The sequence below is a fragment of the Bacillus sp. FDAARGOS_1420 genome, from assembly GCF_019344915.1.
Taxonomy (GTDB): Bacteria; Bacillota; Bacilli; order Bacillales; family Bacillaceae_G; genus Bacillus_A; species Bacillus_A mycoides.
On the sequence record NZ_JAHWJB010000004.1, the window covers coordinates 57,672 to 115,342 of the forward strand.

Here is a 57,671-nt window from a genome sequence, read left to right on the forward strand (position 1 = left end):
CAATTAATTAATTTTTCGACCTGTCTTCGCTATCTTGAGATCATTTAAAAATTTCTGGAACGCTTCAATCCGTGAATCTAGTAATTCTTTTGTCGCATCATTTGCGGTCGCAATCGAACCATACATGAGGGAAGATACAACCGTGTCTTTTAGAAATTCATCCATATAGGCAATCAAATTGTGGACATTCTTATTCGCGACATAATTCATGGCGGATTCTTCTAGTTGTATGTCATCCACATCTTTAGACAAGGTATCGGCCTTTTGTTTGTAAAAATCAACTGTATCCTTGAGTTCTGCATTTTTATCTTTCAATTCATTTATAATGTTAACATGTCCTATAGCCTTGATTTCTATCTCTTTCACCACTTCTTTCTCAATAATCTGTAGCTCTTGTTGTTCTAATTCCTCTAGCTGTTTTCGGGGGAGTTGTTCAGACTTACGTACGGAAAACGCTTCTTGCTCGACGCGTTTTCTTTTCTCTATTTCTTGGTGTAGGAGCTTGTCTTTTTCTTTGAGTCTTGCCTGTAACTTTTATTGATAAATTGCACACTTTTTAAGCGCTATTTTGCACCTGAAATTTAAATACTAAATTACATAAAAATGAAAAACGAACTCCCAAGAAGATTAGCTTTTTTTCTGGAGTTCGTTTTGGATACGATACACAGTTGGTCTTGTTACACCATTTCTTTCCGCGATCTTTTTGATAGGTAATCCTGAATCTAGCATTGGTACGATTTGATAATAAACAGCTTGCTTTTGAGGATCTCGTGCATCTGGTCCATAAAGAATGGGACGACTTTGATACACGCCTTTTTCTTTCACAATTGTGATTCCTTGTGCTTGTCGTCGTTTACTTTCTGCTCGTTCTTTCTCCGTAATCATAGCTAATAGCTGAAGAATTAAATCTTTTACAAAACAGTCTAACAATGGATCACCTAGGGGCTCACTTAATAACGGCATACTTGTAACGAGTAAACCGATTTTTTCTTACTTTAGATAATCTATTGTACGAATGATTTCATTATAATCACGTTCCAATCGATCAATCGCTTCGACTATTAAAAAATCACCTTCTCGTACAAAATCTAAAGCTCTTTTAAATTTTGCACATTAGAATGTGAAAAGTTTGTGATCCACGCAGTGAGATTATAAGAGCCTAACGACGGAATATTAACCTGAGGTAACCAATCCACGAATAACAGAGTGATTAACTGTCGATAGGTCTTATTTCTGAAGCTTTTGTATGCCAGCAAGAAAATATTATGGGTGAAGGAACTATTGACAAAGGTCACTTGATAACGACTCTGGACCATACGATTACCTATTCCCCTACGCATTGTACTTGTTGTAACATGTCCTTACACCACGAATCTGTAACAGGATACCGCATTCGCCAAGTGTATGATTTACCACTTATCCAGATAGAAGTGACAGAACATAAAGTGGCACAAAAAGAATGCCCACATTGCCATTCTATCCAAGACTCACAATTTCCTTCTACTGTCTCTCGTCCTGTTCAATATGGTCCAAATACAAAAAGGCTGATTCCCTATTTAACGCATTATCAGTGTCTTTCTTTGAAACGAACGAAAGAATTCTTTCAAGATTGTTTTGGACATTCGATTAGTGAAGGAACGCTAGTTAATCATACAAACAGTTTTTCGGCTCGATTGCAGCCCTTTCTCCAAGAAGTAAAAGATAAGATCCTTCAGTCTCCTGTTGTCCATTTTGATGAAGCCGGTATGCGAGTAGAAAATAAAACACAATGGTTACATACTGCTAGTACACCGGAGGTGACATTGCAACATATTCATCAAAAACGCGGAAAAGAAGCAATGGATGCGGGCGAAATTTTACCGTCTTTTTCTGGAATTACGATGCATGATGGTTGGAAATCGTATGATACGTATACAGATTGTCGTCATGTATTATGTAATGCCCAATTTGCAAGGAATTATAGATAGTACGGGGCAAAAGTGGGTGCAACAGATGCAGGGATTTTTCACGCAAGCTTTAACGCTGAAAAAACAATACAAAGGAAGTCCGCCAAAAGCAAAGCAACAGAATCTGTTTGCTGTCTATCAAGTCATATTGAAAGAACAGCCAGTCTTTTTTGCAGAATTAAAAAAGAAAGGAAAGCAGACGCCGGCTCAAAATTTATGGAATCGCTTCGTCAAGTATGCTGATAGAATCCTAGCATTCTTGGAACATCCAGACATTCCATTTGACAACAATCAAGCGGAACGGGATATTCGAATGACGAAAGTCAAACAGAAAGTGTCTGGGACTTTTCGGGGTAAGAAAGGCGCAGAAGCTTTTTGTCAGATACGAACCTTTATGAGTACCATGAAAAAACAATCTGTCTTACGAGCAATAGGCCCGGTTATAGAAACCGGAACGGTTCCTTGGAGTCGCACAACTTCATAAGAGAAATTCTCTATTTGATCTAGATTCTTTCTCTTATGGGAGTCTTTTGTTTTTCATTTTTCGAATGAAAAACATGCATTTGGTATGCCCTTTTTTCTAATTAAGCTGAGTAGTTACAATAAATGATTGTAGATTGATTAATCAATTACCGAATGCGCCTATCTTATTGAGTATGTTCAATCTAGCGCTATCATTGTAAAATGAACTAACCATGCCACTAAAATTGAGACTAACAGAAAGGAAAATGTATGCGTAAGCTCAAAGAATACGACCTGGCTTATATTTGCTACTATTCGGAGAGAATAGAGTTGTCAGCCATTGCGGCAGGATTTTCACAACCCGTGTCAACTACGGTAGTGCATCATATGATTCAAGATTTACACGATCAGGAACTATTTGATTTTTACAAGAGCACCTATGAAGAAATGTTGGAAGAATGATTTCATTATAGGAGGTACTGTTAAAATGGACAGATGGATTCCAATAGAACTCGCTGTATTATCTAACCCCGAATTAAGTATGAATGCCAAAGGTCTATATGCAATGATTATAAGTCTGGGAAAAGAAGAAGTGAGTATCAATGTTGTATTGCTTCAAACGAAAGAAAATAAACTTATGGTAGTGAACACATTGAAAGAACTGAAAGAACAAGGGTATGTGGATGTCCGAGAGTTTATGAACTTAAGAGGACAAATTGTAGATTATCGGATTTCGATTTTATAGTTTCCTTAACGATTGACATCGTGGAACTGTAGCAGTATAATGAAAAATCGAGTCGATGATTCTTTGTACTCACGACCAAGACTGTTGCGAAAGATAGGGCAGACGTGCCAGCAACTTTTGTGACGCTGTATGGATGAAGAGTTACATTTTTAATCATAAGAAACAAGTACACTGCACATACTAATATGGACATCTATATGAACCCACTCAAAAAGGATATTTTCTTTGCGTTTGGGGCATATATGTAGAGTACTCCATTTATAGCTAGCAAAAAAAGCATCCCATGCGTTGGAGGCCACTGAAAAAGTGGCTGTTTAGTAAAAAAGGTATATTTCTTCATAATCTGAGGAACGTATACCTTTTTTGCTGTATACTTAGCGTATCAATCTAAGACGGGTGAATCGAATGATACAAAATCAACAATCGATGGTTTTCAGTTCCTATATGGATATTTATGATTTAGTGGTTCCAAAGGATAATTTTTTACGCAAAATTAACGATTTAATCGACTTTTCTTTTGTTTATGAAGAGCTTAAAGATAAATATTGTCATGATAATGGCCGAAATACTATTGACCCTATTCGTATGTTCAAATATTTATTGTTAAAGACTATCTATGATTTATCTGATGCCGACATCGTTGACCGTTCTAAATATGATATGTCTTTTAAGTATTTTCTTCATATGGCTCCGGAGGAGCATGTAATCGAGCCAAGCTCTTTAACTAAATTTCGGAAACTTCGTTTGGAAGATGTGACCCTTTTGGACATATTAATCAATAAAACCGTTGAAATTGCCATTGAGAATAAAATCATCAAAAGTAACTCTATTATTGTTGATTCGACTCATACAAAAGCTCGGTACAATCAGAAGTCACCTAAAGACATTCTAATGGATCGCTCTAAAAAATTGAGAAAAGTGGTTTATAAGATAGATGAAAACATGAAAAATAAATTCCCGACTAAAAACGCAATAGATACCCTTGAAGATGAAATCCACTATTGCCAAAAACTGATTGAAGTGATTGAAAAGGAAAACACACTTTCTCAGTATCCAAAGATAAAGGAAGGTGTGAACCTTTTAAAAGAAACAGTTACCGATGATATTGAACATTTACAAATATCAAAAGATCACGATGCAAAAGTTGGACATAAAACTACGGATTCTTCATTCTTTGGATACAAAACACATATCGCTATGAGCGAGGAACGGATTATCACAGCTGCCACAATCACCTCCGGTGAAAAGAATGATGGCAAGCAATTAGACACTCTCATTGAAAAAAGTATCGAAGCAGGTATTCAAGTTGAGGCTGTTATTGGTGATGCAGCCTATTCGGGAAAAGGAAATATTGAATATGCAAATGAAAAAAGTTTAAAATTAGTAGCCAAATTAAACCCTTCTGTGACACAAGGTTCTCGTAAAAAAGAAGATGAATTTGAATTTAACAAAGATGCTGGAATGTATGTGTGTAAGGCGGGTCACATGGCCATAAGAAAGGCTCGGCAAGGTAAGAAAACCGTAAACACTAATCAAACTGACACATACTATTTTTATGTAAAAAAATGTAAACACTGTCCATTCCAAGAAGGTTGCTATAAAAAAGGTGCTAAAAGTAAGAGTTATTCTGTAACTATTAAATCTAATGAACATACAGAACAAGCCAAATTTCAAGAAACCGACTATTTTAAGGAGAAATCCAAAGAACGTTATAAAATAGAGGCTAAAAATAGCGAATTAAAACACAGACACGGGTATGATGTTGCGAAATCCTCGGGTCTCATTGGCATGGAATTGCAAGGGGCTCTGACTATTTTTACAGTGAATTTAAAAAGAATATTGAAATTAATGAATTAAAATAAGGAAATGACAGCCTTAATTCACGCAAAAAACGAGTCTATAATTCACATTCTGAATTATAGACTCGTTTTTTTACATCATTCTTAAGCTTTACAAAAATCCGAAGGATTTTCAGTGGCCTCCATGCGTTGGAGATGCTTTTTTTGCGTGAAAAATTGAAAGTTTATGGCTGGGACTTTTTATGTGAACAAACAGGCCGTTTGTTCAATTATTATATGCGTCCGAAAGACGTAGTGTGCGTATGGAATACTACTTCCTCTTGAATAAAACAAATTTTCTGGTTATTTATAAATTTGACTATTTTTTAAATAGTGCGTATCATGTGTACTGTAAATGTAAGATTTCCAAATTTTATATAAGTAGATAAGAGAGGAAGAATGAAAATGAAAACTCTACAACCTAAAAAGGTTATCACTGCGGCTTCCTTCGCCTTAGTAGGAGGATTTTTACTAGGAGGAACACTAGTTTCTGCAGATACAACTCCAGCCACATCATCCGCTGTATCTGGTATGAATCAAATAGCGGAAACACCTTATCTAACAGGGTATGTCGTTTCTATTAATGAGAACTATATGACGGTAATTGATGCTCCTACCAAAGAAGAAGCTATGAAACTACAACAAGATTTATACACCGCGGCTTTACAACATAAGGCCTTACTGGTTCCTATACAAAAAGGGATGGATTTTGCTATAGGAAATAAAGTAAGCGTATTTACAAAAGCTGTGACACATTCTATTCCAGCACATGCCATTGCACCTACTATTAAGAAAATAATTGACTAATTAAGGAGAGACAACATACTATGAAACAATTTAATCAAAAATTAAATATTAAAAAACTAGCAGTTATCGCATTGGCAAGCGCTATTGGGTTTAGTAGTTTTGGGGCTTTAGAGACAAATGTATATGCTGCCGAGCGTACCCATGATAGAGCTGCAATCCAAACCCTTAAAGCCGAAGATATGTCACTCAAGCAATTACAAGATGCCCTACAACACAAACACTATCCTTATCTTAACAACATTAAACTTTTCATCGATAGACATTTTAATGAATTAGAGATCTTATGGCAATCGGCAGGTGAACCTTTCATAACACCATGGCAAGCAGCAAGTGAACCTCTTAAAACAGCCCTAGTAAACTTTCTTTTAGGAGATTTAGGGGATGAACAAAAGTATTACAAAGGAATGCATGAAATTATTGTAAGCCATGACCTCGAATTTTACGTTATAATTAATAAAGCAAATAATAAAGCAACGCTTAGTGAAGCATTTAAATTAGATTTTTCAAAATTAATAACGAGTTTAGCCGATAAAAATTTATAAAATTATTATATAGACCCGTGGTACGAGAAATTCAACTAACCCCACGGGTCTAATACCACAAATTAGGGGAGGAAATTTATGATGAAAAAAAGCGAAACAAAATTTTCCGTATCTAAAAAAAGTCTTATGTTATTATGAAGTGCACCCCAATTGTTAGACACAGTCTAACAATTGGAGGTGTATTTTTTATGGCTAAATTTTCTTCAAAAGAAAAAATGCAAGCGGTGAAACGATATTTAGATGGTTCAGAAAGTGGGAAAGCAATTGCTAAATCTATAGGAGTTACTCCTGTCTTACTTCGTGAGTGGATTAGACGATATGAATCTTCAGGTGAAAAAGCCTTTGAAAAGCGCTATACATCCTACTCAGCTCAGTATAAACTAGATGTACTTTATTATATGAATGAACAAGGGACATCTATCAGAGAAACAGCGGCACTTTTCAATATTCCGTCTTATGAAACACTTCGGAAATGGAAAATAGCCCATGAAACAGGAGGATTGGATGCCCTACAATCAAAGAAAAAGGGGCGTCCAACCATGAAAGATAAAAAAATAAAACCAGTAGTTGAGGGTTCAATAGAAGCACTACAAGCGGAAAATGAGCGTTTACGTATGGAAAATGCATATTTAAAAAAGTTGAATGCCTTAGTTCAAAATAAGGAAAAATCACCAAACAAGACAAAGCGCAAGTAATCTATGAGTTAAGGCATGAATTTCCTATCAAGGGGTTACTTCAGCTCGCAAACATTCCACGTAGTACGTACTATTATTGGATGAAACAGTTCAATCGTCCTGATCCAAACACGGAGGTAAAAGAGCTGATTCAAGCTATTTATAATGAACACGATGGGTGTTATGGTTATCGTCGTATTCGTGATGAACTTATGAATCGCGGACACAAAATTAATCATAAAAAAGTGTATCGCCTTATGAAAGAATTAGGATTAAAATGTCTTGTTCGTATGAAAAAATATCGCTCTTATAAAGGGACAGTTGGGAAAATTGCGCCGAATATTTTAAATCGAAACTTCCAAGCTGAAAAACCAAATGAAAAGTGGGTTACAGATATTACGGAGTTTAAGTTATTTGGGGAGAAGTTATACCTATCACTAATGTTGGATTTGTTTAATGGTGAAATTATCACTTATACCATTGGTTCAAGGCCGCCCTATTCCCTTGTTTCAACAATGTTAGACCAAGCTTTTGAACGTGTAACAGATCAGGATAAACTCCTCATTCATTCTGATCAAGGTTGGCACTATCAAATGAAACAATATCGTCACTCTCTTAAGAGCTGTGGCATAACTCAAAGTATGTCTCGCAAAGGAAACTGTTATGACAATGCCGTTATTGAAAATTTCTTCGGTATCATGAAATCAGAATTTCTGTATCGAAAAGAATTTGAAAGCATAACACATTTCAAACAAGAATTGGCAAAGTATATAGAATACTATAATCATAAAAGGCTGCCTAATGAACCGACCTGTCTAACTTTCGGGGGTCACTTCATTATTTATAACTTTTCTTTTCTTTAGTGTCTCTACACAAGCCCTTGCTGAAGTGAACAAAATGACATCAACTTCTACTATCACAGACATAAATGGGAATCCTGTAGTAACAGGTAAACCTTATTATGTTACAGCTCCTTACATAAATAAAGGTGGATGGAACTCTGAAACTTATCTTTTTAAAGACTATATTCTTTTATCTCACTCGGATACAAGTAGAGGGAAAACTGTAATATTTAATAAAGGTGGGGCAAAAGGTGAAAGTGGAATTCCTATTAAAGAAAATGATCCAATCGGTATTCACATGCAAAGTGAAAACTACCCTGAAGATAAATATTTTAGTTATTCTTCAAAGGTAAAAGGGATATATTTAGACTCTGGCAGCAAAGTGTTTTATATGAATAAAATACCAAATGATACCTACGTGAACAAGGTGAGGTTTATTGTCGGACAGAATCCAACCGCTCATCTGAATTTTGAAAGTGGGATCCACGATAGATATTGGGCCAATTTCACTCATATATATAACTATCAGGATATCATAAACCTAGGATAAAGTTATCCAGGGGCTATATTTACTTTAATCCCTGCTGATTGATCTCATTAGATTCAAATAGAATAAACACTAGAAAAAGCAAACGTACTCCAACGAAATTATCTTGGTTCCAGTGCAAAAATTGTGAAGTACAAAAATAAGATGTCAGGTTCCTAATGGAATAGACCTTATGCATATAAGTCCTCTTTAGAAAATCATCATGATAAAATTTCTATGTATGTAGAACATCACATTTTTTCGGATGATTTGAGGAAAATATAAGTAGGACTTATATACATAAACTTCATTTGCTGTTACACAGTATATAACTAACCTTCAAACCTTACATAATCTCCAGACACCCATTGATCTCCCCCAACGTTATACCATCCATTTTGAATGCCCCAAGATTGATAGCGTTCACCTTGGTACACCTTTTTCACAATGTCATAATTTGTTCCTGATCCCGTACGAACGCGTAATACATCCGCTGTAACCGTAACAACACCTACCCCATTGTTAGATGGTTGTGTGGATGGAGCTGCACCGTTATGATTAGAACCACCCGAAACTGTTGGTCCAGTTAAAGCATAAACGATGGCATTTGTAATCTTATCAACGTCCCATTTCGCCATATCTGAATCATTATCGATGAAACCAAGTTCAATTAAAATTGCTGGTGCTTTCATATTCGCTAACACATACAGTTCTTTACGTTCTTTCGCTCCCCTGTCCTTCCAGCCGATTTCTTTCGAAATTTTGGCAGACACCTTGGCTGCCAAAGCTTGTTGATCGTAATAACAAACTTCTACACCGTTAGCTGAACCATTGTAAGCATTCAAGTGAAATGAAATTACAAGGTCCACAGTATGAGAGTTACAATTCGCAACGATATTACTTAAATTTCGTGCCTGTGTTGAGCCTGTTTCGTCCGTATCATCATAAACGAAATGCCCCAAAGCTCTTAACTTAGCCGCAACCGCATCTTTCACCTGACGATCCAGAATGTGTTCTTTTCTATTCCCCCAATTAGCACCTTGTACAATACTGTTATGGCCACCATGTAGGGGTCACACGACCGAAAAAATAAAATTGCACGTTAAGGAATATTTTTACATATCATTTCTGTTTTATTCTATTTTTCCGTAGTGGCCGTAAGTTTTCAAAATTCAATTCTTGATTTAAATTCCAAATATAATCTCCTGTAAGTGCGATATGTTCCCAGCCTAATGGAGAGATGTGCTGAATATATTCCTCTGGAATATGAATACCATTATTCCGTAACATTTCAATTGGACGATGCAATTGATCTTCATAGGATCGGTCACGAATTTCTCCTAATTGATTAAAAAACACAGCTCTAGCCAAAGAATTTTTACTTTCGCCTTTATTTAATTCAACCTGAACTTTTCTTCTGTGTTCAGGATATTGTATCCACTTTAACACATATAAACTTCTTTCTATTCGGCCGATTTCACGAAGTGCGATGGATAAACTATTCTGTCTAGGGTAAGATGATAATTTTTAAAAATCAGGGAAGCTGTAACTGTTCCTTGTCGTACAGAGCTAACTAAACGTAATATTTCATCCCAATTTTCACGTATTTTCTTTACCTGAATTGTTCCGCTGTAAATGTCAAGATAAACATGGTTCTTTCCAAAGTTGGTTGAAAAGCCTCCCTTTTTCATATTCAAGTAATAAAATTTTGTTTTTTAACAAATCGAACAGACAACGGCCATACATAGTGCGTGTCACTAATTTTAATTTATTGATTTTCCCTTCAGCTAGACCATTATTATATTGATAAGCGATACCATTTTTCACAGCTGTTAAGTCTCTTTTTATTCCTTTGATAAAGCTGTTGAGTGGTTGAATATGCAACGCAGTTGCTTGTTCAATCCAGATTTGCAATGCATCACTTCTTTTTTGTTTCAGGATGTCCCTAAAGTCATTCACCAAATTTATGACAGATTCGATGTCTGGATGCAATTTGTAAATTTCTTTTATTTGTTCTTCAGATAATTTGATTTTTGTCTTCTTCGAATAGAACAAAAGGCCAATAACCCTTTTTCGTTTCACAAATTCAAACGCCGTATCATGTAACAATTGGGGTTCTTCAAATAAAGATTTTTTCAGTTTAGAAATATAATTGCGCACAGTAGAGGCAGAGCCGTTGTAGCCTTTCTCTCGAAGAATGACACCAATCTGAACAGATGTATAGCGATTGATTACGTACCGTTTTATTTCTTCTGCATAGGGATCTAACATGCTCATTTTTGTTTGTCCTAAGCTGGCATGAACTCCTGTTGTTTTTGGATTCAGATATTTGGAGATCGTACGGCGATCTAACCCAAGTTGACGTGCAATACTCCGTTCGGAGTTTCCTTGTTTGTACAGTTGCCGTACTTCACATATCCTTTTTTCTTTCTGTAACTTTTTTTGTGTGTGAGATATGTTCATTGTGCTCATCAGATATTCTTCTTGTTCGCTTAAGCTCATGGATAAAACCTTTTTCACGGTTCTAATATCCATCTGTACAGCTTTCGCTATTTGGTGAAACGTATAACCAGTATCGATTAAGCCATTCGCTATTTTGACTTTTTTTATAAATGGTATGTTTACACGATTTGGGTCCCTGGAAGATGCTTTCTTTGAGGTTGTCACTGGGATTTTGATGTTTGTTTTTAAGATGGATTTGAAAAATTCTGCACAATACCTTGTTAGATTTTGAAGCAAGTGAAAGCGATCGCTTATTTGAATAGCGTTTGGATGAGCCTCTGCAATGGAATAAGCATACGTAATAGAACCATCTCTAGAAACAATCTCCAAATTCGGGAAAGTTTTCAGCCAACTTATTACTTCTTCTCTATTTCTAGAATGAATGAGGTCAACCACTTGATGTGTATCTATATCAATATCAATCATAATCGTGCCATACGTGTGTCTCTTTTTTTAAGAAAAATCATCAATACAGACTCTTTTCACATGGGCTTTATCAATTTTAATTGTTTTTTTTTAGTAGACTTCAAATGGCACTTTTCCCCACCTTTACAATGCCACGGTTCAATATTTTTTCAGCTACAAGCGAACTGACATTTTTGGCAATTTTCAGGATTTCTTGTTCCAAGCGAGTGGATTTTTTGGCTTTATAGGGTAAAAATGAGAATGGTTCAGCAAATGTCTTGCGAGGGCATTGTGCATGATGGCAGAACATTTTGCGGTTGTTGATCACGTATACAACCTTCTTACCTTGAATGGGCAAGTCATGAAACGTCCTTTCATAGCGAGAATGAACTTTGGTCGAAGCTGTATTGCAGAAAGGGCATATTACTGATAACCTCTCCGAGGCAATCTGAATAAATAGTGTATCCTCTACAATTTCATGTGACAGATATCTAAGCTTTTCACCATATCATCCATTTTACAGCACATCCCCCTGACTTAAATAATAGGAACAGTATAGATGAATTTTTAGAATTTCAACCAACTTTGGAAAGAACCATTTCGTATTTGAACTTTACACCTTGCGGCTACATATCGACAAAAATATCTATACTATGCTTTATTGGGTTCCTTAATTTTAATTTTTGTTTCTTTATAAAATACTACTTTTTCTTCGTTATACTCTTTTGTATATCTATTAAATTTCTCTTTTTCTTTTTGCATTTCTTCTGTTAATTTATTTACTTCTTTCACTTTCTCGCTAATTTCTTTTAGCTTTGTTTCTTTCATTTTTAATTTTTCATAAAGCTCTTTTTCAATCACCATTGATTTGGCATAATTTTCGTACATTTTTTGAAAAGCATCATAACGATTTTTATAAGCCTTTGCTACTTTTTGCGCTTGTTTTTGTATCTTTTTATCTTCAATTTTCTCTATATTATTTTGAACTGCTTTCATTTTTTTTTGCGATTTCTCTAATATTTCTTTTTCATTTTTTAATATTTTTTCACGTTCAGCCACATTTGAGGCTGCTTGATCTAATTTTTGTGTAATTGTCCCACTATGCTCTTTTCCTTCTGCTATAATTTGAGTATATAATTCTTGTTCTTGTTTTTCTAACGTTCCTAATTTTTTCGTATATTCAAATAAAGATTTCTCTTGTTTAGTTGCGTTTTCAAATGCAACTAATAATTTTTCTTCTGTTTTTTCACCAAAACAGCCTGATAATAGTCCTACTGCTAGTGCCCCAACGATTGCTAATTTTCTATACGTCAATCTCTTTCCCCCTCCCTTGTGTTACATACGTTTATCATGCCAAAAATTCATTGAGAAGTGCTCCTCTTCATGATACGCTTCAAACTCATAACCTTTTTCTTTTAAGCCTTTTATAATTGCTGGTACTGCTGCAATAGATTGCGGATGAATATCATGCATTAAGATAATTTCTTTAGGATTCGTTGCACCTGCAAGTACATTTTGAACAATTTTTGCTGAAGCAACACCAACAGGCATTTTATTATATTGCCAATCTAAAGAGTCAATCGTCCAATCCCAAACTTTAAGGTCATTTTCCACTACTTTATTACGAAGCGTTTCATTTAAACCAGGCATAGAACCATATGGAGGACGCGTCAATTTCGGAGATTCTCCAATAATATTTGCTATTAAGCCTTGATCTTCTTTCATTTCATTTACATACTCGCCATTTGTGTACAATTTTTTAAAATCATGTGTCATACTATGCATACCTATATAATGGCCTTCTGCTTTCTCGCGTTTTACTAAATCCGAAAAATGTTTTACATTTGCACCAATTAAGAAAAAAGTCGCTTTCGCATCATTTTGTTTTAATATATCTAGCAGTTCAGCTGTATATTTTCCTGGTCCATCATCAAATGTCAAATAGACAACTTTTCTTATTTGACCATTGAATTGAACTGGTACGGTTTTATTCATCTCCACTTTCGATTGCTCACTTGCAAGCTGTACAGAATTTATTTGATTCTCTACTGCCTTAGCCGGTAATGTGACTGATTGAAACAAAAAATACCCAGATACGATTGTAATAATAACCACTAGTGTAATAAAAATATTTTTTACATTAAATACATTTCGCATTCTATAAAATTCCTTTCTATCTATTCTTATATAATTCTTCCGTTTATTTAATCTATTATTTTTTATCTAAATCGAATTGTTTCAAAAATTTCATTTAGCCTATTTCTTTATAGGTTGGATGTGCTTTTATTGTATTATAATAAAGATACTTGAAAAATGTAAACTGACGTAATGACTATTTTTATTGGGTTTTATGGATTATTTGCCCATATATATGGGAGGTAGCATACACACGATTTCGTTGCAAAGTTTTCTAAGAACCTGTTTAGAATCCATGGTATAATCTGTAAAAAAAGGATATTTTCTATGATACATAATTATACAAGTAACGTTTCACGTGAACAGTTTGAACTTATTCGAGAAGATTTGGAAAACGCAAGAAAAAGGACGCGTCCACGCACAGTTGATTTGTACGAGGTATTCTGCGGTGTGCTATACGTGCTTACCACAGGATGCCAATGGCGTAACTTACCAAGTGACTTTCCAAACTGGCAAACAGTCTATTTCTACTATCAGATTTGGCGGAAAGTAGATGAGAAGGGCATAAGCCTTCTCGAAAAAGTGCATAAAAAAATTGGTTGAAACCTATCGTGAGCAAGATGGACGTAAGAATCAGGCAAGTTTCTGCATCGTAGATGCACAAAGCGTGAAAAACACATGGATAGCTGGTGAAAAAGGCTATGATGCTGGAAAGAAAGTGTCAGGAATCAAACGTCATATCGCTGTAGATACGAACGGTCTTATTCATGCGATTGAAATAACAACTGCGAATATAACTGATCGAGAAGGTGCGATCCAAATGTGTGAAAGGCATAAGAAAACACTGGGAAAAGTAACAAATATACTTTGTGATGGCGGATATACGGGGCCATCCTTTGCACAATCCATCAAAGAAACGATTGATTGTTCGGTTGAAATCATCAAACGATCTGAACTTCACAAGTTTGTCGTGTTACCCAAACGCTGGATTGTGGAACGAACTTTTGCTTGGTTGGAAAATTACCGCAGACTGTGGAAGAACTGTGAACGAACACTTGAAAATAGCAGACAGAGTTGCTTATTGGCAGGTGTAGCAATTTTATTAAAAAGATTTTAAACAGGTTCTAAGGTATTTTTGTCCATCTTCCGAAAAAGGAGAATAAGAAAAAGTGACCTTCTTTTTAAGGTCGATTGCTTTCTTGTAAGTTATATTCGTATTCCTTGACTCTTCTATAAAACGTATTGCTCTTCATCCCTACTTTTTGCATTGCTTCTACTGCAGTAATTTTATGATTTTTCCATTGATGATAAGTTTTTATAAAGTTATCATCAATTTCAACTTTTTTGCGCCCAAATTTAACTCCTTTTTGAAGTGCAATTGTAATCCCTTCTTTTTGTCGTTCACGGATCCTTTTTCTTTCATCTTCAGCCATATAACTTAATAACTGTAAAATTAAATCTGAAATCAGGGTTTCAATTCCATTTAAATCTTTATATTTCATTGTGTTAAGAAGTGGCATATCTAACACAATGATATCAATTTCTTTTTCCTTAATTAGTTCTTGCCATTCATCTAAAATCATTTGTTTATTTCTTCCCAAACGATCTAGTGATTGAATATATAAAACATCTCCATTTCTCAGCATACGCTTCATAAGTTGATATTCAGGACGCTTAAAATCTTTTCCACTAGCTCTTTCAATAGATTGATCTTTACTACTTACTCTAATATAAAAAAACTTCCTCATTAGATATCCCTCTCTCACTTTAAATTCCAAACAATAACTATAATTATTATATTTTAATGTCAAATTATATACAATTCTAATGACATGTTTCAAAAGTGATTATGTTATAATTATGAAACCTTAAAACCTAATCAGACTCACTATGTCAAAAAGTATACTTTTTGACATAGTGAGTCTGATTACAAAATATTTTGTGCAAAGGGATGGAGTCCGAAATAAATATGAACACTAAAAACAGGCTGACAATTCTAACAACTGATGAAATTAATCATCTTTACAGTAGACCTATATTTACACCTAAAGAACGTGTGCAATACTTTTCGCTTTCACAAGTAGAAAAGGAATTATTATATACTTTTCGTTCTATAAAGTCTAAAGTGTATTTTATTCTTCAATTAGGATATTTCAAATCTAAACATTTATTTTTTCAGCTTAAATTATCTGAAGTCCAAGAAGATATTCAATATATTTTAAAAGTCCATTTTAAAAATGAGTCATTTGGAGATTTTGAATCGATTGATAAAAAAACACGATCTACTCATAAAAAATTAATTCTTAAAATATCTAATTACCGTATCTGTGACTCATATTATCGAGGTGCTTTACAAGAAAAAGCCCGTAGAGCTGCAACAGTAAGTGGGAAACCTATTTTCATTTTTCGTGAGTTACTCAATTATTTAATAGAAGAACACATTATTATTCCTGCGTATAGTTTTATGCAAGACATTGTAGGAACGGCTATTACATCTGAAGAACAACGACTCATAATGATTATACAGAATCATCTATCTGAAACTGATAAACAACATTTAAAAGAATTATTATATAATTCTTCTGGATTATATGAGATTACTAGAATAAAACATGAACCAAAAGATTTTAGTATAAATGAAATTAAGCGTGAAATCGAATGCGGGAGTAATATACACCCTCTTTTTCAACTTGCCAATATCATTTTACCTCAACTAAAAATTTCTAATGAAAGCATTAAATACTACGCTTCTTTAGTAGAATATTATTCCGTGTATAAATTAAAACGGTTTGACGAATATCTTATCTATATTTATTTACTATGCTTTATTTCCCATCGTTATCAAAGAATGAATGATAACTTGATTAATAGTTTTATTTATAAAATGAGAAAATACAACGATGATATCATTTCCTTTGCGAAAGACCAAATATATACCTATTATACAGAAAACCAGGGGGATTTTAAGAAAGTAGGCAAGGTTTTACAAGTTATAGTAGATGAAAGTATTTCAGATAATACAGCATTTAAAGACATTCAAAAACGCGTATTCTCTATCCTAGACCGTTCCAAATTAACTGAACTAGCCAATCAAATCCTCGATAATACGAAAATAGATGAAAAAGCGTTCCGTTGGGAACGTATTGATGCATTAGCTTTACAGTTTAAGCGACAAATTCGTCCTATTTTTATGATGGTTGATTTTGTTACAACTGGTATTGATGACTCTCTGATGGATGCAATAACTTTTTTAAAGGAAGTTTTTACGAAACGAAAAACCTTAACCAAATATGATATCAAAGATATCCCTCAAGTCTTTATAACAAACAGCAACAAACGTTATCTTTACACGAAAGATGAGACGCATTCAAAACGTTTACTAATCGATCGATATGAATTTTTAATTTATTATTCCTTATGGCATCATTTACAATCAGGAGATATTTTTTGTAGAGATAGTATACAGTATAGAAGTTTCGAAGATGATTTAATTGATGAAGACAAGTGGGAGCAAAAAGAGACTTTCATTAAAGATTTCCATTTAACTACGTTACAACAGCCCATTGAACAACATTTAAAAGAACTGGAAAACAGATTGGAAACTCGTATTCCTGCAATCAATAAAAGGATTACTTCGAGAAAAAACAAATATATTCAAGTGAAAAAGCATAAAAATCATAACTCATGGACACTTCCATATACCCGAGTTTCAGATCCTATTAATCATTCGTTATTCGATGTATTACCACAAATTGATATAAGAAGTATTCTGTATTTTGTAAATCAACAATGTAATTTTCTAGATAACTTTGAACATATCCTGGGACGCTATGCAAATCAAAAACCAAATTATAATATTCTCATTCCATGTTTAATAGCCTGGGGCACAAATATGGGATTATATAGAATGGGGGAAGTTTTTGATATAGATTTTTCGAAATTAGCAACTACATCATCTAATTTTATTCGATTAGAAACGTTAAAAGCAGCGAATGACTGCATTAGTAATGCAACAAGTAAACTTCCTATTGTTCAATATTATAATATTAATGATTTTGTTCATTCGAGTAGCGACGGTCAAAAATTCGAAACACAGATTCATACGCTACAGTCCCGTCATTCTTCTAAGTATTTTGGAATGAATAAAGGAATTACCTCTTATACAATGGTGGCCAACCATATTCCGATTCAAGCAAGAATTATTGGTGCAAATGAGCATGAAAGTCATTATGTATTCGATATTTTATACAATAATACAACTGACGTAAAGCCTAACATTCATTCGACAGATACACATGGAACAAATGAGGTTAATTTTGCTATATTAGATTTATTTGGTTATCAGTTTGCACCAAGATATAAGGATATTCATGCCACAATATCCCGAAATTTATATGGTTTTCAACATCCAAGCCAATATGAAGAATTACTTATTAAACCTTTGCGAAAAATCAATACAGAGCTGATTATGAAGGAATGGGAAAATATTAAACGGATCATGTTGTCTCTGGCTTTAAAAACGACTACTCAAAATGTTATTGTTCGAAAGTTAAGTTCCTATGCGCGAAAAAATCAAACAAAACGTGCATTATGGGAGTATGATAATATCATCAAAAGCCTATATTTTTTAGAATATATTGATTCGCTACCATTACGTCAAAATGTTCAAAAGGCGCTAAATCGAGGGGAAAGTTATCATAAATTACGTCGGGCTGTATCTTTTGCAAACTTTGGGAAACTTCGTTTCAAGACGGAACAAGATCAACAGATTTGGAATGAATGTAGTAGGCTACTAACTAATTGTATTATTTATTACAATGCGAGTATATTATCGAATTTATTAACGAAATCCCAGCGCAAAGGTATCGAGATGAATATATTAAAGTACATTTCACCAGTTGCCTGGCAACATATCAATTTTTATGGACGTTATGAATTTAGCAAATCTCCAACAGTAGTAAATTTAGAGACAATCATTAAGGGTATCAATGAAGAGAATATTTTAACCAGGTTAACGCAAGCACCTTCCCTTGAAGAAGAATAAGACAAAATATAATTTGGTATATTTTGTCTTATTCCCCCTTTTCGGGGGATGGGCAAAAACACCCAAATTCAAAAAACACCAGAACCTTTTTGGTTAATAAAGATGTAATTTTTAAATTATTTAGATTGTTTGAATATACTCTTGAAATGTGAAAATGTTTCAAAACTTCCTTTTCCATGATAGGCCCCCATACCACTTTCTCCAACACCGCCAAATGGAAGGTAATGAGATGTCATGTGACTGAGAGTATCATTAATGGAACCTCCCCAAAATGATATGCTATTCAAAATGTTATGTTGAAACACTTCACTTTCAGAAAAAAGGTATAGTGCTAATGGTTTTGGGCGTTCAACAATAATATTGATGATTTCTGATACATCATCATATTCTAAAACGGGAAGGATTGGTCCAAAAATCTCGTCTTGCATAACGGAATCTTCCCACGAAATATTGTCAAGGATAGTAGGTTCAATAAACAAGCGAGAGGGATCCGTTTTACCTCCAAAAACCAAATTCCCATCATCTAAATACTGTTTCAAACGGTCAAAATGCTTTTCATTAATAATCCATGAAAAATTTAGATGTTGAGAAATTTCTTCTCCGTAAGCCTTGTGAAGTGCTTCCTTGAGTTTATTCAATAACTGCTCTTTTACACTTCGTTGGACAAGTAAGTAATCTGGCGCCACACATGTTTGTCCTGCATTCAAAAACTTTCCGTTTGTAATACGTATAGCTGCTTTTTCGAGATCAGCGTCTTCATGTACAATACAAGGGCTTTTTCCACCCAATTCCAGTGTTACAGGCGTTAAATTTTTTGCGGCTGCGGCTGCCACAATTTTACCTATCATCGTACTGCCTGTAAAAAAGATGTGGTCGAATTTTTCTTTTAGAAGGGCTGTACTTGTTTCAACTTCACCTTCTACAACACATAGATACTCTTCAGGAAAGTTTGTATTAATGATTGTAGCAAGCATTCTTGAAGTTTGTGGCGTTAATTCTGAGGGTTTCAAAACAGCGCAATTTCCTGCGGCAATAGCTCCTATTAATGGTGCTAAAGCAAGTTGGAATGGATAATTCCAGGGGGCTATAACGAGGGCCAGTCCAAGAGGTTCTGGGTAAATATAGCTTGTAGAACCTGCAGGATTAGAAGGAGTTTCAACTTCTCGTGGGCTTGCCCATACGACAAGGTGATCTAGTGTAAAATCAATTTCTCCTAGTAAAAGCTTAATTTCAGTTCTAAAAGCCTCAGCTTCTGGCTTGTTCAGATCACTTTTTAATCCTTTAAGTATCTCTTTCTCATTCGATAGAATAATTTCCTTTAATTTGTTTAACATATTGATACGAAATGGAACATTTTTGGTTTTTCCGCTACGGAAAAATGAAAGTTGTTTTTGAGTAAGGTTTTTATAATCTTCCATGAAAACACTCTCCTTATAGGGATTTTAAACTTTGGAGTACTTCGTAGAAAAAGCAATTTTTTTGGGCATTTATACTGTTCCCGAAAAAACCGGTAAAAATTCGTAAAATGTAGTTTCTTTAATTGATACGACTTATTCATATCGATTGTTTTTTCAATATCTCTACGCATTGTATTTATTGTAACACGTCCTTTAAATATGAATCTGTAGAAGGACACCGTATTCACCAAATATGCTGATAGAATTAACAGCCAGACATTCCATTTGATAACAATCAAGTGGAACGGGATATTCGAATGACGAAAGTAAAACAGAAAGTGTCTGGGACTTTCCGAAGTAAGAAAGGTGCAGAATCTTGTTGTCAGATACGAAGTTTTATGAATATCATGAAAAAACAATCTGTCTTACAAGTGATAGACCAGGTTATAGAACCGGAACGGTTCCTTGGAATTGCACAATTTCATAAGAGAAATGCTCTATTTGATCTAGATTATTTCTCTTATTGGATGGAGGATTTGTATTTTCTCTTTCATGTTTTCGAATGGAAAACATGTATTTGGTATGCTTTTTCCTAACTAAGCTGAGTAGTTACGAGTTTTGATTAGAAATCGCAGACGAAACATTCATTATAATCTTTACTATGCATGAATAATTAATATTGAGAACGGACAATGATAGGGAGATTACCTTGATACAAACATCATTTTTGTTTATTTGAAGTATGACTCCGATTCTGATCAATTAATTGTTCGAATCTACATTTTTATGTGATAGCTAGTGCTCTAATTATCTATAGTATTGCTTATAGTAGCGATAAAAACTAAAAGTTTAAAGGAGGTTGCAGCATTGGGAAATGTAGTAATGAAATTAGAAAATGTACAAAAAATAATTGACAGCACAGAAATTATCCACGGTTTATCTTTTGAGGTTCGGGAAGGGGAAATATACGGTTTCCTTGGACCGAATGGTAGTGGTAAGACAACGACCATTCGTATGATGACAGGTCTTATTTCGATTACAGAAGGTGATATTACCATTTGTGGGTATAGCATTCGCACAGAAAGAGAAAAGGCATTAGAGAACATAGGGGCTATTGTAGAAAATCCGGAACTATATGAGTATATGACTGGTTGGCAAAACTTAAAGCATTTTGCTAATATGGCACTTCTCCCGATTCATACAGATCGCATCAATGAAATGGTAAAGCTTGTTGACTTAGAGCATGCCATTCATAAAAAGGTAAAAACATACTCTCTTGGTATGAAACAGCGATTAGGCATTGCACAGGCACTACTTCATCAACCAAAAATATTAATTTTAGATGAACCAACCAATGGATTAGATCCAGCCGGTATTCGCCAACTTCGGAATTATTTACAGCGATTAGCGAAAGAAGAGAACGTTGCAATCCTTGTATCCAGTCATTTATTAAGTGAAATTGAATTAATGTGTGATCGGGTTGTGATTATTAAACAAGGGAAGTGTGTACAAGCGTACAATTTACATGAACAAGCAAAACGTGATGAAGTGATACTTGTGGCGTTTGGAATCAATCAAGTGCAGAAAGCAAATGAAATCCTGAAAGGGCAAGTGCAAGGAAATGTCATTGAAGTATCTCTCACGAAAGACGAAGTTCCACAACTGATAAAAAGGCTTGTATATGCTGATGTACTTATATATGCTGTTACGATTCAAAATAAAACATTAGAAGATGCGTTTTTAGCGATGACTGAGGGAGGAAAAGCGTAATGTTTCACTTAATTCAAAACGAATGTTTAAAATTACATGCCAAAAAGGGGATATACACGTTACTAAGCATCCTTGTGGCAATCGAAATAGTAGGAACTTTAGCCATGTGGAAGTGGGGAAAAGGGGATGAGTTTAAGGGATCGTACTTAGATTATGTTAACGCAGAGATTGGTCTCATTGCTTTATTTGCAACAATTTTTGGAATTACACTTGCTGCCCGTACGCTTACTGATGAGTTTCAAAAAGGTACCATTAAGCAATTATTAATTCGTCCAAGAAAAAGAGTGACCATTTTATTTTCTAAATATATTACCGTGTTATTAGCTATGGTATGTATCGTATGTGTGGGTCTGTTCGTTTCCATGATGCTTGGTGGACTTGTAATGGATCACAGTTACACAGAGATAACGTTAGTCGTTATACTAAAGACAATTATCTATCAATTTGTATCCTCTGTTTTCTTTGCGACGGTTGCTTTTTTCTTAGCAACTATTTTTAGAAAATCTGTTTTACCTCTCATTGTTACGCTATTTTTATATTTTTTACAATCAGCAATTACGATGCTTTTACTGACATTTGCAAAAGGGGTTGCAAAATTTATAGTGTTCTTTCACCTAAACTTGGCTGTATATGATAGGAATCCATTCATTAATCATGGAATGACGCCGACTTTTTCAGAATTTACGTTTACAACTTCATTACTACTTGTAATTGCGTATTTCGTTGCATTGCTTTTGGCATCAAGCCTGTTGTTTCAAAAACGTGACGTATTATAAGCGGAACAGACTTGTTAACGGCTGGAGGACTCGTACCTTCAAGTTAGCTATGTCATGTTATACAAGGTGTATACGCTATGTACATTTTGCTATTTATTTACAGTAGGGTGGATCTTAATCCATTGCATACGACTGTATGATGTAGAAGATTCGAAGGTTACAGATTTTTTAAAATTGTAATATAAAAATTTTAGCTTATCTAATCATGCCTTTGTAAATACGTTCATGCTAATACACTATGACTTGCAAAAGGAAGATAATCCATATGAAATCAGATGATATGTCGAAGGAGGAGGTCTTGTGTATGCGTATTTTTAAATGGGGTTGTCTCATTAGTATTATGCTTATTTTTTTGGTAATAGGAGGTATATATTTCTTTGAGAAACACCTGTTAACATCCTTAGATGACAAAGTGAAAAATCCTTCTAAAGGAGAATATATGATTTTAAATCATGACAAATATGTTGATGATTATACGGAAAGTATACAAGCAGCCGAAAAGAAATATCAAGGAAAAGTAGTCGAAATAACAGGATTTGTAAAAGAAATCGGCACGCTCAGTATAGAATTAGAAGGTAGCAAATCTATTCAAGTGTTGATGCAACAAAATATACAATTATCTCCTATTAAAGTAGGAGATATGATTACAATTCGAGGAATCGATGGTGGCTACGATAAGGAGAAAGATCAAATTATGATAGCGATGGGCATGATTGTGAGAAAATAACTGTAAATAAAGATGAGTGTATTAGCTCTGATACAAATAGCATGAAAACAGTAAAAGAACAAAAAGTTTTTTACTGGCATTTTATTTAAAATGGTATGACGGAAGAGAGTATCAAACTGCTGTATGTCATTTTGAAACCACTCAAAAGAACCCGTCTATACTCTTTCCCCTATAATTAAGAGACGCTGAGGAGAAATGATATGACTAATTCAATGTATTATCCTTTACAAGATGGATTAATAAATACCATCGAACTCTTTTGAGTTGGTTTTTGTATTTATGATTACGCAATTGATTTTGAATATTGATATGGATTCAAGTCATTTAATGATAGTACATATAAATAAATTCAGCTACTAAATGGTTTACTTGAGCGAGAGAAACCAGTTTTTCTCCATGCATTTAGGATCCCGTCCCCTAGATCAAATTCTCTTTGAATCCTGGAAATTGTACGTCCTTCTTTAACCACCAATTCTACACATTGTTTTTTCATCTGAAACGCCTCTTATATAGAATCACTTATCTCTATACTGTGTTCCAGTTTTACTGTACCACCTCACATTTTGAAGAGTATCTTTTTCCACCCCATACTTGGCAGCACATGAAGCAAACACAACAAATTCCCCTGGAATTTACAGAGGATGTAGAGAAATATTTAAACAAACGCTTTGAACAATTAGATATAGAGCTTTCAAAAGTCAATTGTTTAATTGCAAATCAAGATTTGCAAGGTGTAACGATATATGGAGGTAAAATACAAGTCGCTTCTCTAAAAAAGATGGTTCCAGAAGATGTAGAAGAAATTACTCGACTTGTGTATGACTTATTGCCGCGTATTAAATTAACAGATTTATTAGTAGAAGTAGATACTTGGACACAGTTTAGCACACACTTTGTTCATCTTCACACTCAACAGGCTCCAAAAGAGAAATCAATTTCATTTGCGGCTATCTTATCAGATGGAATTAATTTAGGATTAAGTAAAATGGCTGATGCTTGTCCAAATATCTCATCTTCTCAGCTAGCTTGGATAGCAGATTGGTATATAAGAGATGAAAGCTATACGAAAGCGCTTGGAAATATTGCAAATTTTCATCATAAACAACCCTTTTCTTCCTATTGGGGAGAGGGCACTACTTCATCTTCAGATGGACAATTTTTTCGCGCCGGTGGGACTTCCAGTCCCCTAGCACAAGTAAACCCAGGATTAAGTTTTTATACACATATATCAGATCAATATCATCCATTTTATGTCCAAGTTATTAGTTCCTCAGAAGAGGCACCACATATTATTGATGGGCTACTGTATCATGAAACAGATTTGCAAATTGAAGAACATTATACAGATGCCGCAGGTTTTGTTGATCATATATTTGGAATGTGCCATATGTTAGGGTTTCGCTTTTCACCACGAATTAAAACGATTGATAATCATAAAATATATACATTATCTGTTCCAATAATATATAACGATATTAACTTCATGGTTAGCGAAACAATTTAGGTAAAGAAAATACGTGAAAATTGGGATGAAATATTACGTTTAGTTAGCTCTGTACGACAAGAAACAGTTACAGCTTCCCTGATTTTAAAAAAATTATCAACTTACCCTAGACAGAATAGTTTATCTATCGCACTTCGTGACCGATTCTATGAAGATCAATTGCATCGTGCAAGTGGGCTTCAACTCATTATTTCTGCGATTGTAACTTGGAATTCTATCTATATCTCTCGTGGAATTGAAACGTTACGGAATAATGGTATTCATATTCCAGAGGAATATATTCAGCACATCTCTCCATTAGGCTGGGAACATATCGTACTTACAGGAGATTATTTTTGGAATTTAAATCAAGAATTAAATTTTGAAAACTTACGGTCACTACGGAAAAATAGAATAAAACAGAAATAAAAACACAGGGAAGATTATTTTCTCTGTGTTTTTATTTCTTAATAATATGTAAAAATACTCCTTAACGTACAATTTTCTTTTTTCGGTCGTGTGACCCCTATTTGTTGAGCGTATACTTTCTAACGTAGTTAGGTATCAACATAATTCAGAAAAATGAGTAACTTCCAACAGAGAAACCGCTATCTATAATCTGACGGACTAGAGCACGAAACCGTCTCACTACCCCATATAAGAAAGAACATCTGAAAATAGGATTAATTATTCATACAAACCAAGGATCTCAGTATACAAGCAGTAATTTTCAAGCCACACTCAAAAAGTATGGTGCTGTTTCGACGGCCAGTAGAAAAGGAAACCCTTATGACAATGCATTGATGGAATCCTTTTACAAAACCATAAAAAGAGAGCTTCAAGGTGCTAAATTTAAAACACCTGAACAAGCTCGGACAGAAATATTTAAATATATAGAGTTGTATTACAATACAAAAAGAATGCATTCTTCTTTGGATTATCTTTCTCCTATCGAATTTGAGAAAGCCTATTCATAATATCCACCTAACTTAGTGTTCAGTAAATGTTGACAAGTCCACTTTACAACGGAAAAAGAATTTTTCTTATGTGCGTAAGAATTCTTGAATATCTTCCAATTCTCTTCGAGTGGGAATCACTGATATAGAAAAAATAGGTATCTGCATTTTTTCTAATGGTACCGTACTGATAATTCCATCTATATCTAACTGTTGAATATCACATGTATGGATATCTAGCACTTCTTCTGGCACAATCGATAACCTATGTCCAAACTCTTGATAGAGTACCCCTTGTATATATCGTTTCCATAGAATATAATCTCCCAAGTATAACAGTACTTTTTTACGATGATTTTGCGCTAACTGAAACGTCGCTTCTAATTGTAACGTAATAGCTAGAATGTCTTCTTCACGGGCAGGAGATAGAAAAGGGTGTTCCTGCGCCCATACTGTATAAACTGAGCTGACTCTTTGAAAAGTTTTCATATGTTTTTGCTTTATTTGTTCATGCCATTTGGGCGAAGGAGAGGTAAGGGTCGGAATAAACTGGTTTCGGTATGAAACTTGTCTAATATATTGTAATAAACAAAACAAAAATTCTTTGTCTTGGCGGAAAAGTAGTTCAAATTCATGCTCTAATTGTGCTACTAAATCCTCGGTATATTGATAGACAATGGATGCTCCTTCAGAAAAATACTGTAACATTTCTTGCTTATATTGATTCCGATTAGCAGGAATAAACATACAACAATTTACAGCAATTGTAATAAAAATTTGATCTGCTGTCGTCAGTGAGACGTCGCATAGGATTTCTGGTAGGTTTTTAATTTTGAGATAAAAAGGTGTTTCTATAATCAGTGCATCATGAATAGGTAATATTTTCATTTCATATCCTTGTTTTTTTCGTTGGATTGCAATAGCCATTAAATACGCAAGTCGCTGTTTATAACTTGGATAAAATTGAATATCTAGTTCCGTCTCTATTTGTGAAATATAGGAAAAAACACCTGTTTCGTCAGGAAAAGGCCATTCTTCCCCACCGTAAATTGCAAAATATACTTCGTAGAACATATATACAATATGCGCTTCTATTCCCACAATGCGTAATGGCCTTTTATGCAGTTCTAAATTAAAGGAATGGAGACACTTTTGAACACTGGGAAGAACATGAGATAAAGTAGGCACTTGTATATATAACGCATCAGCTAATTGTGTCATTGTACGAATGTTCGTTCGCAATAATTGATCTAATACACGGAACCGTATATCTTCTCTCCTAAAAAAAGAATTGATGCTGTTTTGAGATGAATACGGCGGTTTGTGTAATCTTACACCTTTTCCTTTCAAGAGTTGTATGTACCAATCAGATGGTATCTGGTCTTTTAGATAGTGTAAATCTCGTCGAACGGTTTTTTCCGAACATTGAGCCTGTTGTGCAAGTTCTTCCAATGTATGCCATCTTAAATCTTGTAATAACATGTTAATAATAGCTTGTTGTCGTTGATGTGTAAACATACTTTACATCATCCAATTCTCTTTGATATGAATGGATGTACTCCTTCCTTTTTTGGTTTAGTATGCTCAAATAAGTGAGAAATACAAGTTTTTCTCTATTGAAGGTTTTATTCCATTGATACATAATCAACTAATACATGTGCTTCACCTGTCCGGTACATATGGCATCCCTTTTTAATAAACGAATATTTTAAAAAATGTTATCCTATTTTACATTCTGTTAACATATAGTCTTACCATTTGTTTAAGAACCTGTCTAGAAGGTAGGAACGAAGGATCTGTTGCAAAGTTTGAAAAAAGCTACGCCTGTTTATAAACTTTGGTTATCGTTTAAGAAATTTTGAATAATTGCTGTAATTCGTTGTATGTCGAAAAAGAGAAGTCTGGAATCTGACTTCTCTTTTGTTTGTATATGGCATGAATCGTTTCGATTCCTTTCAATGTACGTGAAGCATGGCGGAGATTTTGAAATCCTGCGGATTTAACAAAACGTCTCTTGATATGTCTAGGATCTTGTTCGATAAAATTATTGAAATGCTTAACAGTACAATGTTTCGTATGCACATAAAATCCATTATGTTTCAGTTTTTTGAGTGCACAAAGTAGAGCGGGAGCCTTATCTATTATGAGAATTGTTGGTTCTCCAAAAGCTTTCACTAACCTTTTCATAAACATATAGGCAGCTTGATGATTTCGCTTTTTGCGAAGTTGAATATCCAATGTGTGACCTTCCGTATCAATTGCACGATAAAGATAACGCCACTCCCCCTTGACTTTGATATAAGTTTCATCTAAATGCCATACGAAGTGTGCGGATTTATTTTTCTTCTTCCACATTTGGTAGATTAAATTTCCATATTCATGCACCCAACGCATGATAGTTGTCGGATGAACAGATATGCCGCGTTCTTTCAAAAGTTCAGATACATCGCGATAACTTAAAGAAAAGCGACAGTAGTAGCCGACGGCTACCAAAATAATATCTTTCTTGAATTGTTTCCCTTTAAAATATCTCATTTTCGATGCTCCTCACTCTATTTTGCAAAAGTTTAGCTTACTTTCAAAATCTGTGCAACAGAACCTAAAATTGTACTTTTATGCTCCGTTAACCATCTTATGGAAAACACTTTTTGAAGGATTTGAATAATGAAGTACTATTTAGGTGAAAAATATGTAGGCTGTTTCGAAAAATCTAATTTTAAAACAGCTCATTAACAGATAATGACATAAGGGGCGAATGATATGAAATATTTATGGTCACGCCGATATCTTGAAGAAACATTTTCGAGGTCCTCAATACCTCAACAAGATCAAGATGCAGACTTTATACATAATAAGATTTTACATATACAAACACTGTTTAACCATTCTAGTGACTTAAAAATACAGTCTTTTCAAATTAGGCAACATAATTGCACGATGCTATATTTGGAAACCCTCATAGATAAAGAACAATTGGAGCGGTTGTTATTCTCGTTACATTCGACTGAATCTTCGCACCACAAGAATGATACATTTAAATTTGATTTTTTGGAGAAATCAAAAGACCGGCAGGATGTTATTGATAAACTGTTGGTCGGATATTCTATTTTATTTGTATCGGGTCAGCCTCAAATTTATTTTATCAATGTTGCAGCTAGTTTTGATCGCTCAACAAATGAACCAATGGGTGAAAAAGTGATTACTGGTTCACATCAAGGTTTTATAGAAAATATAAACATCAACCTAAATTTACTCCGTAAAACCATTAAAAATATAGATTTATGTATTAACTATATTACTTTGGGAAAAAAAACAAATACAAAGATCGCTGTAGCTTACATGAAGGGGATTGCAAACAACGACCTAGTAAATAGAGTTATGCACAGGTTGAACAATGTATCAGTAGACATGGGTTTTAGCCCAGGATATCTAGAGGAATTGATAGAAGATTCTACATCGTCACCCTTTCCACAAATGTTAAAAACAGAGCGTATAGATAGAGTAAGTGCAAATTTGATAGAGGGTAGGATCGCTATTTTTAGTGAGAATTCTCCCACTGTTTTCATTGTTCCTATTAACTTTTTTGCTTTTTATCAAACTTCAGATGACTACAATTCAAGGGCGTATGTTGGGACTTTTATTCGCATAATTCGAATCTTTTGTTTTTGGATTGCCATTACTTTTCCGGCTATTTATATTGCGATTATTGGGTTTCATTTTGAAGTACTTCCAAATGAACTCATCACCACTGTTAAAGGATCCATCGAAATGATACCCTATCCTCCTTTGATTGAAGCTTTAATTATGGAATTAGCAATTGAGCTCATACGAGAAGCTGGTATACGCCTTCCCTCTCCTATCGGCCAAACAATAGGGATTGTCGGTGGGCTTGTAATTGGAGATGCAGTAGTAAAAGCGGGGTTAATCTCCAACATTATGATTGTAGTTGTAGCGATTACCGCCATTGCTGCCTATGTAATTCCATCGAATGAAATGAGTTCTTCTGTTCGTCTATTACGTTTTCCAATGATGATTATAGCTGCGGGGTTGGGGTTTATAGGGATTGTATTCGGACTTATGATTTTATTCATTCATTTATGTGCATTAGAATCATTAGGTTCTCCCTATTTTTCTCCAATCGCGCCCTTTCATTGGAAAGATTTAAAGGATGCCATAGTTAGATTGTCAATTTGGAAGTTACGTAATAGGCCAACTGACATACAGCCCAAGGAAACCCAGCAATTATCCAATTTGAAGGGACAGAAACAAAAATGAAAGAAAACCAGAGCCAACTTACATTATCACAAATGTTTTTTGTCATACTACAAGCTGTTACTGGAATTGGCGTGTTAACCCTTCCTTATGATATATATACCGTTTCAAAAGAAGATAGTTGGATTACCATATTATTTAGTGGCCTTATAATAGGAATTGGAGTCTTAATTATGTGGCTGTTACTCCGACGTTTCCCTACCCTAACTATATTTGAGATGGTAAATGAGATTGTTGGTCTTTACCTGGGGAGCTTTTTAAAAATTATTTACATTTTATTTTTTCTATATACGCCTATATGTATCGTGTTAGCATTTAGCTATTTATTAAATATCTGGATTTTACCTGAGACACCAATCTGGGTTAACACATTTTTGATACTAGGAATTAGTGTATACTGTGCCAAAAAAAAATTAAAAGTGATTGCTCGTTTTTTTACAACAGTTTCTCTTTTATTTCTTGTTTTATTTTTTTTAATTTCCTATGTACTAAGAGATGTAGAATTTTTATATCTCCTTCCAATAGGGAAAAACGGATTGCAAAATATTATAAAGGGTTTACCAAAGTCTTCAGTTGCCTTTTCAGGATTTGAAGCTATCTTGATTATTTTTCCATATTCAATGGGGAATTCTTTACAAAAACTCAAAGTTTCTATCATGGCCTTAGGAGTGGTGACTATTTTTTATGCATACTCAGCAGTAGTCTGTATCACATTTTTTGGGCCCTCTATTATGCGATTTATGCCACAACCTATTTTATATGCATTGAAATTTCAATCCTTCCAAATTATTGAAAGAACGGATTTGTTATTTTTTTCAATTTGGACAGTCTCTATTGCCACATCCCTTATAATAAATTTATATATAGCAGCAAACGGACTTGCGAATTTATTTAAGAGAACCACACAGTCTAAATTTGTTCCCTATGCAGCAGTGTTTATTTTTTTAATTACCCTTATTGTCCCGCAAAACAAAGAATCCATCAATAGTATCCGTCAATACTACGCATTGGCAAGCCCAATATTCTTTTTAATTCTCCCTGGAATTCTTTTGATACTATCATTTCTGCAAGGAAAACAAGAACCTAAAAGGGAGATTCGGTCATGAAATCATTAAAGTCGGTGTTAATATATGGAGTTTTCCTTATGCTCTTAACAGGCTGTTGGGATCAAAAGTTATTAAAAGATGCAAAATTAGTAATGGGGGTTGGATATGATTTAACTACGGATGAAAAATTATTAGAAACCGTTATCCTTCCCCTCTTTTCAGCAAGTGAAAGCGGAATGCAATCAAAAAAGAGTCAAATTATATCAGAAATTGGAAATACCGCGCACGAGACACGTGATAAAATTAATAATGCCGTTTCGAAACGCTTCGATCCTGCACAATTAAAAATCGTTTTATTTGGGGAAAAATATGCGAAAATGGATATTTATCCGGCCCTTGATGTTTTTTATAGAGATCAAAAAAGTTCTCTTCTATCAAACGTTGCGGTTGTAGAAGGAACTGCACATAAGATGCTGCAGATTAAAACAAATGAACCAAAAACAATGGATAGCTATTTAATGGATTTAATAGTAAATGCTCAAGAAGCAACAATTATAGCAAAACCAAATAAACCGCTTATTTCACATATATATAATCCAGGGGTAGATTTGGTTTTACCCCTTTTAAAAACGCAACAAAACAAGGTTAAAATCCAAGGATTGGCTATGTTTAATGGCGAACATTATACAGGGCATCATTTAACTCGCCAAGAATCCACCCTTTACCTCCTTATGGCTAATCAAAAAGCCGAAAGAGCAGTAATCACGCTTAAAATCCACCAGAATAAACATCCTGAAATGAAAAATTATATCACAATAAATGTAATCAAATCTAAGCGCCATTTTAAAATAAATACAAGCGATTTAAATAACCTTGCGATAAATCCATTACTTGATTTAAAAATTGAAATCGTTGAAGATCCAGAGAAACATGTATATGACATGAAAAGAATTAAAAAGCTCAATCAAGAAATTTCAAGGCAACTAACACAGCAGATTCGGGGCGTTTTGCAAAAAACTCAGGAGGCTAATTCTGATATTTTAGGAATCGGAAAATATATAATTGCCTATCATAATGAAACATGGAAGCACATAAATTGGAAGCAAGTTTATCCAAATTTAAAATTCAAACCTGAAGTTAAGGTAGAGATTTTAAAACATGGGGTATTTAATTAAAATTTTTGTCCGAAGATAAAATAGTAGTAAAATCGGGTTCTGTTGCAAAGTCTTTGAAAGTAAGCTAAACTTTTGCAAAACAAAGTGAGGAGCATCCAAAATGGGATATTTTAAAGAGAAACAATTCATGCTATATACAAACAAAAGAGCAGTCATATGCCAGACTTCTCTTTTTCGACATACAAAGAATTACAGCAATGATTCAGAATTTATTAAACGATGACCGAATGTTGTAAACAGATTTATGTTTTGTCCAACTTTGTAACATAACCTTTTTTGATATGCTCCCTTACATTTAATCGACAGGCCCTTTTTTCTTCTACTCATATTGTAAACATTCGATTGGCTCTAATCTTGCCGCTTTATTCGCTGGGAGGTAACCAAATAAGATACCAATGAACATAGACACGCACACGGCAGTAAGTCTTAAACCGATTGAAATAACAAGAGGCCATTCTGCAAAAAACGAAACAATCCAAGCAAAAAGCACGCCCAATATAAATCCAATGAATCCACAAAGACCCGTTAAAATGCAAGACTCGATTAAAAATTGTATTAATATTTTCCCTTGCGTTGCGCCTATGATACATAATTATACAAGTAACGTTTCACGTGAACAGTTTGAACTCATTCGAGAAGATTTGGAAAACGCACGAAAAAGGACGCGTCCACGCACAGTTGATTTATATGAGGTATTCTGCGGTGTGCTATACGTACTTACCACAGGATGCCAATGGCGTAATCTACCAAGTGATTTTCCAAACTGGCAAACAGTTTATTTTTACTATCAGATTTGGCGGAAAGTAGACGAGAATGACATAAGTCTTCTCGAAAAAGTGCATAAAAAAATTGGTTGAAACCTACCGTGAGCAAGATGGACGTAAGAATCAGACAAGTTTCTGCATCGTAGATGCACAAAGCGTGAAAAACACATGGATAGCTGGAAAAAAGGGTTATGATGCTGGAAAGAAAGTGTCAGGAATCAAACGTCATATCGCTGTAGGTTCTGTTGCAAAGTTTTTGGAACTGAGCTAGACTGTAGAAAAAATGAGGTGAGGAGCATAACATATGGGATATTTTAAAGGAAAACAATTCGAGAGAGACATTATTTTGGTAGCCGTCGGCTATTATTGTCGTTTTTCTTTAAGCTATCGTGATATTTCTGAACTCTTGAAAGAACGTGGCATATCCGTTCATCCTACGACCATCATGCGTTGGGTTCATGAATATGGCAATTTGATTTATCAAATCTGGAAAAAGAAAAACAAAACGACACACCCTGTTTGGCATTTAGATGAGACTTACATCAAAGTTAAAGGGGATTGTACCGTGCAATTGATGGAGATGGACATACATTGGATATTCAACTTCGTAGAACTCGTGATCATGAAGCGGCTTATATGTTTATGAAGCGACTTGTCAAAGCTTTTGGAGAACCATCGGTTCTTACGACAGACAAGGCCCCGGCTTTGCTTTGTGCATTCAAAAAATTGAAGAAAGACGATTATTATACACATACCAAACACTGTACCATCAAATATCGTAATAATCTTATTGAACAAGATCATCGACATGTAAAACGACGCTTTACCAAATCTTCTGGGTTCCAAAGTATCCGTCATGCTTCTCGTACTATAAAAGGGATTGAAACGATTCAGGCTATATATAAACAGAGACGAAGTCTTGAATTAGACTCTGTCTTTTCGGCGTACAATGAACTACAAAAACTAGTAGCGGTTGCTTAAACCCAAACGCCACTTTATAATCCGTTCTCTATTTTTTTAACTTTGCAACAGAACCCTTCTAACAGCATTTGATGGACCTCATATGCTTCTTCTATAGGTACATGCCCAGAAATATAACGAAGGATAAGCATAGACTCAATTATCCTCATTTTCTGATCGATTTCTTGTAATAATTGATTAGAGCCACTAGAAAATGATTTGTTCAATATACCAATCCTCTTCTATATTTTTTACGGGAAGACGACAGCTATGCAATAGATTCTTCTTGTACAAGTTGAAAGAAAAATACTTTTTTGTATTCTATACCAATTATAATGGTTACACAAAGACATTTGTGATTTTTATTTAAAAAAAAGCCAAATTTATATACAGTTCGAATTTTTTCATTGAATTTGTTCTGTTTGGGTTTCTACCTGAACTAGTCTTTTATTTGATTCAAATGAGTTAACCTAAGTTATATCAAAGCTTTTACGTAGTAAGGTTAACTTTAAAGGATATTTGAATGGGGAGGAATGAAAATGAACAACAACAGATGTATAATCTGATTATCATGATATATTTTAGTTTTGATCATGTTGATACAACCAATCTATATGAAACGAATGGTTTTGTGTACCAACTGTATACGAACTCATTTGAAACAAACTCTTCAGATTGACTAATAAACGTTTTAAATTTATACGAGGTAGAAAAAACGAATTAAAACAAATACATAATCCTATAAGGGCCCTTAAAATGACCGAAGGTGTTTTTCTAATAAAAGAGCATTGTATTTTTAATATAATTCCCGTAAAGTAAGCGCATACCATGCAAAACATACATATTGGAGTGTGATACACAATGAAACCCATTTTCAAATCAAGTATAGCTCTAACACTTTTTTCTCTTTCTCTTATAGGGTGTCAGTCACTACCAACACAGCCGAAACAACCATCTTCACTAACCGAACAACAAGTTATGGCCGATGCTTGGTATCAAACGGCTGGTGAAGTCAAAGCGCTCTATCATCAAGGATATAATATCGGAAAGATGAAATTAGACGCAGCACTTGCCAAAGGTACGGAGAAAAAAGCTGCCATTGTTTTAGATTTAGATGAAACGGTCGTGGATAATAGTCCGTACCAAGTTATGACCGTGAAAACAGGAAAAGGATATCCCTATAAATGGGACGAATGGATTCAACAAGCGAAAGCAGAAGCTCTTCCTGGCGCTGTTTCCTTTTTACAACATGCAAATGAAAAAGGTGTGACGATCTACTACATCTCAAATCGCAAACAGAGTCAATTAGATGCTACTTTACAAAACTTACAGAAACTGAATATCCCGCAAGCCGATAAAGAGCATGTCTTATTGCAAGGAAAAGAAGACAAAGGGAAGGAAGAGCGAAGAAAAAAAGTTGCGTCAGAATATGATATTGTTTTATTCTTTGGAGATAATTTATCTGATTTTACCGAATTTGATGAAAAATCTGTACAAGATAGAAAGCAAGCTGTAGAAGAGATGCACGAAGTATTTGGAGAAAAGTTTATTATGTTCCCAAATCCAATGTATGGGGATTGGGAATCCGCTTTATATCAATACGACTTCAAAAAGTCAGATACTGAAAAAGATAAAATCCGTAAAGATGCATTGCAAGTATTTGAAGATACGAAATAATAGAAGTATTAAGACAAACAGATACAGGTTTGCTATTATATTTTATAAGCTGTGGTAAGCTGTCATTTGGAAGATTGAGCGCATTCGCTCAATCTTTTTTCCTATTTTTTACTATCCCATGATTCAATTGAAACATATGGCGAATACACACTATCTATCAAGATAATTCCCTTGACAACGAATCACTTATATATCAACTATATCAGACCTCTACCCAATCTTTATGTTTTAAACAAACGTTTGATTCGGCATTCTTCGTACGAAATCCATACAGATTCGCTACAATTCGTCAATGTTTGTATACATTTTTTGAAAAAGGAATCCTTGTATGTATAAATCTCTTACATAATTACGATTCAAATCACACACGCTACTATACATACCAATTCTTAACATAAGGAGTGTATATGAAAGTGATTCTGAAAATTATTTTTGCAGGTTTCCTTCTTTGTCTATTATGTGCGTGTGCGGAACGAAGAGAAATCGAAGAATTAGGATTTGTTGTTGGTGCTGCCTATGATCAATCATCACATGCAGCCATTAAAGAAAATAGACACATAAAACAGAGACATTTTTGGAGATGGTACACTAAACTGGACACTAAGTTAAGAAAGGTGATTCAGTTTATGAGTAGAAAAGTCTATGATCGTCAATTTAAAATGGCTGCAGTTTAGCTGGTACGGGAAGAAAATATGTTTGTAAAAGAGGTTTCCAGAGAATTATCGATTCATTCTAATACCCTATATCGTTGGATAAGTGAATATGAAGAATATGGGAAAAGAGCTCGATTTATTAAAAAAGTTCCAGGTCTTCTTGAAGAAAAAGAATGTGTAAGATTTCAATATTTAAAAGAAAATAAACACAAATATAAAATCAAGAAGGCTTGTAAAACGTTAAACATCTCGCGATTAGGTTACTATGAATATTTACAGAGAAAACCTTCTAAACGAGCTCTAGAAAAAGAAGTGTTAAGTGGGGAACTACAGGAAATATTTGAGGAGCATAAGGGGCGGTATGGATCTTTAAGAATTACAAAAGTTCTTGAAAAGAAAGGCATCAAAGTAAACCGGAAGCGAGTAGGAAAGCTGATGCGTCAAATGAAACTGTATGCGAAAGGCAGTCGCTATCAATATAAACGTTATAATAAGAAATTCCCTTCCATAGAAAGACCTAACCTCTTAAATCAATTTTTTCAGACGGATCAACGAAATAAAATATGGGTTGGTGATATTACTTGTATTCCTACCCAAAAAGGCACCTTATACCTTGCGGTATTTGTGGATATGTACTCAAGAAAAGTGATTGGCTGGTCCATATGAGTACACGTATGAAAGATTCTCTCGTGATAGACGCTTTTTTACAAGGATATAAAAAAGAACATCCGAAAAAAGAGTTAATTATTCATACAGACCAAGGGTCTCAGTATACAAGCGGTAATTTTCAAACGACACTCAAAAAGTATGGTGCTGTTTCGAGTGTCAGTAGAAAAGGAACCCCTTATGATAATGCATGAATGGAATCCTTTTACAAGACTATAAACAGAGAGCTTATTCAAAGTGCTAAATTTAAAACACTTGAACAAGCTCGTAAAGAAATATTTAAATATATAGAGCTGTATTACAATACAAAAAGAATGCATTCTTCTTTAGATTATCTTTCTCCTATCGAATTTGAGAAAGCCTATTCATAATATTCACCTAACTTAGTGTCTAGAAAATGTTCACAAGTCCACAGCTGCTTAATTTTTCAGTCTAACTTTTTGGATTCAGTTCATCATAGCCGGCTTTTTTGGCGACAATTCTAGCAAATCCCAGTATACCAGCTCCAAATTGTGCACTATGTATTAAAAAGAAAACATAAATTGGAGCTACTTGATATTCCTTGTTAATCTTCATTTTTTCTACTCCCACTGTATGGTATGGGATATACATATAACAATATCCACTTAATAAAAGATATATGATAGCTAAGTTCTATATGTACTATTTTGGCAATGTTGATCCAGATTGTGTAATCTGAGGCTGTACATGAATACGAATTTGACAGGTAGAGAAATATTGTTTGCCATTCTCCCAATCATTCTCTATTTTTTCCCATGTTTTGAAGTCTTGTCGTTGATACTTGTCTTCAATTCCGATGACATCTAATTTATATTGTGTTTGTAGTTGTTTTTCCATTTCGTTTGCTAATACCTGCTGGAGCTGTTTCATGGAATATTGGTGAGCTAGAGAGGAATGCATCTCCGCAATTTTCCCATCTAACTTCACATATATATCGACCTTAGGGTACTTGGGGTTTGTCACATCGAGTTCCATACGTTGGTGTACACGATGAAATTCATAGGTAATACGTTGTTTGTTCATCGGAAAGTAACAATCCCCCTTACTTTTGAGTTAGTCATATACTGTAAGGCGGCAGTATCTTGTGCGTTTAACATTGCAACCAAGCGATTATCGGTACCTTTAAATAAGGCAGAGCCACTTAATTCGACGCCTTGTTTTGTACGAAATACAACGGGAAGGATAAAACTTTTCTTTGCGATGATTTTACTATGAATATCGCCAATTCGCTTTTTCTCTATCATTTGTGCATTTTTTTGTGTATGCTCCGATAGCATCCAAACATATTTTGCAGGTAAATATTCAGGACCTGCGTTTTGAGCTAAAATAGGTGCTGCAGGGCCCTTAGCCACAAATAGCCGAATATTTCTTCTCATCGCTTCATCACGTGTATATACATCCAAAATATTTTGTAACATATAGGGTGTTCGTAATACTTCTTCAGAAAAAATAATGATTTGTATGTGTGGGAAAAATAAAGGACGACTAATTTTTTTTGCAATCATGCGGAAATGTGCAAAAATACTTTCTCCTGTAGAACTCAAATTAATATAATTTTTTTGTGTAGCTGTGCCACGCTCTGATGTACTCAGTGTATTGGGTAATACCATTTGATAGGTACCTTTAATGGCTGCATGTGATGATTGATCATAGGCAGCACCAACAACAAATCCTAATTCTTCGATTTCTCTTCGTTCCGCACACGCACATAATAGACAAAGAAGGAAACCTGCAAAAATGAGTTTCAGAATCGCTTTCATATACACTCCTTCTGTTAAGAATTGGTATGTATAATAGCGTGTGTTGTTTGAAGTATAAATATGTATGAAAACAAAAAGATGACGCGTCCAGACAATAAAAATATGTCACCTATCCTATGGGGCCAATGAAAGGGATTCAAGTAAAAAAATTATTGGTATGTTATTGTACACCCACACTTATATGATGTTTAGCAGTGTACTACATATAAGAATGAGATACAGAAACAATCCCATGAGAAGTATATATTTCATATAAGTTGTATCATAAAAATCGTTAAACAAAATGACACCTACAATTGTAATCAACATAATAGACAATAACACGACTGGATGCAAATAGAGCGGGTTTTTGGTTACATAGATGATGTAACCAAAAAAGAGATCATGAATAGTAAGAAAGCAACGAAATTAGGTTTATACATACGAAGGTTCCTTTCTTAAAAAATATATAAAAACATTGACGAATTGCAACGAATCCATATGGATTTCGTACGAAGGATGCCGAATCAAACGTTTGTTTAAAATATAAAGATTGGGATAGAAGCCCTCTATAGTTGATACATCAACAATTTACCATCAAGGGAATCCCCTTGATAGGCAGTGTGCATTCGTCATATGTTGCAATTGAATCATGGGATAGTAAAAAATAGGAAAAAAGATTGAGCGAATGCGCTCAATCTTCCAAATGACAGCTTACCACAGCTTATAAAATATAATAGCAAACATGTATCTGTTTGTCCTGATATTTCTGTTATTTCGCATCTTCAAATACATGCAATGCATCTTTACGGAGCTTATCTTTTTCAGTATCTGACTTTTTGAAGTCGTATTGATATAAAGCGGCTTCCCAATCCCCATACATTGGATTCGGGAACACAATAAATTTTTCTCCAAATGCTTCGTGCATCTCTTCTACCGCTTGCTTTCTATCTTGTACAGATTTTTCATCAAATCCTGTAAAATCAGATAAATTATCTCCAAAGAATAGAATAATATCATGTTCTGTCGCAACTTTCTTTCTGCGTTCTTCCTTCCCTTTTTCTTCTTTTCCCTGCAATAAAACATGCTCTTTATCAGCTTGCGGGATACTCAGTTTTTGTAAGTTTTGCAAAGTGGCGTCTAACTGATTTTGTGTACGATTGGAAATGTAGTAAATCGATACCCCTTTTTCATTTGCATATCGTAAAAAAGAAACGACACCAGGAAGAGCTTCTGCTTTCGCTTGTTGAATCCATTCTTCCCATTTATAGGGATATCCTTTTCCTGTTTTCACTGTCATGGCTTGATATGGACTATTATCCACGACCGTTTCATCTAAATCTAAAACAATGGCAGCTTTTTTCTCCGTACCTTTGGCAAGTGCTGCGTCTAATTTCATCTTTCCGATATTATATCCTTGATGATAGAGCGCTTTGACTTCACCAGCCGTTTGATACCAAGCATCGGCCATAACTTGTTGTTCGGTTAGTGAAGATGGTTGTTTCGGCTGTGTTGGTAGTGACTGACTTTTATAAACGAGAAGCACCACAACTCAGTTTGCGGTATTTCGGAGAAAATCATATAAAAATTAAAAAAAGAACAAACCGTGAAAAGTCTGTTTGTTCTTTTCTTTCACTTGATTTATACGATAGCACTATCTTCCAAGGATAGTGCTAAATGCACTTCCTTCACATTTGTCACGAGCTGGTCTGCCATGTCCGTCTCGATCACACTCTAATTCTACATAATAATCTCCTCTTTGGAATCTTTCATAAAACATTTTTGGTGCATTCCTATCAACTGTACCCCGTTCAATTACCACGGCTCTATCAGGGACTCTGTCATTTATTTGCATTTTGTATAATTTGTACGCTAAATTACTGAACCTTGACTCATTCATGATTTTAAATTGCACATGATTTCATCTTTCGTCCAAATTAAAAATAGGTGACTGACTAGAACTTTGGCCCCGTTGTAATTCTACCATGTAATCAAAGCGGTCCGGGCGTTGCCAGTTTTGTGACATTTCCTGTTGAGTTGACACCTCAGTTTGTACAGTAGAAGCTCGTGCATCAATCGTAGGCACAAGTAATCCTCCAGTTACGAATACCGTTGAAAGTATACCCATAATACGTTTCAAATTCATCACTTCTATAAATAGAATATGTACGAATACATTGTATAATGGATTCCTCTCGATAGTAAGCGCTTCATTTTTTTCAATAGGGACACTTTTGACTCATAAGTTGTTTAATCTATATGTTTTATTATAAAAATGAATCAATCTAACTTTTTTCTTCTTCATTTGTAATCCCTCAGTCTAGTTCGAAAACATGAAAAAGAACAAATGTTAATAAGAGAGAACATTCTCTTATTAAGTAACGATATTCCAAAGACCTGTTCCAGTTGCTATGAACTAGTTCATGGCTTGTCATACAGATTGCTTTTGTTGGTTCGGTTGCAAACTTCGATTAAAAAACTTTGCACCCGAACCCCTATTTTTGTAATAAAAACAAAGTTAAAGAGCATGTTAATAAAAAATAGGTTAATAACATCAATTTTTTATTAAATAACCATACGTTTAGGAGGTTTACAGAAGCATGAGTCAATTTATTAAAAGGGGTTTAGTATCCATCATATTTTCTTTCTCATTACTAGGTTGTCAGGTGTCTCAAGAACCCAACGCCACAAAGGCTCCATTAACCGAAGAACAAGTCACAGCAAATGTTTGGTATCAAACAGCTGGGGAAGCAAAGGCACTCTATCATCAAGGATATAATATCGGAAAGATGAAATTAGACGCAGCACTTGCCAAAGGTACGGAGAAAAAGGCTGCCATTGTTTTAGATTTAGATGAAACGGTCGTGGATAATAGTCCATATCAAGCCATGACTATAGCAGAAGGAAAAAGTTCTCCTTATAAAATAAAGGAATGGTTTCAACAAGCCAAAGCAGAAGCTTTACCCGGAGCGGTTTCATTTTTGAAGTATGTAAATGATAAAGGTGTGGCAATTTATTATATTTCGAATCGAAAACAAGATCAATTAGATCCTACTCTACAAAATTTAAGACAATTAGGTATTCCACAAGCAGATAAAGAACATGTTTTATTGCGTAAAGATAAAAATGAAAAAGGGAAAGAAGGACGCCAAAAACAAATAGCTATGCAACATGATATCATATTGTTCTTTGGGGATAATCTATCTGATTTTACGGGATTTGATAATAAATCTGTACAGGATAGAAATCAAACTGTAGAAGAAATGAAGGATTTTTTCGGTGACAAGTTTATTATATTCCCAAATCCAATGTATGGAGATTGGGAATACGCTTTGTATCAGTATGATTCTAAGAAGTCTGATGCGGATAAGAGTAAAATTCGTCACAATACATTACGTGCATTTAAAGTCAACAAGTAGAAGAATTGGCTACTCCCACCTCATATGTATTCTCTTTTCTGCGGACGGTCGTTTGAGAGTCTTTTACATGACTAGGAAGAAATTATACCATGTTTTGCTACGCAAAAGTGATACGGCAAACAAGTAGTTTTGGTATCTAAAATATTTGCTTCCAACCCACTATGTTTCAATGGTGAATACAAACACAAAGGTGTTACAAAATTTCACCATTGGTGAGTAGAATTGTCCTTTTTGTGGTATATATCACAATAGAGAATAAAACGCAGTGCTCAATCTTAGGGAGAAGCAATTCATCACTTAACTGTACGGGGGTAGCCTTATTGAATTAGAAGCGGTTAGGCCTTGCTAGACTTAGGAATCTCCTACTTCAAACAGCCTGCAAGGATGTTAAGTCGTGAGTAGTTCAACTATTGCACGTATGAATGTTTTACGAAAAATAAAAATGTCACAGGACCTACTCTGACATAAAAATGCAATAAACCACACTCCCCCTGCAAGCTAATTACTCTTTGTAGGGGAGGATTTTTCATAAGTTATGTAGTTTAAGCAGAGATATAGCCATCATAAGGTAAGTACTTCATGAGAGACCCGTTAGTTCCGATTTACTTAATTTTTCAGTTAGCAGAATTGAATCTTACAAAAAATTTGCAAAATAAAAAAATATATAATTTAACATCTTTATATATAGTTTGTTTCGATAGAAGGGGGAGAAATATGAGACCTTTGTACAATTTGTTACAGTATGTAAAACCATATATGTTTGTGGCTATTATAGGACCTTTATTGATGGTACTTGAAGTTTCAATGGATTTAATTCAACCAACAATTATGCAACGTATTATCGATATTGGCATTGCTAATAAAGACTTTCATTACGTAATAAAAATGGGCCTTCTTGTGGTAGCTGCCGCAGCAATTGGATTAGTTAGCGGACTTGGATGTATGGTGTATTCTACAAAAACCGCAGTTAATTTTGCTACAGACGTCAGAAAAGATGTGTTTAAAAAAATTGAAACATTCTCTAGTAAAAACCGCGATTCATTTGGAATAGGAAAATTATTAACAATCGTGACAAATGACATTACAACTATTCAATCTGCGATGAAGATGACATTACGGGTACTTGTGCGAGGGCCTTTATTATGTATAGGGAGCATCATTCTTGTCTTTATAACTGCAAGAGGTTTGTTTCAGATTCTAATGGTCGTGATGCCGATTTTATTACTGATAATTGTCCTTATTTCAACTCAAGCAAGCCGTTCATTTAGACGTACACAAGAAGCGTTAGATAAAGTAAATACCAAGTTACAGGAAAACTTGTCTGGTATACGTGTGATAAAAGCATATGGAAGACAAAACTATGAAATTTCCCAGTTTGAGAAAGTTAATAAAGGTTTAACAAAAATTAATATTCGTGCGGTACAAATCATTTCTTTGATGATGCCAATGATATTAATTATTGTAAATGGTGGTATTGTAGCAGCATTATGGATTGGTGGCGAAAAAGTATTTAATAACACGATTCAAGTAGGAGCCATTTTGGCCTTTATTAACTATTTAAATATTATTTTAACGTCACTAATATCCATTAGTATCGTATTCACCTTACTTGTGCGCGCCATCACATCTGCTGATCGTGTACAACAAATATTAAATACTGAAGCTGATATTATAAATAACATGAATCCGTATAATCCAGAAGAAGTAGATGGAAATATTGAATTCAAACAAGTTAGTTATAGCTATACGAAGAATAATGAATATGTCTTAAAAAATGTATCATTTAACGTGCGTAAAGGTGAAATAGTTGGAGTTATTGGAGCTACAGGAAGTGGAAAATCCACATTGGTTAAATTATTACCGCGTCTTTATGATGTGGATCAAGGTGAAATATGTATAGATGGGGTAAATATAAAAATGTATGATTTGCATAAACTTCGCGCCTCAATTGGATTTGTGCCACAAAAATCCCTTCTCTTTTCAGGAAGTATCGAAGAAAATTTACATTACGGTAAAGAAGATGCGAATTATGATGAATTAGAAATGGCTACTACTTCTTCTTGTGCTATAGAATTTATTAATACGTTTGAAAATAAATATCAATTTAAATTAGCACAAGGTGCTATAAATCTATCTGGTGGGCAAAAACAACGTCTGTCCATTGCAAGAGCGCTTGTAAGGAAACCCCCTATTCTTATATTAGATTCTTCTACATCAGCAGTGGATGCCAACGCAGAAGCTATGATACAAAAATCATTAAGAAAAGAACATCGAGGTACGACGATATTCTTGATTGCATCTAAAATATCGTCGATTTTAGATGCCGATAAGATTCTTGTCTTAGATAATGGAGAATTGGTGGGAAACGGAACACATGATACTTTATTAGAAACTTGTAAAGTTTATCAGGAAATTTATATCTCTCAAGGAGGACACTTGCAGCAAAAAGGCGGGATACATCATGGTTAAATTTCAAAAGTTATTAAAACAGAAAGGCCAACGTAATAATACACAGGTAAAAAAATTTACGACTGTCCTCCGAATATGGAACTACCTCGGTTATCAAAAAACATCTCTTATATGCGTTATAATTCTTGTATTACTCACAACATTACTCAGTTTACTTAGTCCATATTATATGGGGATCATTGTAGATAAATATATCCTGTCAAAGGATCTAAATGGAACCGTACAGATGTGCTGGTTGCTGATTGTGATATTTAGTATAACGACATTTTTAACATGGTTGCAGACATTTATCATGGTTAATATTGCATTAAAGACGATTCGGAAAATACGGCAAGATCTTTTCAGGAAAATACACCAACTATCCCTTCGTTTTTTTGATATACATTCTAATGGGGATTTAATGAGTCGTATTACAAATGACATTGATAATCTAGAGCAAGCTTTAACGCAAAGTGTAGTGCAAATTATTTCATCTGTGTTAACTATAGTAGGGGTAACCATTACAATGTTCTCAATAGATTGGATTTTAGCGATTATAACTGTAATTCCAGTACCTATTATGTTTTTCATTACTAAAAGATTGGTGACCTACAGTAGCACGAATTTCCGAAAGCGTCAAAAAGATTTAGGAGATATGAACGGTTTTATTGAAGAATCCATTGCAGGAGCTGATGTTATCACATTGTATGGAAAACAAAAAGAAATTCTGAATAACTTCAATAAAATTAATGAACGACTTAGAATATCCGTTACAAAATCAGATACATTTTCAGCATTCATTTATCCAATTATGAACTTTATAAATAATTTAGGAGTCGGGATTGTTATAGGAGCAGGCGCGATTATGGTCTTAAATGGTATGACAACAGTGGGTATTATTACTGCATTTATTAACTATTCTCGTCAATTTTCAAGACCACTTAGACAATTGGCTACGCTTATGAACACCATCCAAGCAGCGGTGGCTGGCGGAGAACGTATTTTTGAGATTATGGATGAGACGCCAGAAATTCAGAATAAAGCAGACGCTATTATGATTCGAAAGTTACAAGGAAATGTTACGTTTGATCATGTTACTTTTGGATATAAGAGTGAAAAAGAAATTTTAAAAGATATAAATTTGCAAGCAACTCCAGGACAGACGATTGCATTGGTTGGCCCAACTGGGTCTGGTAAAACAACAATTATTAATTTGTTAACAAGGTTTTATGATATTCAAAAGGGGCATATTCGAATTGATGGTAGAGATATAAAGGATTATGATATTAGTTCTTTACGAAGTAAAATAGGCGTTGTTTTACAAGATACTTATTTATTTGCTGGGACCATTATGGAAAATATTAGGTACGGACGTTTAAATGCAAGTAATGAAGAGGTAGTGGCGGCTGCACAAGCAGCTTCCGCACATGACTTTATAAAGCATTTGTCTCATCAATATGAAACGAAAATTACTTCAGAAGGCTCAAATCTAAGTTACGGGCAAAAACAGCTTATAGCTATTGCACGAGCAATTTTAGTTAATGCAGACATTTTAATTCTTGATGAAGCGACCTCAAATATTGATACAAGGACTGAATTACAGATACAAGCTGGGTTAAATAATTTAATGAGAGGACGAACAAGTTTTGTTATTGCTCATCGACTGAAAACGATTGAAAAAGCAGATCAAATATTGGTCATTAAGGATGGACGAATCTTTGAAAGAGGAGATCATATATCTCTTATGGAGAAAAAAAGCCTTTATTTCCAATTATATACAAAACAGTTTGAGATTTGATAAATACATTAAAAATACGATTTTTTCTATTAGAAAAAATCGTATTTTCAATGTATATCATTTTGAAACTTCTTCTTGAAGGAGACAGCTAGACTAATGAGTGAGGTTTCTTACTACCGAAGGTGCAGCCCCTTTCTACTATCCCTGACGTACAAAATGACATTTCACAACCACATTTACTACAGCCCATATAGTTTCTTGAGCTACTGTACTATCAGTATGTTCTCGCCTGTTGCTTATATTTCAATATCTTTGCGATAAAAAAATTTAAATTTTGTATTATTTTTTTACTTGGTGCTGGATAGTTTTTAAACAAGAATTAATATCACGTTGACTTTTCAAAATAATAATATTCTTTTTAGAACCTAGTGCTTGCAAAACCTGAAGTCGTTCAAACATTTTTCGTTTTCGAGGATAATAAGTTGTGTATATAAACTTAATAAAGTTCCAATCTATTTTTTCCTTACACCCTTCAGCCATGTCGGGTCTTGTTTTCCCAATGTTCGTTATCCACCTTTTGATAACACGATATAAACAAACATACAGTGGTAGTTCTAAATAAATAATAGTATCAGCGTTTTCTGCACGAACCTTCACAGTATTATTATAGTTTCCTTCAATAATCCATTGATTTTGGTTCACAATTTCTTGATGCGATTGTGAAAACTCCTCAAATGAAGCGGCTATCCAATTAGGTTTCCAATATAAAGCGTCTAAATGATACACATTAATATTTAGGATTTTCCCTAAGGATCTTGCGAATGTTGACTTGCCTACACCTGCTGAAATTCCCATTACCATGATTCGTTGCATCACATGACCTCCTTTATGTGTAAAATATTCATAAATTCTATTAAAGTGCTGTAACAAGTGTTTTATTCCAAGTAACCCATAAGGGCTACTTGGAATAAATAATCAAATTTCTATATTGTGTGTTTTAACTTCAGGTCTACCAATGGAGGAATAGTATAATTTGAATTTTTTTACTTCATTTAATTCGTAGCAATTACGGCCATCAAAAATATTAACTTCTTTCATCAACCGTATATAATTACTTAAAGGATAATTTTTAATTTCATCCCATTCAGTAATAATAAAAGCTACTTCAGCATCTTGTAGGGTTTCATCTATACTGCTCATGTATTCTACTTCCGGTGGAAGAAATTGCTTTGCATTATTTATTGCAACTGGATCGTACGCTCTAACTACTGCCCCCATAGATACTAGTTCTTGCGCTATAACTATAGAAGCCGCTTCACGCATATCATCTGTATTAGGCTTAAATGCTAATCCTAAAATCGCTACAGTCTTACCTGCTAAGTTTCTCAACTTCTTTTTTGCCTTCCGGATTAATAAAGAACGTTGTTTATTATTTACTTGAATAACTGATTTTAATAATTTAAATTCATGGTTTACATTACCGGCAATTTGTACCAATGCATGTGTATCCTTTGGAAAACAAGAGCCACCATATCCAATTCCTGCCTTTAAAAACTGTGAACCAATTCGGGTATCTAATCCCATTCCATATGCTACATCATCAATATTGGCATTAACACTGTCACAAATATTGGAAATTTCATTTATAAAGCTAATTTTTGTCGCTAAAAAAGCATTAGCAGCGTATTTAATTAATTCAGCACTTTTAATAGTAGTTTGAAAAATTGGGATTTGAAATGCTTCATTCACTGTTTGAAGTGTATTTGCGGCCTTTTCACTATCGGTACCTATTATAATACGATCCCCATGAAAGCTATCATAGATTGCTGAGCCTTCACGTAAAAATTCTGGATTTGAAACCATATGAATTTTTACAGTAGTTTTTAAATGATTTAAAACTACATGTTTAACATAATCATTTGTTCCTACGGGGACTGTACTTTTTATTACTATAATCATATCTTTTTTAATACTTTCAGCAATTTGTACAGCCACTTGCTTGACGTATTGTAAATCAGCTGATCCATCCTCCTTAGACGGAGTACCGACAGCAATATAAATCAAATCTACGTCCTTTACAGCATCACGATAGTTAGTTGTAAAGAATAACCTACCTGCTTGTATATTTTTAAGCATTAATTGATCTAGTCCGGGTTCGTAAATAGGTGAAATGCCTTCCTGCATTTTTTTTATTTTTTTTATATCAATATCAATACAAGTTATCGTATGCCCAATATCGGATAAACATGCCCCGGTAACTAAGCCAATATAACCTGTACCAAAAATAGCAATTTTCAATCCATAACCACCTCAATCATTATTTAGCAATACAGAATTTTTTTTGCATTACTAAGTATGAAAAAATAACGAAAGTTACTTGTATTTAATAAAATCAAAATTTAGATTCTTTCCAAGTTTTTATTCTGTAGATCTTGGTTTAGTTTCCTTGATGACAGCACAATTTCTATATTCTTTTGGTGCCATTCCTAGTGAATCAGTTATTCGACTACTTTCATTAAATGTATAGTCTATACCGCTAATTTTAACTACGGGTTTATTTGTCCCCCTTTGTCCCATGACTAGCGCGGCGGTGGCAGAAAGAAGATCGCAAAAAGTCTCTTCGGATTTCTTTATTTTACCGGTGACAGGATCAACTGTCTCGTTAACTCTTAAAGCTGGTACACCATATAATCCTATGGCAATCTGAGTAGCTCCTAATTTTTCAATACGCCCATCACTATCAGTGATTATTACTCCAACCTTAGCATTTAGCTTTTGCTGCACTATTTCGCTAATTTTTTTAGCACTCAAATCAGGGTTCTGTGGTAAAAGCATAACGTGATCGGAATCGATTTTGTCTATCCCAGCACTCGTTAGACGCATTCCGTTTGGTAGCCAAGCCCCAATATATCGATTCTCTATATGTATGTCTAACTTATTTCCAGTGGGATCACCAGTTTCATCGATCATTTTTTGAATAATTCTAGGATCTTTTCTTGGAATCTTTTGATGGATTTCCTTAGCTAGTTTACTTGGTTTTATATTACTAAGATCTATATCTTGCCCTTCTGCTGTTGAGATTGCTTTCGACGCTACACAAAGTATGTCACCATTTTGTATTTCAAAATTCGATTTTATGGCTGACAAAGCAATAATTTCACCAATATTATCACCTTTATTAATTCTTGGGATGTTTGGAATTGCTTCGACATTAATTTTCATGAGTTACCTCCTTTAATATTTCGCGTAATGTGATAATCGATTTCTTTGAATAACTATATTTTTCTTTTTCAGTTCTGGCATGGGTTTCAATACTTATAGTAATATCTTGGCTGTCTGGAATATGTTTATTTAGGAGAGAGAGAATTTGCGTATAATTAATAATACCCGCTCCAACAGGGACATATTCAATAGAACCTTCATTGCAAATAAAGTCTTTAATATGTATGTACTCAATATGTGGTGCAATTTTTTCTATAAATGATTCATCGATATTCTCACCAATTCGAATTAAATTAGCAATATCCAACCATATTTTAATATTGGTAAAATGATTATTGGTAATCAAATCAGAGAAATTTTCTAGCTGTTTTTTAGCAGAAACTGTGCATACAGGTTCATTTTCTAATAAGAATGTATGTTTATTTGTAATTATTTTTTTAAATATTTTGTCTTCCAAAAGAATATCAAATGGATTTTCCATTTTTCCTAAATAAGAAAAAATCCTAATTTTATTAATGGATAACATATCAGCATATTCTAGTACGCAATCCACCAATCTCTCTTTTTCTATAAGGGATAGGTTTGGATTTATACCAAAGTTATCATGTACGATTATTTCTTGAGAATCGTTGACATGCCACTTAAAAATAGGGCTTGCTATTGCAATGGGTGTAATCTTTTCAGATTTTAATCTATTAGAAAAATCGGCAATCTCTTTCCTATCCATTAAAGAAATATTTTTTCCATCAATCATGCGCAATTCACATGTTTGTAAATCCATTTCTTTTAAGAAGGAAAAAGATGTCTCTAAGTTGTCCGCAATCTCATCGAGATTGATGGTCAGTTTAGCTTTCATGAAATGGCCTCCATTAACAATTTATGAATTTTTTTTAAATCTTCGTTTTTTACATGAATATTCCTTTCAAGCCAAATAGACAATGCTAATATCCCCTGATAAATCATCATCCATAAGCCATCAATGTTTTTTGCTCCACTACCGGCGAAAAATTTTCCTAGGGTCGTTTCTACTGGATTAAAAACTGCATCAATAAATAGTTTTTGCTGCAGTTTTATATTTTCTAAAACCTCCATATTGAACGGCGTCCTTTCTATATTTCCCTTCATACCAGTTGATGTTGTGTTGATAATGATATCAGACTTATTAACTATATCTTTTACATTACAATACGGTAGTAGAGTAATTCCTAGGTCCTTTTGTCTCTGAAGTAAATCTTGGGTTGAATCACTGACATTTGGAGATTTTCTATATAGCACGTACACAGTATTACTAATTTTTCTTGATGCATAAATTGCAGCTCTACTTGCACCACCAGTTCCAAAAATACAAATGACGGGTTCATTCTTTTTTGAATGAGTTAGCAGCGGTTTATATAAGCCAAACCAGTCTGTGTTAAAGCCGACTAGACCATTATTATTTATCTTGATTGTATTTACTGCACCGATGCTTGCAGCAGTTGTATCTAATTGATCAACATACTTTATTATTGCTCGTTTGTATGGGAGTGTAACATTCAGTCCGACATATTTATTTTGGGACAACATTGTTAATGTGTCCTCCAATTCATCGGGTTCCACATCAATTTTGTCGTGGCGATAAGTATAATGACATCCAGAACTATAAATTAACGCATTGAACATAATATCCGAAACAGAATGATCTACTGGATTACCAATTAATGCAGAACATTTTATGTCCATATTCCTCACTCCTCACTCCTATTTTATTAAAATAAACAAGGTTTTAGGTGTAGTATACCAATAAATGATAAACGTTAGTCCTTAAATAATATTTTTAATATAAGTAATCAAAGGTTTTAAATATTGGTTTGATCTAAAAAATAGGTATACAGCACCAAGATAGGTCTATACTAACCCATAAACAATCAATGGATTAGATGTCGAAGATGATTAGTTTCATGGAATACTGCACAAACAGGATGAAATTTAGCATAAAACTGTATATTATTTCGACCACCTTGTTGTTAGAGTATTTCAAAAATAATAAGAGGGAGCAAGTGCATATGCCTCAACAACGAGCACCTAACGTATTAATAATTGGATATGGGAAAATTGGAAAGATTAAAGCGCAAATTTGGAAACAATGTGGGACAAATGTTTCTATATCCGATATCACTAAAAAACAAATTGAAATTGCTAAGATGGATGGATTTAGTATTGATGCCCCCCCGTTTCATATAACATATAATTTTGTTGATATTTGTACACCATCTGGCACTCATATTGATGTTTTGAGGCACCTAATATTGATGGGATGCAAGTTTGATCGTGTGGTAATTGAAAAGCCTTTGTATAGCAATATCCAGGAAAAAAATAACCTGTACCAGTTGCTAGATAATGATACTTCTCTTCATGAAAAAATCATTGTGAACGAACAGTATTACAAATCAAAGATGATAAAATTTTTAAGGGAAAAAACCAAAACTGATTCAATAACATATATTGAGATTACAATGTCAAAGAATCGTACAACTGACAACAAACATGGGAGGTTTTTTGATTATGATATTGGTTCCTATGGCATCGAAGTTCCTCATATATTAGCGATTTTGGAAATGTTAAATCAATCGATTGATGGCATGAAGCTAATAGAAAATGTTTTGTATGTTGGTTCTAATAATAAAAGTGATCAAGGGGTCCATATTGTATATGTTAGTAACAGTGGTACAACCGTAGTTATAAATAGTTTTTTGGGAGATTTTAAAATTTCTTCTAATAATAAAATTTTGGATAATTCAACCACAGATAGGCATGTATTTATAAAGGGGCAGGGATGTGAATACAGAGTAATTTTAGACCCTCATCCTTCACAGGATCGCTTAGTTACGGAGTTGAATTTTGGTAATGAATCAACATTGATTCATGATGATATGCTCAAAGAAAATATCTCAGACATAATTAAAGGCAATATTGCTGAAGGGTGTAAATTGGAATATGCTATAAAACAATCACAGCAGATTATGTCACTATTTAATAATACAAAGATAGTTACAATTACAAAGGAGGATAATCATGTCCATAACAGTTAATAACAATTTAATTACTCCAAATCAATTACCATATGAAGTAGTAGAAAGAAAGGGGCTAGGTCATCCTGATACTTTGACAGATGGCATCGCTGAGGCTGCTGAAATTGAATATTGTAAATATTGTCTAGGGAAATTTGGATATATTCCACACCATAACTTTGATAAGGTCATGATTCTAGGGGGACAGTGTCTACAAAAATATGGTGGTGAAAATTTCTCTGATCCGATAAAAGTCATTTTTATGGGGCGAGGAAGTAAAAATTTCGGAAGTGAAACAATTCCAATGGAAGAAATACAAATTAAAGCAGCAAAAGCTTATTTAGCTAGAGTTTTACCGCACTTAGATGTAGAGTCTGAAGCAACAATTGTGTTTGAATCCATAACTAGTTCGCATAGTACGCGTCCGTATTGGTTTAGCCCTAGAGATAAAAATGATTTGCCGGAATACAGTGACGAAGGGCCAACTGCAAATGATACAGCAACAATGATTAGCTACTGGCCACTTACAAAATCAGAACAGCTGGCGCTGGATATAGAAGGATATTTTTATCAAAATAACGATCAAGGATTACCCTATCCTCGTTTTAAAGAATTCGGTGGCGATATAAAGGTTATGGTAGTTAGAGATGGAGATGCTAGTGTAGCTACAGTAACCGTGCCACAAATTACGACTATGACTACAACTGCGGATCAATATTTTGAACGTGAACATAAGTTGAGAAATAATCTAACAAGTTATATACAATCTAAATATCCAAATGAAAATATTAACTTAATTATAAATACGCAGACACTCGGTAGTAATCCAAGACCTTACCTTGTTACAGCCGGTTCTTGTACAGATTTTGGTGAAGAAGGTGCTGTTGGGCGTGGAAATAAAACTCACGGTATTATTTCGAGTTTCCGTCCTAATACAATGGAGGCTCCGCATGGCAAGAATTCCACATACTTTGTTGGGAAAGTTCTTGGATATCAAGCTGATGTAATTGCAAAACAAATATACACTGTTACAAAATCACCATGTCAGGTTATTCTTCGCGCAAATATCGGAGATAAGTTATACGCACCATCGAAAATCATAGTTTCTACTGCTCAACAAGTTAGCGAGGAAATGGTGCAGGATATTGTGAAAGATTCTCTTAGCATTGGTAGTGAAACAACGCTGCGAATTATACATGAACAACCTTTCCTTCCACGAACTAATGTAATCGACGAAAAGAATTATGGAAAAGATAAATACTGATTTTTAGTAAAGGAGCGGCTTCATGGTACGTAGTATTATTAACGATTGTGTTGAAATTCAATTTTCATCTACAGAACATACTATATTTAATAACATTTTAAGAGCTCAAAAACAGTTTGGTATTTCTAGCTATAATAAGCTAGAAATACCAAAAATATCCGGATTAATTCGTTACATTACAGATGAAATTCCTCATGTGACTTATAATGCTGCTGATTGTTGTTTGTCGGTAAAAGGACCCTTAAATTGTTTTAGTGGTGGTCAAGCATTACATTTTCTTTCAGATTATATGTTTGAATGCCTACAGGCACCCTATACCAATAATCTATTAATTCATGCTGCAGCAGTCTATTCAAAAGTCAAAGATAAATCATATTTAATTTTAGGAGAAAAAGGTTCTGGTAAAACTACTGTATCTTTTCGATTATGTGAAGAATTGGGGTTAAGTCTTATCGGAAATGACCTGGTACGTGTTGGATATAATGAAAACGGTGAACTTTTTACAACCGAGGGAAGTCGCTGGTTTGATGTAAGAGAAACAGCAGTAAAGGCAGATAAGTATATGAAAAAGTTATTAGCTAGGTTAGCCTCTAACTCAACAAATTCTTGGAATAATAAGACTAGAATTTTACCCTCTGAGTACGGGATAGGAACGCATTCGAAACAGTCCAAAATAGATAAGATCCTACACGTTAGAATGAACTCTTATCAAAATTACTTTTCGGCGTGTCCGTGGGAAGGAATACAGAGAAGTTTGATATTGCATGAAAAAGTGGGCAGACATATATCGGGTCAAGCAACACCTTTTCAAGATGATCAGGGTAATTATTTAGGGTCATTACCGAGCATAAATTATAATAACGCTTCGTTAGTACGGGATAATATTGTAAGAGCTATGATTAGTACAGGGATAACAGAAATTTCTGGTCCGAGCAGTCAATCATTAGTGGACTGGTTTAAAGGAGAGATTTTATGATAACCATTGGCATTCCAACCTATAATGAAGCCAAAACTATATCCAAATTGACGCAACTTATCGATAGTGCGGCAATAAAAATGGGATTAGAGATAATAATTATTAATGCAGACAATAATAGTTCAGATCAGACAGCTACAATTTTCTCATCAACAAAAACAAAAAATAAAAAGATTTCCATCATTACGCATGAAATTGGAAAAGGACATAACATAAAGGCAATATTTGATGCTGTAAATAATCTTGACACCTGTGATGGTTGCATATTAATTGATGGAGATATTACTTCATTTTCAGAAACCTGGCTTAGAAAATTTATTGCATCAATTAGGAACGGTGCTGATTTTATTGTGCCTAATTATTCTAGAAATTTTCAAGAAGGAAATACAACCAATCACTTTGTTTATCCACTAACCTTCTATCATACGAACGGAAATTGTCCAAGACAACCAATTGCTGGTGATTTTGGTTTTTCTATAAAATTCATAAAATTTTTGGTTAATTCTGCAAAGTGGCATAAATATTGTTATAGATATGGTATCGATGTATTTTTAACTCTGCAGGCTTTATATAATAATTTTCAAATTGAGGAAGTTAATCTCGACAAAAAAGAGCATAATCCTAGCTTTGGAAAAATGAATTCTATGTTCGTTGAGGTTGCTAGTAGTTATTATGAAACATCGAGAATCCTATTTGAACATAAAAAAAACAACAGTATTTTTCAAACATTGATAAACCCTAGTTATCCATCATCACTATTTCCGCCTGAAATACCTTTGTGCCCTCAAAAAATTTCAGAAAGGAAAGAAGAAGCTACTCACATCTTATCCACATCAAAAACAATATCTAATGTTGGAGCAAAGATTATCATTAGTCCATCAATTTGGGGGGGGATTTTGCTGGATCATGAAAAACAAATCGGGCAAATAGACAGTCTAATATTAGCTAAATCCATATTGCCATATTATCTGTTACGAGTTGTAGACTATTTACAAAGTATTTCTAATGTAAAACAGGCAGAACATAATCTTGAGGAGACACTGACATTCCTGAAAGAAAATATAAAATAAGTTATATAGAATTTTAAATTTTGGAGGAAGCTAGATGAGGCTTTTAATGCTTATTGCAAAACGAAATACCAAACGTGGTACTACAAAACGTAGCACATACATCTTACATGCTGATCTGGCTTATCAACACGCTCTTGATAAAGGACACGAGGTATTTCTTGTAAATGCATACAAGGAAAATGCGAATGAATCCTACTGTGGTAGAAATAATTCTAAAATTTTTTCAGATCCCAATCCTTTCATAGCTGTCGCTCAAGCGCTTCATGTTGATGCTGTTGTTTGTTTTTCAACAGAAAGAACCCTTGAAAGAGACGCATTCATAAAAAAGGAGCTTGAAGATAAAGGTATTCCTGTAATCGCAAACCCTTTAGAAGCTATACAAATACTATCATATAAAGAACAAGCTAAAAAATTCTTTTTAAAAAATGGCATTCCCACTTTGCAAGGTGGAGGATTTCAAGACAAACATGAGCTCCAGACACTTGTAAATCGTCTTGGATTTCCACTAATTATTAAGAGAAGCGGGTTCACGGGTGGGAACGGAAATATGATATTAAAAAACTACGATGATTTAAATATTTTTATCAATGGAAGGGAGTGTTTTGGCGAAGAGATTTTAATTGAAAAATTTGTTAGTGGTATTGAGTTAGCTATGGAGATTGTAGGCAATAATGGCCATTATATGTGTATGCCCTTAATTTATAAAGGGCTTACTACTGAAAAGCCTATAAACCGTTTATGCTATGCACCTTATGGTGGAGAAATAATGCAAGAAACCATAAAACAAATAGCATTAAAAATTTCAAAAGAGCTACATTTATGCGGATGTGCTGAGCTAAAGGTAGTATATGAACCGCATTTGAATGCTATTTATGTTTTAGATGTGAGTCCACGGACAAGTGGTACTACCCTTTTAACGATGGCATATACAAATATTAGTATACCCAAGGTTCTTATTGATCTAGCTGATAATACTTGGAACAACAGTCCCCCTATTACTACAGATAAAATAAGTATCGAACTAGATCTAATTCCAGGTGCATCCCAAAATGTATTAGGGGTAATATACGCTCTTCCGACATTTTTTGAGTGTAGTAGACATAATAAAGACGGAAAATGTGTAAAGGTTATTTTAAATGGTAATATAAGCAATGTCATAGCAGATATGGAAAAAGTCAAATCACTTAAAGTAAGTACAAGACTTAAAGATAGTGGTGATGTTCATTCCCTACTTCAAAGTTTTAAAGAGTAAACAACACTGTTCAAAAATTAAAAATGGAGAATTATAGATACATTATTCGAGTGAATATTCAGCATTTTATACTTTCAAGAAAATAATCTAGGAGTGGAGGAAGTTAAATGAAAATTTTAATACTGTTCGCAAGACGTAATGCATACTTGCTGGACATAACTTATCAACATGCGCTTAATAAAGGGCATGAAGTATATGTTTTAAATACTTACAAAGAGGGAAGTAAAAATAATTCTACAATTTTTTCAAATCCTAATCCTTTTATCGCAATTGCTCAAGAACTTCATGTTGATGCCGTAGTTTGTTTGTCAACAGAAAGGACACTTGAGAGAGATGCTTTGATTAAAAAAAATCTTGAAAACAAGGGAATTACTGTGATTGCAAACCCTTTAGAATTAATAAAAACCCTTGCTTATAAAGAGGAAGCTAAAAAATTCTTTTTTCAAAATGAGATTCCTACTTCGCAAGGTGGGGTAGTGAAAAACAAGCATGAACTCGAAGAGTTAGTAAATCGCTTAGGATTTCCGCTAGTAACTAAGAAAAGTAGGGCTGCTGGTGGAAAAGGGAATAGGATATTACAAAATTATAATGATATAAAATTATTTACAAGTGAAAGAAATTGTTTTGATGAAGATATTGTAGTTGAAAAATTTATTAATGGTATTGAATTATCCATGGAGATTG

Annotated in this window: 46 protein-coding genes and 15 pseudogenes (1 of these 61 only partly in view); 35 read left to right on the forward strand and 26 right to left on the reverse strand. The window is 34.1% G+C overall.

All coding sequences use genetic code 11. From position 1 onward, the window contains the following. Positions 1–3 precede the first annotated feature (3 nt). The 3 genes from I6L50_RS31590 to I6L50_RS35220 all read right to left on the reverse strand — a co-directional run bounded on the left by I6L50_RS31590 (position 4) and on the right by I6L50_RS35220 (position 1,062). Positions 4–366, reverse strand: a complete 363-nt coding sequence (locus I6L50_RS31590; RefSeq protein WP_257475472.1) for a hypothetical protein — start codon at positions 364–366, stop codon at positions 4–6. Positions 367–627: 261 nt separating this feature from the next. Further along, entirely contained in the window at positions 628–930 is a 303-nt protein-coding gene (locus I6L50_RS31595; protein WP_257475473.1) for a helix-turn-helix domain-containing protein, read from the reverse strand. Positions 931–990: 60 nt separating this feature from the next. Continuing rightward, entirely contained in the window at positions 991–1,062 is a 72-nt protein-coding gene (locus I6L50_RS35220; protein WP_257475479.1) for a hypothetical protein, read from the reverse strand. 230 nt (positions 1,063–1,292) lie between these two features. Here I6L50_RS35220 and tnpC point away from each other — a divergent pair. The 8 genes and pseudogenes from tnpC to I6L50_RS31635 form a co-directional block, all read left to right on the forward strand. After that, positions 1,293–2,430, forward strand: a pseudogene (gene tnpC, locus I6L50_RS31600) (IS66 family transposase); the annotation flags it as partial. Positions 2,431–2,678: 248 nt separating this feature from the next. After that, positions 2,679–2,870: a hypothetical protein gene (locus I6L50_RS31605; protein ID WP_219304166.1), complete on the forward strand. Its 192-nt coding sequence runs from the start codon at positions 2,679–2,681 to the stop codon at positions 2,868–2,870. Positions 2,871–2,895: 25 nt separating this feature from the next. Next, a complete protein-coding gene (locus I6L50_RS31610; RefSeq protein ID WP_219304167.1) occupies positions 2,896–3,153 on the forward strand; it encodes a hypothetical protein in 258 nt (85 codons plus the stop codon). 405 nt (positions 3,154–3,558) lie between these two features. After that, the gene (locus I6L50_RS31615; protein WP_219304168.1) at positions 3,559–5,010 is read left to right on the forward strand and encodes an IS1182 family transposase; all 1,452 of its coding nucleotides are present in this window, start codon (positions 3,559–3,561) and stop codon (positions 5,008–5,010) included. 386 nt (positions 5,011–5,396) lie between these two features. Then, on the forward strand, positions 5,397–5,798 hold the full coding sequence (locus I6L50_RS31620) for a DUF3221 domain-containing protein (protein ID WP_219304169.1): 402 nt from the start codon (positions 5,397–5,399) through the stop codon (positions 5,796–5,798). A gap of 20 nt (positions 5,799–5,818) precedes the next feature. Further along, positions 5,819–6,340 carry a hypothetical protein gene (locus tag I6L50_RS31625; RefSeq protein ID WP_219304170.1) on the forward strand — a complete coding sequence of 174 codons (522 nt, stop codon included), beginning with the start codon at positions 5,819–5,821 and terminating at the stop codon, positions 6,338–6,340. 188 nt (positions 6,341–6,528) lie between these two features. Further along, positions 6,529–7,877: pseudogene (locus tag I6L50_RS31630) on the forward strand (IS3 family transposase). Between the two features lie 34 nt (positions 7,878–7,911). After that, positions 7,912–8,406 carry a hypothetical protein gene (locus tag I6L50_RS31635; RefSeq protein ID WP_219304171.1) on the forward strand — a complete coding sequence of 165 codons (495 nt, stop codon included), beginning with the start codon at positions 7,912–7,914 and terminating at the stop codon, positions 8,404–8,406. A 308-nt stretch (positions 8,407–8,714) separates the two neighbouring features. Here the strand turns inward: I6L50_RS31635 and I6L50_RS31640 are convergent, their stop codons facing one another. The 7 genes and pseudogenes from I6L50_RS31640 to I6L50_RS31665 form a co-directional block, all read right to left on the reverse strand. Further along, positions 8,715–9,431 carry an N-acetylmuramoyl-L-alanine amidase gene (locus I6L50_RS31640; RefSeq protein ID WP_219304214.1) on the reverse strand — a complete coding sequence of 239 codons (717 nt, stop codon included), beginning with the start codon at positions 9,429–9,431 and terminating at the stop codon, positions 8,715–8,717. 73 nt (positions 9,432–9,504) lie between these two features. Then, positions 9,505–9,986: pseudogene (locus tag I6L50_RS31645) on the reverse strand (Tn3 family transposase); the annotation flags it as partial. 34 nt (positions 9,987–10,020) lie between these two features. Then, positions 10,021–11,310, reverse strand: a complete 1,290-nt coding sequence (locus tag I6L50_RS31650; protein ID WP_219304172.1) for a transposase — start codon at positions 11,308–11,310, stop codon at positions 10,021–10,023. A gap of 100 nt (positions 11,311–11,410) precedes the next feature. Continuing rightward, positions 11,411–11,617 (reverse strand): hypothetical protein, encoded by a 207-nt coding sequence (locus I6L50_RS35225; protein ID WP_257475474.1) that lies wholly within the window; start codon positions 11,615–11,617, stop codon positions 11,411–11,413. A gap of 27 nt (positions 11,618–11,644) precedes the next feature. Then, positions 11,645–11,776, reverse strand: a pseudogene (locus tag I6L50_RS35905) (hypothetical protein); the annotation flags it as partial. A 164-nt stretch (positions 11,777–11,940) separates the two neighbouring features. Next, the gene (locus tag I6L50_RS31660; RefSeq protein ID WP_219304173.1) at positions 11,941–12,603 is read right to left on the reverse strand and encodes a YkyA family protein; all 663 of its coding nucleotides are present in this window, start codon (positions 12,601–12,603) and stop codon (positions 11,941–11,943) included. 21 nt (positions 12,604–12,624) lie between these two features. Then, positions 12,625–13,446, reverse strand: a complete 822-nt coding sequence (locus I6L50_RS31665; RefSeq protein ID WP_219304174.1) for a peptidoglycan-N-acetylglucosamine deacetylase — start codon at positions 13,444–13,446, stop codon at positions 12,625–12,627. 306 nt (positions 13,447–13,752) lie between these two features. On the opposite strand from I6L50_RS31665, the gene I6L50_RS31670 reads away from it, so the two are divergent. Further along, positions 13,753–14,542 (forward strand): IS5 family transposase gene (locus I6L50_RS31670; RefSeq protein WP_374108448.1). Its coding sequence is split into 2 segments (ribosomal slippage): positions 13,753–14,010 and positions 14,012–14,542, totalling 789 coding nucleotides; the frame shifts between segments, so codons are not numbered across the junction. A 64-nt stretch (positions 14,543–14,606) separates the two neighbouring features. On the opposite strand, the gene I6L50_RS31675 is transcribed toward I6L50_RS31670, so the two are convergent. Further along, on the reverse strand, positions 14,607–15,173 hold the full coding sequence (locus tag I6L50_RS31675) for a recombinase family protein (protein WP_219304176.1): 567 nt from the start codon (positions 15,171–15,173) through the stop codon (positions 14,607–14,609). 221 nt (positions 15,174–15,394) lie between these two features. Between I6L50_RS31675 and I6L50_RS31680 the strand changes: the two genes are divergently transcribed. Next, positions 15,395–18,469, forward strand: coding sequence for a Tn3 family transposase (locus tag I6L50_RS31680; protein ID WP_219304177.1), 3,075 nt, complete (start codon positions 15,395–15,397; stop codon positions 18,467–18,469). A 116-nt stretch (positions 18,470–18,585) separates the two neighbouring features. Here the strand turns inward: I6L50_RS31680 and I6L50_RS31685 are convergent, their stop codons facing one another. Then, positions 18,586–19,887: an aldehyde dehydrogenase gene (locus tag I6L50_RS31685; protein WP_219304178.1), complete on the reverse strand. Its 1,302-nt coding sequence runs from the start codon at positions 19,885–19,887 to the stop codon at positions 18,586–18,588. Between the two features lie 257 nt (positions 19,888–20,144). Here I6L50_RS31685 and I6L50_RS31690 point away from each other — a divergent pair. The 4 genes and pseudogenes from I6L50_RS31690 to I6L50_RS31705 form a co-directional block, all read left to right on the forward strand. Further along, a pseudogene (locus I6L50_RS31690) lies at positions 20,145–20,353 on the forward strand (IS66 family transposase); the annotation flags it as partial. A gap of 380 nt (positions 20,354–20,733) precedes the next feature. Next, positions 20,734–21,636, forward strand: a complete 903-nt coding sequence (locus I6L50_RS31695) for an ABC transporter ATP-binding protein (RefSeq protein ID WP_219304179.1) — start codon at positions 20,734–20,736, stop codon at positions 21,634–21,636. Next, entirely contained in the window at positions 21,636–22,412 is a 777-nt protein-coding gene (locus I6L50_RS31700) for an ABC transporter permease (protein ID WP_219304180.1), read from the forward strand. Before I6L50_RS31695 ends, I6L50_RS31700 begins: the two co-directional genes overlap by 1 nt. Before the next feature lie 304 nt (positions 22,413–22,716). Then, positions 22,717–23,139, forward strand: coding sequence for an OB-fold protein (locus I6L50_RS31705; protein WP_219304181.1), 423 nt, complete (start codon positions 22,717–22,719; stop codon positions 23,137–23,139). Between the two features lie 349 nt (positions 23,140–23,488). On the opposite strand, the gene I6L50_RS31710 is transcribed toward I6L50_RS31705, so the two are convergent. Continuing rightward, positions 23,489–23,632, reverse strand: a complete 144-nt coding sequence (locus I6L50_RS31710) for a hypothetical protein (protein WP_257475475.1) — start codon at positions 23,630–23,632, stop codon at positions 23,489–23,491. A 69-nt stretch (positions 23,633–23,701) separates the two neighbouring features. Here I6L50_RS31710 and I6L50_RS31715 point away from each other — a divergent pair. Next, a pseudogene (locus tag I6L50_RS31715) lies at positions 23,702–25,051 on the forward strand (Tn3 family transposase); the annotation flags it as partial. 233 nt (positions 25,052–25,284) lie between these two features. Beyond that, a pseudogene (locus I6L50_RS35230) lies at positions 25,285–25,599 on the forward strand (integrase core domain-containing protein); the annotation flags it as partial. A gap of 66 nt (positions 25,600–25,665) precedes the next feature. On the opposite strand, the gene I6L50_RS31725 reads toward I6L50_RS35230, so the two are convergent. Further along, complete coding sequence (locus I6L50_RS31725) at positions 25,666–27,096, reverse strand: BglG family transcription antiterminator (protein WP_219304183.1); 1,431 nt, start codon at positions 27,094–27,096, stop codon at positions 25,666–25,668. Positions 27,097–27,426: 330 nt separating this feature from the next. Continuing rightward, positions 27,427–28,113 (reverse strand): IS6 family transposase, encoded by a 687-nt coding sequence (locus I6L50_RS31730; RefSeq protein ID WP_219304184.1) that lies wholly within the window; start codon positions 28,111–28,113, stop codon positions 27,427–27,429. Between the two features lie 225 nt (positions 28,114–28,338). Between I6L50_RS31730 and I6L50_RS31735 the strand changes: the two genes are divergently transcribed. The 4 genes and pseudogenes from I6L50_RS31735 to I6L50_RS36060 form a co-directional block, all read left to right on the forward strand. Continuing rightward, positions 28,339–29,853, forward strand: coding sequence for a spore germination protein (locus I6L50_RS31735; RefSeq protein WP_219304185.1), 1,515 nt, complete (start codon positions 28,339–28,341; stop codon positions 29,851–29,853). After that, entirely contained in the window at positions 29,850–30,956 is a 1,107-nt protein-coding gene (locus I6L50_RS31740; protein ID WP_219304186.1) for a GerAB/ArcD/ProY family transporter, read from the forward strand. The genes I6L50_RS31735 and I6L50_RS31740 overlap by 4 nt, the downstream gene beginning before the upstream one ends. Next, positions 30,953–32,071: a Ger(x)C family spore germination protein gene (locus tag I6L50_RS31745; RefSeq protein ID WP_219304187.1), complete on the forward strand. Its 1,119-nt coding sequence runs from the start codon at positions 30,953–30,955 to the stop codon at positions 32,069–32,071. The genes I6L50_RS31740 and I6L50_RS31745 overlap by 4 nt, the downstream gene beginning before the upstream one ends. Before the next feature lie 117 nt (positions 32,072–32,188). Further along, positions 32,189–32,272: pseudogene (locus tag I6L50_RS36060) on the forward strand (IS6 family transposase); the annotation flags it as partial. Positions 32,273–32,390: 118 nt separating this feature from the next. Here the strand turns inward: I6L50_RS36060 and I6L50_RS31750 are convergent. Then, a pseudogene (locus I6L50_RS31750) lies at positions 32,391–32,654 on the reverse strand (ABC transporter permease); the annotation flags it as partial. On the opposite strand from I6L50_RS31750, the pseudogene I6L50_RS35235 reads away from it, so the two are divergent. Together I6L50_RS35235 and I6L50_RS31765 are read left to right on the forward strand one after the other, a co-directional pair. Further along, a pseudogene (locus I6L50_RS35235) lies at positions 32,653–33,073 on the forward strand (transposase); the annotation flags it as partial. The pseudogenes I6L50_RS31750 and I6L50_RS35235 sit on opposite strands and share 2 nt — an antisense overlap. A gap of 66 nt (positions 33,074–33,139) precedes the next feature. Further along, positions 33,140–33,816: pseudogene (locus tag I6L50_RS31765) on the forward strand (IS6 family transposase). A gap of 14 nt (positions 33,817–33,830) precedes the next feature. Here the strand turns inward: I6L50_RS31765 and I6L50_RS31770 are convergent. After that, complete coding sequence (locus I6L50_RS31770; RefSeq protein WP_219304190.1) at positions 33,831–34,022, reverse strand: hypothetical protein; 192 nt, start codon at positions 34,020–34,022, stop codon at positions 33,831–33,833. A 296-nt stretch (positions 34,023–34,318) separates the two neighbouring features. Here I6L50_RS31770 and I6L50_RS31775 point away from each other — a divergent pair, with 296 nt between their 5' ends. The 4 genes and pseudogenes from I6L50_RS31775 (at position 34,319) to I6L50_RS31785 (ending at position 37,162) form a co-directional block, all read left to right on the forward strand. Further along, on the forward strand, positions 34,319–34,474 hold the full coding sequence (locus tag I6L50_RS31775) for a hypothetical protein (RefSeq protein ID WP_219304191.1): 156 nt from the start codon (positions 34,319–34,321) through the stop codon (positions 34,472–34,474). A 182-nt stretch (positions 34,475–34,656) separates the two neighbouring features. Further along, a complete protein-coding gene (locus I6L50_RS31780) occupies positions 34,657–35,472 on the forward strand; it encodes a 5'-nucleotidase, lipoprotein e(P4) family (protein ID WP_219304192.1) in 816 nt (271 codons plus the stop codon). A gap of 407 nt (positions 35,473–35,879) precedes the next feature. Next, positions 35,880–36,146 carry a hypothetical protein gene (locus I6L50_RS35240; protein ID WP_257475476.1) on the forward strand — a complete coding sequence of 89 codons (267 nt, stop codon included), beginning with the start codon at positions 35,880–35,882 and terminating at the stop codon, positions 36,144–36,146. After that, positions 36,147–37,162, forward strand: a pseudogene (locus I6L50_RS31785) (IS3 family transposase). 82 nt (positions 37,163–37,244) lie between these two features. On the opposite strand, the pseudogene I6L50_RS31790 reads toward I6L50_RS31785, so the two are convergent. The 4 genes and pseudogenes from I6L50_RS31790 to I6L50_RS31805 all read right to left on the reverse strand — a co-directional run. Further along, positions 37,245–37,367 (reverse strand): annotated as a pseudogene (locus tag I6L50_RS31790) (GerAB/ArcD/ProY family transporter); the annotation flags it as partial. Positions 37,368–37,454: 87 nt separating this feature from the next. Then, a pseudogene (locus I6L50_RS31795) lies at positions 37,455–38,572 on the reverse strand (Ger(x)C family spore germination protein). A 751-nt stretch (positions 38,573–39,323) separates the two neighbouring features. Further along, positions 39,324–40,040 (reverse strand): annotated as a pseudogene (locus I6L50_RS31800) (5'-nucleotidase, lipoprotein e(P4) family); the annotation flags it as partial. Between the two features lie 165 nt (positions 40,041–40,205). Continuing rightward, positions 40,206–40,466: a hypothetical protein gene (locus I6L50_RS31805; RefSeq protein WP_219304194.1), complete on the reverse strand. Its 261-nt coding sequence runs from the start codon at positions 40,464–40,466 to the stop codon at positions 40,206–40,208. Between the two features lie 685 nt (positions 40,467–41,151). Between I6L50_RS31805 and I6L50_RS31810 the strand changes: the two genes are divergently transcribed. From I6L50_RS31810 to I6L50_RS31820, 3 genes are all read left to right on the forward strand, one after another. Continuing rightward, positions 41,152–41,970: a 5'-nucleotidase, lipoprotein e(P4) family gene (locus tag I6L50_RS31810; protein WP_219304195.1), complete on the forward strand. Its 819-nt coding sequence runs from the start codon at positions 41,152–41,154 to the stop codon at positions 41,968–41,970. A 714-nt stretch (positions 41,971–42,684) separates the two neighbouring features. Beyond that, positions 42,685–44,439, forward strand: a complete 1,755-nt coding sequence (locus I6L50_RS31815) for an ABC transporter ATP-binding protein (RefSeq protein WP_257475477.1) — start codon at positions 42,685–42,687, stop codon at positions 44,437–44,439. Then, entirely contained in the window at positions 44,432–46,216 is a 1,785-nt protein-coding gene (locus I6L50_RS31820; protein ID WP_219304196.1) for an ABC transporter ATP-binding protein, read from the forward strand. Before I6L50_RS31815 ends, I6L50_RS31820 begins: the two co-directional genes overlap by 8 nt. A gap of 279 nt (positions 46,217–46,495) precedes the next feature. Here I6L50_RS31820 and I6L50_RS31825 read toward each other — a convergent pair whose 3' ends face one another. From I6L50_RS31825 to I6L50_RS31845, 5 genes are all read right to left on the reverse strand, one after another. Further along, positions 46,496–47,029, reverse strand: a complete 534-nt coding sequence (locus I6L50_RS31825) for a P-loop NTPase family protein (RefSeq protein ID WP_219304198.1) — start codon at positions 47,027–47,029, stop codon at positions 46,496–46,498. A 102-nt stretch (positions 47,030–47,131) separates the two neighbouring features. Continuing rightward, on the reverse strand, positions 47,132–48,454 hold the full coding sequence (locus I6L50_RS31830) for a UDP-glucose dehydrogenase family protein (RefSeq protein ID WP_219304200.1): 1,323 nt from the start codon (positions 48,452–48,454) through the stop codon (positions 47,132–47,134). Positions 48,455–48,574: 120 nt separating this feature from the next. Then, positions 48,575–49,378 carry a coenzyme F420-0:L-glutamate ligase gene (locus I6L50_RS31835; protein WP_219304203.1) on the reverse strand — a complete coding sequence of 268 codons (804 nt, stop codon included), beginning with the start codon at positions 49,376–49,378 and terminating at the stop codon, positions 48,575–48,577. After that, positions 49,368–50,234 (reverse strand): sugar phosphate isomerase/epimerase family protein, encoded by an 867-nt coding sequence (locus tag I6L50_RS31840; protein WP_219304206.1) that lies wholly within the window; start codon positions 50,232–50,234, stop codon positions 49,368–49,370. The genes I6L50_RS31835 and I6L50_RS31840 overlap by 11 nt, the downstream gene beginning before the upstream one ends. Further along, positions 50,231–51,097 carry a shikimate dehydrogenase gene (locus I6L50_RS31845; protein ID WP_219304208.1) on the reverse strand — a complete coding sequence of 289 codons (867 nt, stop codon included), beginning with the start codon at positions 51,095–51,097 and terminating at the stop codon, positions 50,231–50,233. Before I6L50_RS31845 ends, I6L50_RS31840 begins: the two co-directional genes overlap by 4 nt. A gap of 323 nt (positions 51,098–51,420) precedes the next feature. Between I6L50_RS31845 and I6L50_RS31850 the strand changes: the two genes are divergently transcribed. From I6L50_RS31850 to I6L50_RS31875, 6 genes are all read left to right on the forward strand, one after another. Next, a complete protein-coding gene (locus I6L50_RS31850) occupies positions 51,421–52,446 on the forward strand; it encodes a Gfo/Idh/MocA family oxidoreductase (RefSeq protein WP_219304210.1) in 1,026 nt (341 codons plus the stop codon). Continuing rightward, entirely contained in the window at positions 52,430–53,689 is a 1,260-nt protein-coding gene (locus tag I6L50_RS31855; protein ID WP_219304063.1) for a methionine adenosyltransferase, read from the forward strand. Before I6L50_RS31850 ends, I6L50_RS31855 begins: the two co-directional genes overlap by 17 nt. A gap of 22 nt (positions 53,690–53,711) precedes the next feature. Then, on the forward strand, positions 53,712–54,665 hold the full coding sequence (locus I6L50_RS31860) for a DEAD/DEAH box helicase family protein (RefSeq protein ID WP_219304064.1): 954 nt from the start codon (positions 53,712–53,714) through the stop codon (positions 54,663–54,665). After that, the gene (locus tag I6L50_RS31865; protein WP_219304065.1) at positions 54,662–55,735 is read left to right on the forward strand and encodes a glycosyltransferase family 2 protein; all 1,074 of its coding nucleotides are present in this window, start codon (positions 54,662–54,664) and stop codon (positions 55,733–55,735) included. Before I6L50_RS31860 ends, I6L50_RS31865 begins: the two co-directional genes overlap by 4 nt. Before the next feature lie 34 nt (positions 55,736–55,769). Further along, positions 55,770–56,987, forward strand: a complete 1,218-nt coding sequence (locus I6L50_RS31870) for an ATP-grasp domain-containing protein (protein WP_219304066.1) — start codon at positions 55,770–55,772, stop codon at positions 56,985–56,987. Between the two features lie 107 nt (positions 56,988–57,094). Next, positions 57,095–57,671 carry the 5' end (the start) of an ATP-grasp domain-containing protein gene (locus I6L50_RS31875; RefSeq protein WP_219304067.1) on the forward strand. It continues 599 nt past the right edge of the window, so the window shows 577 of its 1,176 coding nt (coding positions 1–577); its start codon is at positions 57,095–57,097; the stop codon falls past the right edge of the window.

Bases quoted from the DNA above. Each gene is read 5' to 3' on its own strand.
- I6L50_RS31855 (WP_219304063.1), top strand. From the start codon at position 52,430: ATGTCCATAACAGTTAATAACAATTTAATTACTCCAAATCAATTACCA.
- I6L50_RS31635 (WP_219304171.1), top strand. From the start codon at position 7,912: ATGACATCAACTTCTACTATCACAGACATAAATGGGAATCCTGTAGTA.
- I6L50_RS31700 (WP_219304180.1), top strand. From the start codon at position 21,636: ATGTTTCACTTAATTCAAAACGAATGTTTAAAATTACATGCCAAAAAG.
- I6L50_RS31625 (WP_219304170.1), top strand. From the start codon at position 5,819: ATGAAACAATTTAATCAAAAATTAAATATTAAAAAACTAGCAGTTATC.
- I6L50_RS31680 (WP_219304177.1), top strand. From the start codon at position 15,395: ATGAACACTAAAAACAGGCTGACAATTCTAACAACTGATGAAATTAAT.
- I6L50_RS31605 (WP_219304166.1), top strand. From the start codon at position 2,679: ATGCGTAAGCTCAAAGAATACGACCTGGCTTATATTTGCTACTATTCG.
- I6L50_RS31610 (WP_219304167.1), top strand. From the start codon at position 2,896: ATGGACAGATGGATTCCAATAGAACTCGCTGTATTATCTAACCCCGAA.
- I6L50_RS31665 (WP_219304174.1), bottom strand. From the start codon at position 13,446: ATGCGAAATGTATTTAATGTAAAAAATATTTTTATTACACTAGTGGTT.
- I6L50_RS31840 (WP_219304206.1), bottom strand. From the start codon at position 50,234: ATGAAAGCTAAACTGACCATCAATCTCGATGAGATTGCGGACAACTTA.
- I6L50_RS31620 (WP_219304169.1), top strand. From the start codon at position 5,397: ATGAAAACTCTACAACCTAAAAAGGTTATCACTGCGGCTTCCTTCGCC.
- I6L50_RS31845 (WP_219304208.1), bottom strand. From the start codon at position 51,097: ATGGACATAAAATGTTCTGCATTAATTGGTAATCCAGTAGATCATTCT.
- I6L50_RS35240 (WP_257475476.1), top strand. From the start codon at position 35,880: ATGAAAGTGATTCTGAAAATTATTTTTGCAGGTTTCCTTCTTTGTCTA.
- I6L50_RS31820 (WP_219304196.1), top strand. From the start codon at position 44,432: ATGGTTAAATTTCAAAAGTTATTAAAACAGAAAGGCCAACGTAATAAT.
- I6L50_RS31850 (WP_219304210.1), top strand. From the start codon at position 51,421: ATGCCTCAACAACGAGCACCTAACGTATTAATAATTGGATATGGGAAA.
- I6L50_RS31865 (WP_219304065.1), top strand. From the start codon at position 54,662: ATGATAACCATTGGCATTCCAACCTATAATGAAGCCAAAACTATATCC.
- I6L50_RS31675 (WP_219304176.1), bottom strand. From the start codon at position 15,173: ATGAGGAAGTTTTTTTATATTAGAGTAAGTAGTAAAGATCAATCTATT.
- I6L50_RS31650 (WP_219304172.1), bottom strand. From the start codon at position 11,310: ATGATTGATATTGATATAGATACACATCAAGTGGTTGACCTCATTCAT.
- I6L50_RS31685 (WP_219304178.1), bottom strand. From the start codon at position 19,887: ATGGAAGATTATAAAAACCTTACTCAAAAACAACTTTCATTTTTCCGT.
- I6L50_RS31810 (WP_219304195.1), top strand. From the start codon at position 41,152: ATGAGTCAATTTATTAAAAGGGGTTTAGTATCCATCATATTTTCTTTC.
- I6L50_RS31870 (WP_219304066.1), top strand. From the start codon at position 55,770: ATGAGGCTTTTAATGCTTATTGCAAAACGAAATACCAAACGTGGTACT.
- I6L50_RS31735 (WP_219304185.1), top strand. From the start codon at position 28,339: ATGAAATATTTATGGTCACGCCGATATCTTGAAGAAACATTTTCGAGG.
- I6L50_RS31775 (WP_219304191.1), top strand. From the start codon at position 34,319: ATGGGGAGGAATGAAAATGAACAACAACAGATGTATAATCTGATTATC.
- I6L50_RS31730 (WP_219304184.1), bottom strand. From the start codon at position 28,113: ATGAGATATTTTAAAGGGAAACAATTCAAGAAAGATATTATTTTGGTA.
- I6L50_RS31705 (WP_219304181.1), top strand. From the start codon at position 22,717: ATGCGTATTTTTAAATGGGGTTGTCTCATTAGTATTATGCTTATTTTT.
- I6L50_RS31835 (WP_219304203.1), bottom strand. From the start codon at position 49,378: ATGAAAATTAATGTCGAAGCAATTCCAAACATCCCAAGAATTAATAAA.
- I6L50_RS31780 (WP_219304192.1), top strand. From the start codon at position 34,657: ATGAAACCCATTTTCAAATCAAGTATAGCTCTAACACTTTTTTCTCTT.
- I6L50_RS31710 (WP_257475475.1), bottom strand. From the start codon at position 23,632: ATGAAAAAACAATGTGTAGAATTGGTGGTTAAAGAAGGACGTACAATT.
- I6L50_RS31815 (WP_257475477.1), top strand. From the start codon at position 42,685: ATGAGACCTTTGTACAATTTGTTACAGTATGTAAAACCATATATGTTT.
- I6L50_RS31725 (WP_219304183.1), bottom strand. From the start codon at position 27,096: ATGTTTACACATCAACGACAACAAGCTATTATTAACATGTTATTACAA.
- I6L50_RS31825 (WP_219304198.1), bottom strand. From the start codon at position 47,029: ATGCAACGAATCATGGTAATGGGAATTTCAGCAGGTGTAGGCAAGTCA.
- I6L50_RS31615 (WP_219304168.1), top strand. From the start codon at position 3,559: ATGATACAAAATCAACAATCGATGGTTTTCAGTTCCTATATGGATATT.
- I6L50_RS31860 (WP_219304064.1), top strand. From the start codon at position 53,712: ATGGTACGTAGTATTATTAACGATTGTGTTGAAATTCAATTTTCATCT.
- I6L50_RS31740 (WP_219304186.1), top strand. From the start codon at position 29,850: ATGAAAGAAAACCAGAGCCAACTTACATTATCACAAATGTTTTTTGTC.
- I6L50_RS31745 (WP_219304187.1), top strand. From the start codon at position 30,953: ATGAAATCATTAAAGTCGGTGTTAATATATGGAGTTTTCCTTATGCTC.